The sequence below is a fragment of the Nocardioides sp. URHA0032 genome (assembly GCF_000620645.1).
Classification (GTDB): Bacteria; Actinomycetota; Actinomycetes; order Propionibacteriales; family Nocardioidaceae; genus Nocardioides.
On sequence record NZ_JIAV01000001.1, the window covers coordinates 170,805 to 227,224 of the forward strand.

At 72.3% G+C, this 56,420-nt stretch carries 53 protein-coding genes (1 of these 53 only partly in view); 33 read left to right on the top strand and 20 right to left on the bottom strand.

What is annotated here, in order from left to right; genetic code table 11:
• From lpdA to N538_RS23200, 4 genes are all read left to right on the top strand, one after another.
• Window positions 1-362 carry the end of a dihydrolipoyl dehydrogenase gene (gene lpdA / locus N538_RS0100830; RefSeq protein ID WP_036568990.1) on the top strand. Its footprint begins 1,030 nt before the window's first position, so only the last 362 of its 1,392 coding nucleotides appear in the window; the start codon falls outside the window, past its left edge; the stop codon is at window positions 360-362.
• Window positions 363-478: 116 nt separating this feature from the next.
• Window positions 479-1,882, top strand: a complete 1,404-nt coding sequence (locus N538_RS0100835; RefSeq protein ID WP_028635717.1) for an NAD(P)H-quinone dehydrogenase — start codon at window positions 479-481, stop codon at window positions 1,880-1,882.
• Window positions 1,883-1,898: 16 nt separating this feature from the next.
• Entirely contained in the window at window positions 1,899-3,056 is a 1,158-nt protein-coding gene (locus N538_RS23195; RefSeq protein WP_051548544.1) for a SpoIID/LytB domain-containing protein, read from the top strand.
• 66 nt (window positions 3,057-3,122) lie between these two features.
• Window positions 3,123-4,310, top strand: coding sequence for a SpoIID/LytB domain-containing protein (locus N538_RS23200; RefSeq protein ID WP_051548547.1), 1,188 nt, complete (start codon window positions 3,123-3,125; stop codon window positions 4,308-4,310).
• Here the strand turns inward: N538_RS23200 and N538_RS0100850 are convergent.
• The 9 genes from N538_RS0100850 to N538_RS0100890 form a co-directional block, all read right to left on the bottom strand.
• Window positions 4,288-4,671 carry a hypothetical protein gene (locus N538_RS0100850; protein ID WP_028635718.1) on the bottom strand — a complete coding sequence of 128 codons (384 nt, stop codon included), beginning with the start codon at window positions 4,669-4,671 and terminating at the stop codon, window positions 4,288-4,290. The genes N538_RS23200 and N538_RS0100850 overlap by 23 nt on opposite strands.
• Window positions 4,671-5,384 (bottom strand): hypothetical protein, encoded by a 714-nt coding sequence (locus tag N538_RS0100855; protein ID WP_028635719.1) that lies wholly within the window; start codon window positions 5,382-5,384, stop codon window positions 4,671-4,673. The genes N538_RS0100850 and N538_RS0100855 overlap by 1 nt, the downstream gene beginning before the upstream one ends.
• A 10-nt stretch (window positions 5,385-5,394) precedes the next feature.
• The gene (locus N538_RS0100860) at window positions 5,395-5,709 is read right to left on the bottom strand and encodes a hypothetical protein (RefSeq protein ID WP_028635720.1); all 315 of its coding nucleotides are present in this window, start codon (window positions 5,707-5,709) and stop codon (window positions 5,395-5,397) included.
• The gene (locus tag N538_RS23205; protein WP_036568992.1) at window positions 5,706-6,311 is read right to left on the bottom strand and encodes a hypothetical protein; all 606 of its coding nucleotides are present in this window, start codon (window positions 6,309-6,311) and stop codon (window positions 5,706-5,708) included. The genes N538_RS0100860 and N538_RS23205 overlap by 4 nt, the downstream gene beginning before the upstream one ends.
• 189 nt (window positions 6,312-6,500) lie before the next feature.
• Entirely contained in the window at window positions 6,501-7,655 is a 1,155-nt protein-coding gene (locus N538_RS0100870) for a benzoate/H(+) symporter BenE family transporter (RefSeq protein ID WP_197025194.1), read from the bottom strand.
• 8 nt (window positions 7,656-7,663) lie between these two features.
• A complete protein-coding gene (locus N538_RS0100875) occupies window positions 7,664-11,050 on the bottom strand; it encodes a pyruvate carboxylase (protein WP_028635721.1) in 3,387 nt (1,128 codons plus the stop codon).
• A 60-nt stretch (window positions 11,051-11,110) separates the two neighbouring features.
• Complete coding sequence (locus tag N538_RS0100880; protein ID WP_028635722.1) at window positions 11,111-11,461, bottom strand: PASTA domain-containing protein; 351 nt, start codon at window positions 11,459-11,461, stop codon at window positions 11,111-11,113.
• An 81-nt stretch (window positions 11,462-11,542) separates the two neighbouring features.
• Complete coding sequence (locus N538_RS23210; RefSeq protein WP_036568993.1) at window positions 11,543-13,015, bottom strand: PH domain-containing protein; 1,473 nt, start codon at window positions 13,013-13,015, stop codon at window positions 11,543-11,545.
• Window positions 13,012-13,491, bottom strand: a complete 480-nt coding sequence (locus tag N538_RS0100890; protein WP_036568996.1) for a PH domain-containing protein — start codon at window positions 13,489-13,491, stop codon at window positions 13,012-13,014. The genes N538_RS23210 and N538_RS0100890 overlap by 4 nt, the downstream gene beginning before the upstream one ends.
• A gap of 34 nt (window positions 13,492-13,525) precedes the next feature.
• Between N538_RS0100890 and N538_RS0100895 the strand changes: the two genes are divergently transcribed.
• From N538_RS0100895 to N538_RS23215, 3 genes are all read left to right on the top strand, one after another.
• On the top strand, window positions 13,526-14,785 hold the full coding sequence (locus tag N538_RS0100895; protein ID WP_036568998.1) for a calcium-binding protein: 1,260 nt from the start codon (window positions 13,526-13,528) through the stop codon (window positions 14,783-14,785).
• A gap of 26 nt (window positions 14,786-14,811) precedes the next feature.
• The gene (locus N538_RS0100900; protein WP_028635725.1) at window positions 14,812-15,492 is read left to right on the top strand and encodes a response regulator transcription factor; all 681 of its coding nucleotides are present in this window, start codon (window positions 14,812-14,814) and stop codon (window positions 15,490-15,492) included.
• 85 nt (window positions 15,493-15,577) lie between these two features.
• Window positions 15,578-15,961, top strand: a complete 384-nt coding sequence (locus N538_RS23215) for a response regulator (RefSeq protein ID WP_051548549.1) — start codon at window positions 15,578-15,580, stop codon at window positions 15,959-15,961.
• Here N538_RS23215 and N538_RS0100910 read toward each other — a convergent pair.
• Complete coding sequence (locus tag N538_RS0100910; protein ID WP_028635726.1) at window positions 15,914-17,953, bottom strand: hypothetical protein; 2,040 nt, start codon at window positions 17,951-17,953, stop codon at window positions 15,914-15,916. The genes N538_RS23215 and N538_RS0100910 overlap by 48 nt on opposite strands.
• Window positions 17,950-19,230, bottom strand: coding sequence for a GAF domain-containing sensor histidine kinase (locus N538_RS27045; RefSeq protein ID WP_051548551.1), 1,281 nt, complete (start codon window positions 19,228-19,230; stop codon window positions 17,950-17,952). The genes N538_RS0100910 and N538_RS27045 overlap by 4 nt, the downstream gene beginning before the upstream one ends.
• 203 nt (window positions 19,231-19,433) lie before the next feature.
• Between N538_RS27045 and N538_RS0100920 the strand changes: the two genes are divergently transcribed.
• Together N538_RS0100920 and N538_RS0100925 are read left to right on the top strand one after the other, a co-directional pair.
• The gene (locus N538_RS0100920; protein WP_028635727.1) at window positions 19,434-20,216 is read left to right on the top strand and encodes an ABC transporter ATP-binding protein; all 783 of its coding nucleotides are present in this window, start codon (window positions 19,434-19,436) and stop codon (window positions 20,214-20,216) included.
• 3 nt (window positions 20,217-20,219) lie between these two features.
• A complete protein-coding gene (locus tag N538_RS0100925) occupies window positions 20,220-22,766 on the top strand; it encodes an ABC transporter permease (protein ID WP_028635728.1) in 2,547 nt (848 codons plus the stop codon).
• A gap of 79 nt (window positions 22,767-22,845) precedes the next feature.
• Here N538_RS0100925 and N538_RS0100930 read toward each other — a convergent pair whose 3' ends face one another.
• On the bottom strand, window positions 22,846-24,618 hold the full coding sequence (locus tag N538_RS0100930) for an acetyl/propionyl/methylcrotonyl-CoA carboxylase subunit alpha (protein WP_028635729.1): 1,773 nt from the start codon (window positions 24,616-24,618) through the stop codon (window positions 22,846-22,848).
• 138 nt (window positions 24,619-24,756) lie between these two features.
• Here N538_RS0100930 and N538_RS0100935 point away from each other — a divergent pair, with 138 nt between their 5' ends.
• From N538_RS0100935 to N538_RS23225, 3 genes are read left to right on the top strand one after another with little or no spacing between them, the layout of a single operon-like run.
• Window positions 24,757-25,941 carry an acyl-CoA dehydrogenase family protein gene (locus N538_RS0100935; RefSeq protein ID WP_028635730.1) on the top strand — a complete coding sequence of 395 codons (1,185 nt, stop codon included), beginning with the start codon at window positions 24,757-24,759 and terminating at the stop codon, window positions 25,939-25,941.
• A gap of 41 nt (window positions 25,942-25,982) precedes the next feature.
• A complete protein-coding gene (locus N538_RS0100940; protein WP_028635731.1) occupies window positions 25,983-26,654 on the top strand; it encodes an NADPH-dependent F420 reductase in 672 nt (223 codons plus the stop codon).
• Window positions 26,655-26,677: 23 nt separating this feature from the next.
• Entirely contained in the window at window positions 26,678-27,304 is a 627-nt protein-coding gene (locus tag N538_RS23225; RefSeq protein WP_051548552.1) for a GtrA family protein, read from the top strand.
• Here N538_RS23225 and N538_RS0100950 read toward each other — a convergent pair.
• Window positions 27,246-27,848: a Maf family protein gene (locus N538_RS0100950; RefSeq protein ID WP_028635732.1), complete on the bottom strand. Its 603-nt coding sequence runs from the start codon at window positions 27,846-27,848 to the stop codon at window positions 27,246-27,248. The genes N538_RS23225 and N538_RS0100950 overlap by 59 nt on opposite strands.
• Window positions 27,845-28,438 (bottom strand): TetR/AcrR family transcriptional regulator, encoded by a 594-nt coding sequence (locus N538_RS0100955; protein WP_028635733.1) that lies wholly within the window; start codon window positions 28,436-28,438, stop codon window positions 27,845-27,847. The genes N538_RS0100950 and N538_RS0100955 overlap by 4 nt, the downstream gene beginning before the upstream one ends.
• Window positions 28,439-28,514: 76 nt before the next feature.
• Here N538_RS0100955 and N538_RS0100960 point away from each other — a divergent pair, with 76 nt between their 5' ends.
• The 5 genes from N538_RS0100960 to N538_RS0100980 all read left to right on the top strand — a co-directional run bounded on the left by N538_RS0100960 (window position 28,515) and on the right by N538_RS0100980 (window position 33,491).
• Window positions 28,515-29,951 (top strand): DHA2 family efflux MFS transporter permease subunit, encoded by a 1,437-nt coding sequence (locus tag N538_RS0100960; protein WP_028635734.1) that lies wholly within the window; start codon window positions 28,515-28,517, stop codon window positions 29,949-29,951.
• A 7-nt stretch (window positions 29,952-29,958) separates the two neighbouring features.
• Window positions 29,959-30,954: a glycoside hydrolase family 6 protein gene (locus N538_RS0100965; RefSeq protein ID WP_197025195.1), complete on the top strand. Its 996-nt coding sequence runs from the start codon at window positions 29,959-29,961 to the stop codon at window positions 30,952-30,954.
• A 66-nt stretch (window positions 30,955-31,020) separates the two neighbouring features.
• The gene (locus N538_RS0100970; protein WP_028635736.1) at window positions 31,021-32,142 is read left to right on the top strand and encodes a response regulator transcription factor; all 1,122 of its coding nucleotides are present in this window, start codon (window positions 31,021-31,023) and stop codon (window positions 32,140-32,142) included.
• A gap of 56 nt (window positions 32,143-32,198) precedes the next feature.
• A complete protein-coding gene (locus N538_RS0100975; RefSeq protein ID WP_155991902.1) occupies window positions 32,199-32,990 on the top strand; it encodes a hypothetical protein in 792 nt (263 codons plus the stop codon).
• A gap of 171 nt (window positions 32,991-33,161) precedes the next feature.
• A complete protein-coding gene (locus N538_RS0100980) occupies window positions 33,162-33,491 on the top strand; it encodes a hypothetical protein (RefSeq protein ID WP_155991903.1) in 330 nt (109 codons plus the stop codon).
• A 114-nt stretch (window positions 33,492-33,605) separates the two neighbouring features.
• On the opposite strand, the gene N538_RS27050 is transcribed toward N538_RS0100980, so the two are convergent.
• From N538_RS27050 to N538_RS0101005, 5 genes are all read right to left on the bottom strand, one after another.
• Window positions 33,606-34,778 (bottom strand): HNH endonuclease signature motif containing protein, encoded by a 1,173-nt coding sequence (locus N538_RS27050; RefSeq protein ID WP_081790192.1) that lies wholly within the window; start codon window positions 34,776-34,778, stop codon window positions 33,606-33,608.
• Between the two features lie 293 nt (window positions 34,779-35,071).
• Window positions 35,072-35,797, bottom strand: coding sequence for a hypothetical protein (locus tag N538_RS0100990; RefSeq protein ID WP_028635739.1), 726 nt, complete (start codon window positions 35,795-35,797; stop codon window positions 35,072-35,074).
• Between the two features lie 34 nt (window positions 35,798-35,831).
• Entirely contained in the window at window positions 35,832-37,358 is a 1,527-nt protein-coding gene (locus N538_RS23235; protein ID WP_231496100.1) for a glycosyltransferase family 2 protein, read from the bottom strand.
• A 127-nt stretch (window positions 37,359-37,485) separates the two neighbouring features.
• On the bottom strand, window positions 37,486-37,713 hold the full coding sequence (locus N538_RS0101000) for an acyl-CoA carboxylase epsilon subunit (protein WP_028635740.1): 228 nt from the start codon (window positions 37,711-37,713) through the stop codon (window positions 37,486-37,488).
• Complete coding sequence (locus N538_RS0101005) at window positions 37,713-39,341, bottom strand: acyl-CoA carboxylase subunit beta (protein WP_028635741.1); 1,629 nt, start codon at window positions 39,339-39,341, stop codon at window positions 37,713-37,715. Before N538_RS0101005 ends, N538_RS0101000 begins: the two co-directional genes overlap by 1 nt.
• A 67-nt stretch (window positions 39,342-39,408) precedes the next feature.
• Between N538_RS0101005 and N538_RS0101010 the strand changes: the two genes are divergently transcribed.
• The 6 genes from N538_RS0101010 (at window position 39,409) to purE (ending at window position 43,781) form a co-directional block, all read left to right on the top strand.
• A complete protein-coding gene (locus N538_RS0101010; protein WP_028635742.1) occupies window positions 39,409-40,203 on the top strand; it encodes a biotin--[acetyl-CoA-carboxylase] ligase in 795 nt (264 codons plus the stop codon).
• A gap of 12 nt (window positions 40,204-40,215) precedes the next feature.
• Window positions 40,216-40,719, top strand: coding sequence for a PH domain-containing protein (locus N538_RS0101015; RefSeq protein WP_028635743.1), 504 nt, complete (start codon window positions 40,216-40,218; stop codon window positions 40,717-40,719).
• Window positions 40,706-41,689 carry an adenylate/guanylate cyclase domain-containing protein gene (locus tag N538_RS0101020; protein ID WP_028635744.1) on the top strand — a complete coding sequence of 328 codons (984 nt, stop codon included), beginning with the start codon at window positions 40,706-40,708 and terminating at the stop codon, window positions 41,687-41,689. The genes N538_RS0101015 and N538_RS0101020 overlap by 14 nt, the downstream gene beginning before the upstream one ends.
• 82 nt (window positions 41,690-41,771) lie before the next feature.
• Window positions 41,772-42,083: a winged helix-turn-helix domain-containing protein gene (locus tag N538_RS0101025; RefSeq protein ID WP_028635745.1), complete on the top strand. Its 312-nt coding sequence runs from the start codon at window positions 41,772-41,774 to the stop codon at window positions 42,081-42,083.
• Window positions 42,084-42,158: 75 nt separating this feature from the next.
• The gene (locus tag N538_RS0101030) at window positions 42,159-43,265 is read left to right on the top strand and encodes a 5-(carboxyamino)imidazole ribonucleotide synthase (protein ID WP_051548562.1); all 1,107 of its coding nucleotides are present in this window, start codon (window positions 42,159-42,161) and stop codon (window positions 43,263-43,265) included.
• Window positions 43,266-43,268: 3 nt separating this feature from the next.
• Complete coding sequence (gene purE / locus N538_RS0101035; protein ID WP_028635747.1) at window positions 43,269-43,781, top strand: 5-(carboxyamino)imidazole ribonucleotide mutase; 513 nt, start codon at window positions 43,269-43,271, stop codon at window positions 43,779-43,781.
• A gap of 6 nt (window positions 43,782-43,787) precedes the next feature.
• On the opposite strand, the gene N538_RS23240 is transcribed toward purE, so the two are convergent.
• A complete protein-coding gene (locus N538_RS23240; RefSeq protein WP_051548554.1) occupies window positions 43,788-45,728 on the bottom strand; it encodes a S9 family peptidase in 1,941 nt (646 codons plus the stop codon).
• 95 nt (window positions 45,729-45,823) lie between these two features.
• Here N538_RS23240 and N538_RS0101045 point away from each other — a divergent pair, with 95 nt between their 5' ends.
• The 10 genes from N538_RS0101045 to N538_RS0101090 all read left to right on the top strand — a co-directional run bounded on the left by N538_RS0101045 (window position 45,824) and on the right by N538_RS0101090 (window position 55,925).
• The gene (locus N538_RS0101045) at window positions 45,824-46,492 is read left to right on the top strand and encodes a ThuA domain-containing protein (protein ID WP_028635748.1); all 669 of its coding nucleotides are present in this window, start codon (window positions 45,824-45,826) and stop codon (window positions 46,490-46,492) included.
• Window positions 46,477-47,379 (top strand): nucleoside hydrolase, encoded by a 903-nt coding sequence (locus N538_RS0101050; RefSeq protein WP_028635749.1) that lies wholly within the window; start codon window positions 46,477-46,479, stop codon window positions 47,377-47,379. Before N538_RS0101045 ends, N538_RS0101050 begins: the two co-directional genes overlap by 16 nt.
• Window positions 47,376-48,305, top strand: coding sequence for a ribokinase (locus tag N538_RS0101055; RefSeq protein WP_028635750.1), 930 nt, complete (start codon window positions 47,376-47,378; stop codon window positions 48,303-48,305). Before N538_RS0101050 ends, N538_RS0101055 begins: the two co-directional genes overlap by 4 nt.
• Before the next feature lie 106 nt (window positions 48,306-48,411).
• A complete protein-coding gene (locus N538_RS0101060) occupies window positions 48,412-49,602 on the top strand; it encodes a Gfo/Idh/MocA family protein (protein WP_051548555.1) in 1,191 nt (396 codons plus the stop codon).
• A gap of 26 nt (window positions 49,603-49,628) precedes the next feature.
• Complete coding sequence (locus tag N538_RS0101065; protein ID WP_028635752.1) at window positions 49,629-50,705, top strand: Gfo/Idh/MocA family protein; 1,077 nt, start codon at window positions 49,629-49,631, stop codon at window positions 50,703-50,705.
• 95 nt (window positions 50,706-50,800) lie between these two features.
• The gene (locus N538_RS0101070; RefSeq protein WP_197025196.1) at window positions 50,801-51,550 is read left to right on the top strand and encodes a phytanoyl-CoA dioxygenase family protein; all 750 of its coding nucleotides are present in this window, start codon (window positions 50,801-50,803) and stop codon (window positions 51,548-51,550) included.
• Window positions 51,547-52,464, top strand: a complete 918-nt coding sequence (locus tag N538_RS0101075; protein WP_028635754.1) for a sugar phosphate isomerase/epimerase family protein — start codon at window positions 51,547-51,549, stop codon at window positions 52,462-52,464. Before N538_RS0101070 ends, N538_RS0101075 begins: the two co-directional genes overlap by 4 nt.
• A gap of 32 nt (window positions 52,465-52,496) precedes the next feature.
• A complete protein-coding gene (locus tag N538_RS23245) occupies window positions 52,497-54,572 on the top strand; it encodes a hypothetical protein (RefSeq protein ID WP_051548556.1) in 2,076 nt (691 codons plus the stop codon).
• Window positions 54,569-55,522 carry a zinc-binding dehydrogenase gene (locus N538_RS0101085; protein WP_051548557.1) on the top strand — a complete coding sequence of 318 codons (954 nt, stop codon included), beginning with the start codon at window positions 54,569-54,571 and terminating at the stop codon, window positions 55,520-55,522. The genes N538_RS23245 and N538_RS0101085 overlap by 4 nt, the downstream gene beginning before the upstream one ends.
• Complete coding sequence (locus N538_RS0101090) at window positions 55,515-55,925, top strand: hypothetical protein (RefSeq protein WP_028635756.1); 411 nt, start codon at window positions 55,515-55,517, stop codon at window positions 55,923-55,925. Before N538_RS0101085 ends, N538_RS0101090 begins: the two co-directional genes overlap by 8 nt.
• Window positions 55,926-56,420: the final 495 nt, after the last annotated feature.

A 56,420-nucleotide genomic window follows, 5' to 3' on the forward strand; every position in this document is an offset into this window, starting at 1 on the left:
TCCCGCGAGCGACGTTCTGCCAGCCGCAGATCGCCTCGTTCGGCTACTCCGAGGCCCAGGCCAAGGAGAAGGGGTACGACGTCAAGGTGGCCAGCTTCCCGTTCTCGGCCAACGGCAAGGCCCGCGGGATGGCCGAGGGCGTCGGCTTCGTGAAGATCGTCGCGGACGCGCAGTACAACGAGATCCTCGGCGCCCACATGATCGGCCCCGAGGTCACCGAGCTGCTCCCGGCGCTCACGCTGGCCCAGCAGTGGGACCTCACCGCCGACGAGGTCGCGCGGAACGTGTTCGCCCACCCGACCCTGTCGGAGGCGATGAAGGAGGCCGTCGAGGGCATCGCCGGCCACATGATCAACCTGTGACGAGCAGCCGGGTGCGAGGAACGAGCGCGCGGCGTGGGCTCGGCCAGATCGAGTAGCCGCCGCGGCTGAGGCACGAAGCCGCGGTGCGGCGTATCGAGACCTGACGGGACGTGGGAATGACCGGCAACAACGAGAGAGTCGTCATCATCGGCGGTGGCCCCGGTGGCTACGAGGCCGCGCACGTCGCCGCCCAGCTCGGCGCCGAGGTCACGATCGTCGACAGCGACGGGGTGGGCGGCTCCGCGGTCCTCACCGACTGCGTGCCGAGCAAGACGCTGATCGCCACCGCCGAGGTGATGAGCGAGCTGTCCGGCGCGGCCGAGCTCGGCGTCGAGTTCCACGACGCCGAGGGCGACGCCGCCACGACGATCCGGGTCGACCTCGAGCGCGTCAACGCCCGGGTCAAGGCGCTCGCCACGAGCCAGTCCGAGGACATCGGGCGGCGCCTCGCCCGCGACGGGGTCACGGTGCTCAGGGGCCGCGGCAGCCTGGCCGGCGCCGACCGGGTGGTCGCGCAGCTCGCCGACGGCTCCGAGCAGATGCTCCGCGCGGACGCCGTCCTGATCGCGACCGGCGCGGCGCCGCGCACGCTGCCGTCCGCGCAGCCCGACGGCGAGCGGATCCTCACCTGGGAGCAGGTCTACGACCTGACCGAGGTGCCGACCGAGCTGATCGTCGTCGGCTCCGGCGTGACGGGTGCCGAGTTCGCCAGCGCCTACCTCAACCTCGGCATCCCGGTGACGCTGGTCTCCTCCCGGGACCGGGTGCTGCCCGGCGAGGACGCCGACGCCGCCAAGGTCCTCGAGGACGTGCTCACGCGCCGGGGCATGACGGTCCTGTCCAGGTCCCGCATGGAGTCGGTCGCGCGTGACGGCGACGTCGTCACGGTCACCCTGACCGACGGGCGGACCGTCCAGGGCTCGCACTGCATCCTCGCGCTCGGCTCGGTCCCGAAGACCGACGACATGGGCCTCGAGGAGGCCGGCGTCATCCTCAAGGACGGCGGCTTCGTCAACGTCGACCGGGTCTCGCGCACGTCGGCCCGCGGGGTGTACGCCGCCGGCGACTGCACCGGCGTCCTGATGCTCGCCAGCGTCGCGGCGATGCAGGGCCGGATCGCGATGTGGCACTTCCTCGGGGACACGGTGCATCCGCTCGACCTGAAGACGGTCTCGTCCAACGTCTTCACGGCCCCCGAGATCGCCACCGTCGGCTGGTCGCAGCAGGCCGTCGACGCCGGGGAGATGCAGGCGGAGGTCGTGACGCTGCCGCTGTCGGGCAACCCGCGCGCCAAGATGCAGGGCGTCCGCGACGGCTTCGTGAAGCTGCTGTGCCGCCCCGGCACCGGCATCGTCGTCGGCGGCGTGGTCGTGGGCCCGCGCGCCAGCGAGCTGATCCACCCGGTCTCGATCGCGGTGGCGGAGTCGCTCACGGCCGACCAGCTCGCCCAGGCGTTTACTGTGTACCCGTCGATGAGCGGCTCGATCGCCGAGGCCGCTCGGCGCCTGCACCGCATCTGATCTCGGGGGTCACCACATGCTCGGACGGCTCGTCGTCGCCACCGCGACCCTGCTCCTCGCGTCCGCCGCACCCGCGGCCGCGGCCGATGCGTGGGACGTCCCGCACTCGGCGACGATCACCATCGACGGCCACGGGCACGGTCACGGCCGGGGCCTGTCCCAGTACGGCGCGAAGCACGCCGCCGAGGACGGCGTCGGCTACCGGGAGATCCTCGACTTCTACTACCGCGGGACCTCGTGGGGGACCGCGACCGGGCAGGTCCGCATCTTCCTGAGCCGGGGCGACCTCGGCAACACCGTCCAGGTGGAGCCAAAGCGCGGCCTGGTCGCGCGCGCCGGCGGCCGCAGCTGGGACCTCACCCGGGCGAAGCCGCGCGCGCAGCGCTGGCGGATCGTGCCGAAGGGCGCCGCCCGGAGCAGCCTGCAGTACCGCCGGTCCGGCTGGCACCAGTACCGCTCGGTCGCCGGGACGCTCGAGTTCGCCGCGAAGGGCAAGCCGATCACGCTCGACACGCAGGACGGTCCGATGTCCTACCGCGGCTCCGTCCGCTCGGTCCCGTCCAGCCCCGGCCACCGGATGGCGATCAACGTGCTGCCCATGGAGGCCTACCTCCGCGGCGTGGTGCCCGCCGAGGTGGTCGCCTCGACGTGGCCGCAGCAGGCGCAGCGCGCCCAGGCCGTCGCCGCGCGCAGCTACGCAGCCCTCAAGCGGTCGACCCGTCAGGACAAGCCCTACGACCTCGACGACACCACGAGTTATCAGCGGTACCTCGGCGTCGACCGCGAGTGGCCGGCCTCGGACACCGCGGTCGCCGCCACCGCCGGAAAGATCCTCACGTACGGCGGCGAGCCCGCGTTCACCGAGTTCACGGCGAGCAACGGCGGCTGGACGGTGGCCGGCGACGCGCCGTACCTCCAGGCCCGGGAGGACCCGTGGGACCGGACCCAGGCCTGGGAGGAGACGCTCTCCGACACCGACGTCGAGTCGGCGTGGCCGTCGGTCGGCGACCTCACCCACGTGGAGATCGCCGGGCGCGACGGCCACGGCGAGTGGGGAGGGCGAGCCGGGACGGTGACCCTGACGGGCACGGGCGGGACCGTCACGGTCAGCGGCGCGGCCTTCGCACTGCGGCTCGGACTGGCCTCGCCGTGGCTCACGATCCGGGTGAGCTGAACTACAGGTCTGTAGTTACCGCGACTCCGTTGCGGGGCTGATGTGACGCATGGTGCGATTGTGACCATGCGTGCGATCCCCGGACTGCTGGCGACCGCGCTCGCCGCGTCGCTCGGCCTCGGCGCACCCGCGAGCGCGGCGAGCGCGGACGTCTGGAAGGTCCCCGCGGACGCGACGATCACCGTCCGCGGGCACGGCTACGGGCACGGCCACGGGATGTCGCAGTACGGCGCCGAGGGGGCGGCCCGGAAGGGCTTGACCTACCGGCAGATCGTGCGGTTCTACTACCCGGGCACGGAGTGGGGGCAGGCCCGGGGCCGGGTGACCGTGCTGATCACCGCGGACACCACCGACGATCTGGTCGTCGTCGCCCGGAAGGGGCTCACGGTCCGCGACACCGCCGGGGGCAAGCCGCTACCGCTGCCGGACAACGGCGCGAGCCGCTGGAAGGTCGCGGTCGGCAGCGACGGCGTCAACCGGGTGTTGTTCCGCACCCACCGCTGGCACCGGTGGCACGCGCTCGACGGCCAGGGCGAGTTCTACGCCGCCGGCGAGCCGGTCACGCTCGTCACCCCGACCGGCGAGCGGGCATACCGGGGCCGGTTACGGGTCGGCGTCACGTCCTCCGGTGACCGGGTCACCGTCAACGACCTGGCCCTGGACAACTACCTCCGGGGCGTCGTGCCGCTGGAGATCCCGGCGTCCTGGAGCCCCGACGCCGTCCGCGCGCAGGCGGTCGCCGCGCGCAGCTACGCGGCGTACGAGCGCGCCCACCCGCAGTCCGCGGCGTACCAGCTCTGCGACACCTGGTCCTGCCAGGTGTACGGCGGGTACGACGCTGAGTACCCCGCCTCCGACACGGCGGTCCAGGACACGGCGAAGCAGGTGCTGCTCAGCGGCGGCGACCCGGCGTTCACGCAGTTCGGGTCGAGCAGCGGCGGCTGGACCTCGGCCGGGTCGGTGTCCTACCTGCCGGCGCAGAAGGATCCGTACGACGGGTGGGCCGGCAACCCGGTGCACACCTGGTCGACGCGGCTCGGCGACGAGGTGCTCGAGCGGACCTGGCCCGCGGTCGGCGACCTGCGGAGGATCGCCGTGACGAAGCGCGACGGCAACGGGGACTGGGGCGGACGGGTCGTCTCGCTGACGCTGAGCGGCACCGACGGCAAGGTCGCGGTCTCCGGCGACACGTTCCGGTCCCTGCTGGGGCTGCGCTCGACGTGGATGACGTTCAGGGTGTCGTCAGCAGCTTGAGGGCGTTCCTGAACACCAGCCAGTCCATGAACAGCAGCACGCCGCCGAGCACCACGACCATCAGGCCACCTCGGACCGTGGTCGCCCAGACCAGCACCCCCACCCCGACGACGAGGCTCAGGACGCCGAGGTCCCACACGATCTTGCCGGCCCGCACCGACGCCCACGCGAGCATCGTCGCGACGAGGCTGAGCGCGGCGAACAGCGCGAGCAGCCAGAACATCGTCGACCCGGGGTCGTCGCGGCCGATGTCGTTGGCGGCGAAGACGCCGAGGGCGATGATCAGCGCGTGGCCGACCGCGGACACCGCCGTACCGCGGTTGACGGCCCGGTCGTACGCGGCCAGTGCCGGCGTGCTCATCAGCCGATGACCGCGGACGGCCAGTTCTCGGCGCCGAAGTCGCCGGTCTCGTTCGCGACCTGGAGGAACGTCGAGTTCGCGCCCGAGGCCGCCGCACGGAGGTTGATGACCGCGCTGGCCAGGGCCGCGATGGCGACCACCACGGCGCCGAGGATGGTGGCGGGCACCGCCGGCAGCCCGATGATGCTGACGGTCTCGCCCCCGGCGGCGATGATCGCCACGACGAGGGCGGCCAGGGCGGCGGCGGTGAGGACGTAGAAGACGTACAGTGCCGACGCGACGGCGCCGAGGGCCGGACCGATCTGGGCGGTCAGCTTGCTCTGCACGGCCGAGAGCGCCTTGCCCTGGGGGCCGAGGGAGAGCGCGTAGCGGTCGGCCGCCCGGCCCTTCCACTCCGTGTCCACCGCGCTCTGCGAGCGGTCGGACTCGCTCGCCCGCGCGGCGACCGGCCCGCCGACCTCGATCCACGCGTCCTTCGCCGAGTCGAGGTCCCACGGCGCCCCGATGTTCGAGGCGATCTCGCCGACCTTGTCCCAGAACTCGCCCAGCTTCTCCATGGCCTTGTTCCAGAGGTCCTTGAACTTGTCGACGACCCAGCCCAGGCCCCACGGGACCCAGGACAGGATGTCGTTGACCTTGTCGGTGACCCATTGGATCTTCTCGTCGATCTCGTCGAGAAGGTCCATGATGCGGTCGACGGTCTCCGGTCCCATCAGCCTCTCCTCACTCCGGGATCCAGACGGACTGGACCTGGTGCACGACGTTCTCGTCGGTGCTCTGGAAGTCGCGACGCACCTCGCGCAGCGCGTCGGCGAGCTGCTTGGTCTCGCGGGTGCCGGCAGTGAGGACGTCCTGGACGTGCTGCCGGGCCCTGGCGTAGCTGGCGTCGAGCCCGACCATCCCGCACACGAAGGAGAACTGCGCGGCGGACAGGGTCAGGCCGGCCACGGTGCCCTCGGCGTCATCGAGCGCGCGGGACGTGTCGTCCCACTCGCCCGCCTCGCTGGTCAGGGCCTCGAAGCCCGCTTGCATCGTCATCGGTCGTTCCCCTCTGGCGTGGTCGTGGCGCCGATGGCACGCCGCGCGATGTCGGCGAGCCGGGACGCCTGGATGGCGGCAGCGAGGCCCTCCCGCCGGGCGCGCCGGGTCGCGGCGAGCATGGCCTCGGTGATCTCGCGGCCCAGGTTCGCCGGGTGCGCACGCGACACCCAGCCCAGGTCGAGGTCGAGGCTGTCGACGTCGCCGTTGCCGAGCGCGGTGGCAGCCACGTGGCCCGACGTGCTGCGGGCGGTGAAGGTGCGGCCGGCGTGCTCGTCGAGCAGCCGGTTGGCCTCGTCGAGGCCCGCGCGGACGTCCATCAGCACATCCTCCGCGAGCTCCCGGGCGACGGCCGTGCCGTCGGCGCCGGCCGCGACCCGCTCGTCGAAGGCCTCCAGCACCGCGACGCTCGGACGGGCCGGGCGCGCCGGGGGTGCGGGCTCGTCCTCCAGGTCGCGCAGGGCATCGCCGTACTGCTCGACCTGGCGCACCTTCGCCTCGGCCACGGCTGCCAGGACGGCCGCTGGCAGCTCGGCCGCGGCCAGCTGCTGATCCCAGGTGAACCCGATCCGGACCCACTCGAGCCGGCCCTCGGCGTCCACCCGGACCGTGACCTGTCCGCGTCGTCGGCGGTCTCGAGGGGCCCGATCCGCTCCTGGGCGCCGGCCAGCTGCTGGAGCAGCACGTCGCTGCTCTCCCTGAGGACGGCCAGGTCCTCGATCAGGTCGGTCATCGTCTGTCTTCCCCCGAGTGGTCGTGACGCCCAGACCCTTGCCCGCACCTCCCAGGACTCAAACGCGGGCGCGCAGCAGGGGCCGCAGCACCAGTCCGGCGAGCAGCGCCCAGAACGCCGCACCGATGCCGAGCACGCTGATCCCGGACGCCGCCACCAGGAAGCAGACCGCCGCGGCCTCGCGACCGTCCTCGTCCGCGAGGGCGCCGGCCAGGGCCGTGCCGAACGTGCCGATCAGCGCGAGGCCGGCGGCCGCCGGGATCACGTCCCCCGGTGCCGCGGCGACCAGCGCGGCCAGAGCAGCGGCGGCCAACGCCAGCACGACGTACGTCGCCGCCGCGCTGGTGGACGCGATCCAGCGCCGGGATCGGTCCGGCCCGGCCATCGGGCCTGCCGTCATCGCGGCCGTGATCGCCGCCAGGTTGACCGCGTGCCCGCCGAACGGCGCGCCGACGAGCGTCCCGACACCGGTCACGGCCATCGACTCGCGCCACGGCACGGTCCAGCCGAAGCTCGACATCACCGCGACCCCCGGCACGTTCTGTGACGCCATCGTCACGACGTAGAGCGGCACCGCGATGCTGACCACCGCCGCGACCGTCCAGTGCGGGGTGGTCCAGGCGAGGGCCGGCAGCAGGTCGCCGCCGTGCACGTCGGAGCCCGCCTCGACCAGGACGACCACGAGTGCGACGACCAGGGCCACCGGCACCGCCCAGCGCCGCGAGACGCGGTGCATGACCAGCCAGGCCAGCACGACCGGCCCGACGACGTACGGCGAGTCCGCGAGCCCGGTGACCGGCTCGAGGCAGATCGGCAGCAGCACTCCGGCGAGCATCGCCCGGGCCAGCGAGACCGGGATCCGCGCGATCAGGTCGCCGAGCCAGGGCACCAGCCCGGTCAGCACGATCAGCACCGCCGTGACCATGAACGCGCCGACCGCCGCCGGCCAGCCGCCCTCGACGGCGCCGGTGGAGATGAGCAGCGCCGCGCCCGGCGTGGACCATGCCAGCGCGATGGGCTCCCGCGTGCGGACGCTCAGCCAGACCATGCCGAGCGCCTGCGTCACGCACAGCGCGAGCAGGCCGGAGGCCGCCTCGGCCGAGCTGGCGCCGACCGCGACCAGCCCGGCGAGCACGACCACGAACGCGCTGCTGAAGCCCACGACCGCGGTGACGATGCCGGCCACGACCGGCGTGCCGTGCGCGGTCGGCACCGTGGTGCTCAGGAGAGCACCAGCACCAGGTCGCCGCCGTCGACGGCCTGGGTCCCCGGCAGGGCCACGCGCTCGACCGTGCCCGCGACCGGCGCGGTGATCGCGGCCTCCATCTTCATCGCCTCGATGGTGGCGACCGTGTCGCCGGCGGCGACCTGCTGGCCGGCCTCGACCACGACCGTCACGACGCCCTGGAACGGCGCAGCGACCTGGCCCGGCTTCGAGGCGTCGGCCTTCTCGGCGGCGGCGACCTCCGACGCGACGCTCGTGTCGCGCACGTTGACGGGCCGGAGCTGGCCGTTGATCGTGGCGAGCACCGTCCTGATGCCGCGCTCGTCGGGGTCGCTGATGGCCTGCAGGCCGAGGATCAGCCGCTTGCCCTCCTCGATCTCGACCTCGTGCTCGACGCCCTGGCGCAGCCCGTAGAGGTACTCCAGCGTGGGCACCACCGACAGGTCGCCGTACCGCGCACGGGACTCGGTGAACTCGCGGGTCGGGCCGGGGAACAGCAGCTCGTTGAGCGTACGGCGGCGCGTGGGGCTGCCACCCGCCAGCGCGTCGCGCTGGTCGGCGGTGAGCTCCTCGGCCGGCGGCTTGTGGGTGCGGCCCTCGAGCGCCTTGGTGCGGAACGGCTCGGGCCAGCCGCCCGGCGGGTCGCCCAGGTCGCCGCTCAGGAAGCCGATGACGGAGTCGGGGATGTCGAACGACCCGGGATCCTCGGCGAAGTCGCGCGGGTCGGCGCCGACCGCGACCAGGTGCAGCGCGAGATCGCCCACGACCTTCGACGACGGCGTCACCTTCACGATGTTGCCGAGGATGTCGTTCGCGGCGGCGTACATGTCCTCGATCTGCTCGAACTTCTCGCCGAGGCCGAGCGCGATCGCCTGCTGGCGCAGGTTGGAGAGCTGCCCGCCGGGGATCTCGTGCCGGTAGACGCGGCCGGTGGGCGACGGCAGCCCGGACTCGAACGGCGCGTACACCCGGCGGGTCGCCTCCCAGTACGGCTCGAGCGCGTTCACCGCCGTCAGCGACAGCCCGGTCTCGCGCGGGCCGTGGTCGGTGGCGGAGACGAGCGCCGACAGCGGCGGCTGCGACGTGGTGCCGGCCATCGAGGCGGTCGCGGCGTCGACCGCGTCGACACCCGCGTCGATCGCGGCGAGCAGGGTCGCGAGCTGGCCGCCGGGGGTGTCGTGGGTGTGCAGGTGGACGGGCAGGTCGAAGTTCTCGCGCAGCGCGGTGACCAGCGTGCGCGCGGCCGGCACCCGCAGCAGGCCGGCCATGTCCTTGATCGCCAGCACGTGCGCGCCGGCGTCCACGATCCGCTCGGCCAGCTTCAGGTAGTAGTCGAGCGTGTAGAGCGACTCGTCCGGGTCGGACAGGTCGCCGGTGTAGCAGAGCGCGACCTCCGCGACCGCCGTGCCGGTGGCGCGCACCGCCTCGATCGCGGGCCGCATCTGCTCGACGTCGTTGAGGGCGTCGAAGATCCGGAACACGTCGATGCCGGTGCTCGCCGCCTCCTCGATGAACGCGTTCGTCACATCTGTCGGGTACGGCGTGTAGCCGACGGTGTTGCGGCCGCGGAGCAGCATCTGGAGGCAGATGTTCGGGACCGCCTGGCGCAGCGCGGCCAGCCGCTCCCACGGGTCCTCGGCGAGGAAGCGCAGCGCCACGTCGTACGTCGCGCCGCCCCAGGCCTCCAGCGACCACAGCTGCGGTGTGGTGCGGGCGACGTGCCCGGCCACCGCCAGCAGGTCCCGGGTCCGGACCCGGGTGGCGAGCAGCGACTGGTGGGCGTCGCGGAACGTCGTGTCGGTGACCGCGACGTCCTTCTGCTGCCGCAGCCGCCGTGCGAACTCCTCCGGCCCGAGCTCGAGCAGCAGCTGCCGCGAGCCGTCGGGCGCGGGGACCTCGAGGTTGACCTCCGGCAGCTTCGAGACCGGGTCGACCTTCACCGGCGCCGGGCCGTACGGCTGGTTCACCGTGACGTCGGCGAGGTAGTTGAGCACCTTGCTCCCGCGGTCGCCCGAGCCGCGCGCCTGCAGCAGCTGCGGGTGCGTCTCGATGAACGCCGTGGTGACCCGGCCGCCCGCGAAGTCCGGGTCGGCCAGCACCGCCTGGAGGAACGGGATGTTCGTCGACACGCCGCGGATGCGGAACTCCGCCACCGCACGCTGCGCCTTCTCCACCGCCTTCTCGAAGGTCCGGCCGCGACAGGTGAGCTTCGCGAGCATCGAGTCGAAGTGGGCGGACACCTCCGCGCCGGTGTACGTCGTGCCGCCGTCGACGCGGACGCCGGGCCCGCCGGGGGAGCGGTAGGTCGTGATCACGCCGGTGTCCGGACGGAAGTTGTTGGCCGGGTCCTCCGTGGTGATCCGGCACTGGAGCGCGGAGCCGCGCAGCTGGACGGTGTCCTGCGACAGCCCGAGGTCCGCCAGCGTCTCGCCGGACGCGATCCGCAGCTGGGACTGCACGAGGTCGACGTCGGTGACCTCCTCGGTCACGGTGTGCTCGACCTGGATGCGCGGGTTCATCTCGATGAAGACGTAGTTGCCCTGTGGGTCCACCAGGAACTCGACGGTGCCGGCGTTGCGGTAGCCGATCTCCCGGGCGAAGCGCACGGCGTCCGCGCAGATCCGGTCCCGCAGGTCCGGGTCGAGGTTCGGCGCCGGCGCGATCTCGATGACCTTCTGGTGCCGGCGCTGCACGGAGCAGTCCCGCTCGAACAGGTGGATGACCTCACCCGTGCCGTCGGCCAGGACCTGCACCTCGATGTGGCGGGGGTCCACGACGGCCTGCTCGATGAACACCGTCGGGTCGCCGAAGGCGCCGTCCGCCTCGCGCATGCAGGTCTCCACCGCCTCCCGCAGGTCCCTCGGCTCGTCCACGCGTCGCATGCCGCGCCCACCGCCACCCGCGACGGCCTTCACGAACAGCGGGTACGGCAGCTCGGCCGAGGCCTCGACCAGCGCCTCGACATCGGTCGACGGGTCGACGCTGGCCAGCGTCGGTACGCCGGCGGCCTTGGCCGCCCCGATCGCGCGGGCCTTGTTGCCGGTGAGCGTCAGCACCTCGGCGCTGGGGCCGATGAAGGTGATGCCGGCGTTCGCACAGGCCTCGGCGAGGCCGGGATTCTCCGACAGGAACCCGTAGCCCGGGTAGACCGCGTCGGCGCCCGCCCGGACCGCGACCGCGACGATGCCCTCCGGGTCGAGGTAGGCGCGCACCGGGTGGCCGCGCTCGCCGATCTCGTAGGCCTCGTCGGCCTTCAGCCGGTGCTCCGACCAGCGGTCCTCGTAGGGGAAGATCGCGACCGTGCGCGCTCCGAGCTCGTACGCGGCACGGAACGCCCGGATCGCGATCTCGCCGCGGTTCGCGACCAGCACCTTGGAGAACATGCGCACACGCTATAAGGGCGTGCCGCGACCCGGCCGGTCCCGTGGTCGTCGCGAGACGGGTCAGCGGCCGATGGTGATGCCCACCCGGTGCCCCGCGCGGAGAACGGTGTCGGCGGGGATGGACTGGCTGAGCACGTAGCCCCGCTTCCACGCGGCGGCGTGCCGGGTCCGGACCGCGCCGAGGCTGCAGTTCGCCCACTCCAGCTCGGTCCGGGCGACGCGGGCGCGGAGCCCGCGGAGCTCGGGGACCAGGCACCCGGTGCCGGAGCGGGTGGCCGCCGCGGTGGGCGGGTCGGCGAGGTCGACAGACGTCGCCCCGGCGGGCTGGACCCAGGCGAGGCACGCGGCCAGCGCGACGGCCGTGGCCAGGGCGCAGTCCAGCCCTCGACGACGTACGGCTCGGCTCGGCATCGATGCTCCAGGGGGCGCTGAGGTGCCCGAGCACCCGAGGAGCTCCCACGCTAGGCCACCGCGGCTCCGGGCAGGGCCACGTCAGCGACTGGTCCGGACCGGTTCCTCCTCCAGGAACTGGCCGACCATGTCGGGGTGTGCTTCCCGGGCCAGCGCCACGGCCGCCGGCTCGGGGACGTCGAGCGCGGTGACGGCCTGCCGCCCGCCCGCGGTCGTCGCGACCAGGGTGGTGAGCCCGGCGCGTCGCTGGAACCAGGTCGCGCGCAGGTTCCACCCGATGACGCCGTCGGTCTCCAGGGCCTCGCGGCGTCGGTCGAGGCTGCCGGAGCGGACCACGACGTACCCGCCGACCAGCGCGTGCCCGAGCGCGCGCACCCGGTCCGCGGCCAGGGCCGCCGCGGCCGGTACGCCGAGCGCGGCGAGGACCGGCAGCCAGAGCGGCGCGTCCAGGAGCGGGACGACGGCGACGGCGGCGAGCAGGACGAGGACGGCGGGGCCGACCGCCCGGGTGTAGCGCCGGGTGCGGGCGCGCGGGCCGTGGGCGACGAGCGCCACGTCGAGGGGACCGGGCGTGCGCAGCACGGCGCCGGCGGCCCGGTGCACGACGTCGCGCGGGGCGGGCGGGACCAGCAGCGCCGACTGGCCCCGGCCGAGACCCGTCGCGATGGCGGAGGCGCGGCCGCCGCCGGCCAGGCGCAGCCCGAGCGGCTCGCCGACGGCGACGCCACGCAGCCGCGCGTCGTCGATCGTGGTCTCGCGCGTGGTGAGCAGACCGCGGCGCAGGTGCCAGGCGCCGCCGGCGTGGGTGAGCGCGAAGCCCCAGTTGGTGACGACGTACCCGCCGATCGACAGCACGGACACGACGACCACGAGACCGGCGAGGGCGGCGGGGACCGCGACCCAGGGCGACCAGGCCTCCGCGTCGTGGGCGATCCGGTCGGGGTCCAGGCGCTGGAAGCCGCCGACGGTGTTGAGCGCCTGGCTGGCGACGGCCAGGACGCCGCCGGCGAGGGCCAGGCCGGCACTCGTGAACGGTGCGAACCGCACCCAGGACGGGTCGAGCACCAGCACCGGAGCCGCCTCCGGCACGTCGACCTCGGGGGCGGGCCCGGCGCCCAGCAGGTCCGCCCGGAGCTCGCGGGCCTGCTCGACCGGGAGCCCGTCGAGGACGAGCTGCTCGTCGTCGTCGGTCGACGCGGTCCCGGTGCCGACCCGCACGCTGGTCAGGCCGAGCAGCCGGTGCACGGGCGGTGCGGTGATGTCGACGCTGCGCACCCGGTCGAGCGGCGTGGAGAGCACGTGCCGGTTGACGAGCCCGCGGCGCAGCTCGATGCGTCCGCCGGCGATCCGGAAGAACGTCGTCCAGTAGCGCAGCACGCCGAGCCCGACCGGGATCAGCACGCCGACGGCGTTCCACCACTCGCCGGCCCCGCCCGACGCCGTGCCGGCGATGAACAGGCCGATCAGCACCGGCAGGAACCGGACCAGCTCCTTGACCGGGTAGACCAGCAGCATCCGCGGGTCGAGCCGCCGCCAGTCGGCCGTCGAGCTCACGTGGCGTCGCCGGGGACGCTGTCGGCCATCACCGTCAGCTCGTCGACGAGGGCGAGGGCGCGGGCCCGTTCCAGGCCGGCGATCTCCAGTGCGCCCGCCGCCGACGCGGTGGTGACCGTGACCGTCGACAGCCCGAACAGCCGGGCCACCGCGCCCTCGACGTGGTCGACGGTCTGGATCCGCGACATCGGGGCGATCCGGCGCTCGCGCGCCCACCAGCCCGTCTGCGTGTAGACGGCCGTGTCCGTGACCTCCCAGCGGTGCACGGCGTACCGCCACGAGGGCACGATGAGGACGTACGCGACGACCACGAGGGCGACGATGAGGACCGACCACCACGGCAGCGGCAGCCAGTCGGTCAGCGGACCGGCGACGGCGAGTGCGACGACGAGCACCAGCCCCTCCGCGGCGGCGGTCAGCGCCCACATCGTCCGGGCGCGCGGGCTCACCCGCTCGCGCGGCTCGCGAAGTCGCATGCAACCGACCCTACGGTCTGCGCGTATCCCCGGTGTGAGCGCTCTCGGCCCCGTCTCGGCCGCCGCCCTGGTGGCCGCCCTCCTCGTCCCGATGTCGCCCGCTGGGGCGGCACCCGTCCCCACCTGCCAGGGCGAGCCGGCGACCGTCGTCGGCACGCCGCACGCGGACCGGCTGGTCGGCACTCCCGAGGCCGACGTCATCGTCGGCCTGAACGGCGACGACGTCGTGCGCGGGCGTGGAGGTGACGACCTCGTCTGCGGCGGCGACGGCGCCGACGTGCTGCTCGGCGGTGCCGGCGCGGACCGGCTGTACGGCCAGCGCGAGGCGCGGATCTCCGACCGGGGCGGCACCTACTTCATCGCCGACCGCCTCGACGGCGGCCCCGGCGGCGACCTGCTGGACGTCGGCGGCGACCGTCGGTGGGTCAACTGGGGCTCGCACGGCGACCTCGACTTCGGCAACGCGGCCTCCGGTGTGACCGTCGACCTCGCTGCCGGCACCGCCACCGGGCAGGGCGCCGACACGGTCGTCGCCTACGGCGGCACGGGATGCGACTTCAGCTGCTACGGCGTCGGGGTGCTCGGCTCGGCCCACGACGACGTCCTGTCCGGCACCGACTCGAGCGACCTGCTGGTCGGCAACGCGGGCGACGACCACCTCCTCGGCCTCGGTGGGGCGGACGAGATGCACGCGGAGGCGCAGGACGGCGGCGGCACCCCTGGCGACGACAGCCTCGACGGCGGTCCGGGCACCGACGCCCTCTACGCGTACGCGGGCAGCGACGTGCTCGAGGGCGGCGCCGGCCGCGACATCGTGTGGCAGACCGGCGGCGGGCCGAGCCAGCTGTACGGCGGATCCGGTGACGACCGGCTGTCGGGCTGGTTCGCGACCGAGCCGGGCCTCGTGCTCGACGGCGGGGAGGGCACCGACAGCGTGGCCGTCGCGGGTCCGTCGCGGCCGGGCGCCGGCGGACGGCCGGCATCCGCGACGCTGACCATGGCCGACGGGCTGATCGTCGCCGCCGGGGTCACGTGGGGCACGTTCGCCGGCGAGGACGTGGGCCTCTACACCGCGATGGAGTGGGAGTACCTGGGGACCGACGATCCCGAGGTCGTGCACACCAACGGCACGTGGCTGCACGCGACGACGTACGGCGGTGACGACGAGATCTGGGGCAGCGACGGCCCGGACCGGATCGATGCCGGGGACGGCACCGACAAGATCCGCGCCGGCCGTGGTCGGGACACCTGCCGGTCCGGCGAGAATGTCCGCGGCTGCGAGCGGATCGACTGAGGGTCGGGCGGCCCTACAGTGGCCCCATGACGGTGCGCGTCGTCTTCGCGGACGACAACTACCTGGTGCGGGAGGGTGTCGCGGGGCTGCTGGCCGAGTCGGCCGAGGTCGACCTGGTCGAGACCGCGGCCGACACCGAGGCGCTCCTGCGCGCCGTGGCCGTGCACCGGCCGGACGCGGTGCTGACCGACATCCAGATGCCCCCGACGTTCACCACCGAGGGCATCGACGCGGCGAAGCGGATCCGGGCGAGCTACCCGGGCACCGGGGTCGTCGTCCTCTCGCAGTACGTCGAGGGGGACTACGCGCTCGCGCTCCTGTCCGAGGGCGTGGAGGGTCTCGGGTACCTCCTGAAGGAGCGGGTCAGCGAGGTCGACGAGCTGGTCCGGGCGCTGCACGACGTCGCCCGCGGCGGCTCTGCGCTCGACCCGAGGGTGGTGGAGGGCCTGCTCGCGCGGAAGAACCAGGAGTCCGGCTCGGCGCTGCGCGGTCTCACCGAGCGGGAGAGCGAGGTGCTCCGCGAGCTCGCCGCCGGGCGCAGCAACGCGGCCACGGCGAAGGCCCTGTTCATGAGTGAGCGCGCCGTCGAGAAGCACGTGGGCTCGGTCTTCCAGAAGCTCGGCCTGTCCACCGAGGCGGACGTCAACCGCCGGGTGATGGCGGTGCTGGCCTACCTCGAGGCCACCGGAGGTACGGCGGCTCCGTGAGCGGCCAACCCCCGGCGGGCCTGCGGCCAGCCCCCCTGACGAGGGCACTCTCCGACGGGCACGATGTCGGCGAGGAGGTGGTCGCGTGGGCGACGTACGGGTGTTGATCGTCGACGACCAGGAGCCGTTCCGCCGCGCGATGACCGCTGTCGTCACGGCGACCGACGGGTTCAGCGTGGTCGGCTCCGCCACCACGGGGGAGGACTCCCTGGCGGCCGTGGCCGAGCTGAGTCCCGACCTGGTGCTGATGGACGTCAACCTGCCCGGCATCGACGGCATCGAGGCCACCCGGCGCCTGACCGCGGGCCCCGGTGGGCCCGTCGTCGTGCTGCTGTCGACGTACGACGTCGACCAGGTCGATCTCGCGGGCAGCGGCGCCGCGGCGTACCTCGCGAAGGCCGACCTCGGGCCGGACCGGCTCTCAGCCGCGTGGCTCGACGCCTGCGACGGCCTTCGCGACCACGGCTGACGCGGGAACCGACACGAGCAGGACCCGACCGTCGATCTCGACCGACCCGCCGGCGGCGCCCAACCGGTCGGTGATCGTCACGAGGTCGAGCCCGGGCGGGTCGACCTCGGCGATGCGCAGGCGGAGGTCGGGCCCGTCGAGCTCGAGCCGCAGGGAGGACACCGCGTGTTCGGGGCGGATGGCCTCCACGCAGCAGAAGTAGAGCGCGGCCTCCACCCGCGGCGAGAACCGCAGGCCGGCAAGGCCCTCGACGGTCAGGGTCGGCGCGCCGTCGACCCGGGCGAGCATCGAGCCAAGCGCCGGGACCAGGCCGGCACGGGACAGCTGCGCGGGGAAGACGCCTCTGCTCAGCTCACGCAGCGACTCGAGGGCGGCGTTCGTGTCGGCCACGAGCGGGTCGATCCCGGGGTCGAGGCCACCCGCCGCGATCGCCGAACGGACCACGCCGACCCGGGCCGGCAGGTCGGCGATCAGGGGCAGCACGTCCCGCGCGATCGTCGCCTCGAGGCCGCGCCGGGCCTCGTCGTCGGCCTGGACCAGGCGAAGCCGGGACGCCGTGAGCTGCCTGGTCCTGCGCTCCAGCTCCTCGACGTGGGCCGCGAGCTGGCTGGCGAGGACCGTGTTCCGGAAGGCCATCGCGGCCTGCTGGGCCACCGCCTCGAGAAGCCGGAGGTCGCCGCTGTCGAGGGCGCGCCCGCGGGGGAGCGCCACGTCGATGGAGCCGAGCACGCGTCCCTCGAGGCGCACCAGGAGGGTGTGGTCCCACCGCCCGGTCGGGTCGCCCCAGGCGCCGGTCAGTGGGTCGGCCCCGGGTACGACGAGCGTGGCGACGGCTCCGGTCCCGGACACCGCCCGGGCCGCGGTCTCCGCCACGGCCGGCAGGAGCGCGCCCGGCGGTGGGGCGGCCGCGAGGCGGCTGCTGAACGCGGCGAGCGCCTCGTAGGGCTGGGCGCGGCGACCGTAGGCGAGGCGGTTCGCGAGCCGGACCAGGCTGCGACGCAGCGGTTGGAACGCCAGCGCGACCACCGCCGTCCCCAGGAGCGAGAGCCAGAAGCCGCTCCCGTTGTCCTCCATCACCCGGCCCAGCACGACGACGAGCACGGTGTAGCCGACGGCAGCGAAGGCGATCCCGGCCACGACCACGACCGTGCGGTTGATGATCACGTCGAGCTCGTAGAGCTGGTGTCGCAGCACGGCGATCGCGAAGAGGATCGGGAGCAGGAAGTACGACACGAACAGGGGGAGCGACGCGGCCCAGGTCTGCTCGTCACCGTTGCCTCCCTGCACCACGAGCAGCCAGATCACCCCGAACGTGGGCAGCGCGGCCGCCACGGCGATCAGCCGGAGCTGCTGGCGCTGCTCGCCCGTGCTGCGGCGCAGGCGGATCAGCATCGACACGACCGAGGCGACGAGACAGCCGAGGATCGACAGGAACCCGACGTTCAGCGCCACCAGTCGGGCCGGTCCCAGCTGGTGGCCGTCGGTGTACAGCCGGAACTCGGTCGGCGGCACCGACAGCACGGCCAGCATGCACAGCAGAGCGCCGAACCCGGTCACCCACACGGCGTACCGCCAGCGCCGAGAGAGCAGCCGCCCGTCCGGGGCGACCAGGAACATCAGCGCCAGCCCCGCGATCTCGATCTGACCGCCGGTCAGCGTCGACACCCAGGCGGCCACGCCGCCGAGCGAAGCCGAGCCCGGCCCATCGCCCTCCTGGACCCAGTAGGCGTACGCCTCGGTGACGAGGGAGACGGCGCCGGCGGTGCCGACGATGCTCAGCAGCCAGCCGATCGGATGCCCCGGGTAGCGCGCGACGATCAGCGCACCCATGACGGCCGAGCCGACGACCGCGCCGTGGATGAACGGAAACCCGTGCACGGCCACCGCCGTCTCGGACCAGAGCTGGACCGCTTGCGCCGAGATGACCACGTCGAGCGTGACCAGGACGACAGTGAGCCAGGCCAGTGCACGGGCCGCGCGGGAGGCACTCACGTCGTGCCCCCGCCCGGCAGGACGGCGTGGATCCGGGTGCCGAGCCCCGGGACCGAGCTGACGACGAGCGAGCCGCCGACGGACTCGACCCGCTCGCGGATGTTGGTGAGACCGGCGCCGCGGCTGCCGGTGCCCGGGTCGAAGCCGCAGCCGTCGTCCTCGATGCTGATCTCCAGCCTCATCGGGGTGCCGACCAGGACGACCTGGATGGACGTCGCGTGCGCGTGCTTGGCGGCGTTCTGGAGCGCCTCGAGGGAGCAGAAGTACGCGGTCGACTCGATCGCCGGGGCGTAGCGGCCGACCCCGTCGGCCCGCAACCGGACCGTCGGTCCCAGCGCGGCGACGGCCGGCCGGAGCGCCTCGGCGACACCGAGGGCCTCGAGGCGCGGCGGGAAGATGCCGCGGGCGAGCCGGACCAGCGTGGTGATCGCGTCGGAGGCGGCCACCTCCTGCTCGGCGAGAAGGGCGTCGGCACGGTCGCGGTCGCGGGTGGCGAGGGTGCCGGCGAGCCGCAGGTTGACCGCGAGCGCGACCAGGTGCTGCTGGGCGCCGTCGTGGATGTCCCGCTCCAGGCGCCACCGCTCGGCGTCGTGGGCGTCGACCAGCCGCTCACGCGAGGTCCGCAGCTCGTCCGCGCGGGTCGACAGCGCCGCCAGCCGGAGCTCGAGCTCGGTGCGCAGCCGGGCGCCGCGCAGCACGAGTCCGGCCTGGTCGGCGAGTCCGGCGAACAGCCGTTCCTCGACCCGGGTCAGGGCGACGCCCGGGTGCTCGCGGACGACCAGGGCGCCGAGCACGTCGTCGCCGTGCCGCACCGGGACCCGCCGCGCGACCGATCCGGCGGTGGCGACGTGCGTCGGCGGCCAGGTGGCCGCGAGGACCGACCGGTCCCCGATCGCCACCCAGACCTGCGCGGACTCCGCGCCGGTCCCGTCGGCGAGCACGCGGGCCATCCGCTCGGGCAGCTCCTTGTCGGGGTGCTGGCCGGCGAGCGTCGTGGTGAACCGCCGCACCACCTCGTACGGCGAGGTCCGGCCGCCCAGCACGACCCGGGACACCCAGCGGTCCAGCCGGGACTGCACCGGGTCGAACGCCACGGCGACGACGGCGGTGGCGAGCACGGACAGCCCCAGGCTCGGGGAGGAGGTGCGCCCGAGGAGGGCGCCGCCGCCGAGCACGACCACGACGTACACGAGCACGACGAAGGCGGTCAGCCCGGTCCCGACCAGGCCGGTCGCGAGCAGCTCGCGCCGGCCGCGCCGACGCAGCAGCGGGGTCATGCCAGCAGTCTGCGCGCTCGGCCGCTCCGAGGGGAGGGAGGAACCCGAACGCCGGGGGTGGGGCCAGCCGTACGGGCAGCCCCGGGAAGCGCGCGGCCAGCGCCCCTGGTGGGGCGCTCAGCCCGATCCCGCCCGGCACTCGGTACGCGGTGTCCTCGATGCATGCCCTCCGACCGGAGTGCAACCGACAAGGAGAGATCGCCATGACCCCCACCGCCACCGCCCCGACCACCGCCGGCTCCCCCGGCGCGGCCGACGGTGCCCACCTCGCCGCCCGCGCCGAGCACCTCAGCAAGGCGTATGGCGTCGGCGAGGCGACCGTCACCGCGCTCGACGACGTCAGCGTCGGACTGGACCGCGGTCGATTCACCGCGATCATGGGCCCGTCCGGCTCCGGCAAGTCGACGCTGCTGCACCTGCTCGCGGGCCTCGACCGGCCGTCGTCCGGCACGGTGCACCTCGGCGACACCGAGATCACCTCGTTGCGCGACAAGGCGCTCACGATCCTGCGCCGCGACCGGATCGGCTTCATCTTCCAGTCCTTCAACCTGCTGCCGACGATGACGGCAGCGGAGAACATCGTGCTGCCGATGCGGATCGCCGGGCGCCGCCCCGACCCGCACTGGGTCGCCTCGATCGTCGAGACGATCGGCCTCACCGACCGCCTCGGGCACCGTCCCTCGGAGCTGTCCGGCGGCCAGCAGCAACGCGTCGCCGCGGCGCGGGCACTCGCCTCGCGTCCCGACATCGTCTTCGCCGACGAGCCGACGGGCGCACTCGACTCCCGCTCCGGGACCGAGCTGCTGAAGTTCCTCCGCAGCGCGGTGGACGATCTCGGGCAGACGGTCGTCATGGTGACCCACGACCCCGGCGCCGCCTGCTACGCCGACCGCGTCATCTTCCTCGCGGACGGCCACGTCGTCGACGAGATGAGCGAGCCGTCGGCCGAGGGCGTCCTCGACCACATGAAGCGCCTGGGGGGCTGAGCGATGTTGACCGCAACCATCCGCAACATGGTGGCGCACAAGCTGCGCCTCTTCCTCACGACCATGTCGATCACCCTGGGCGTCGCGCTCCTCGCCGGCACCATGATCCTCACCAACACGATGGGGATCGCGTTCGACATGCTCTTCGGCAAGATCTCCGCCGGCACCGACGCGGTCGTCCGCGCCGAGGCGCCGTTCACCGCCACGGAGGGCGTCGGCACCGACCGCGGCCCGATCAAGGCCTCGGTCCTCGACCGGGTCCGTCAGGTCGACGGCGTCCGCGCGGCCGAGGGCTCGGTCAGCGGCTATGCGCTCCTGACCGACAACGACGGCAGGGCGATCACCACCAACGGTGGCGCACCGACCAACGGCTACTCGATGCCGGCCGACGACGAGCTGCTCGGCGACGTCGAGCTCCTGTCGGGCCACGCTCCGAAGGGTCCCCACCAGGTCGTCATCGACGGCACGAGCGCCGACGACAACGACATCGCCGTCGGCTCGACGATCAAGGTGCTGTTCCAGGGGCCGACGCAGGAGTTCACCGTCGTCGGCACGGTCGGGTACGGCGACGGCATCACCGACCTGGGCGGCACGACGTCGGCGTACTTCGACACGGCGACGGCTCAGCGGGTGCTGGGCGGCCCGGGTGAGTTCGACAGCATCGACGTCAGCGCCGACCCCGGCGTGTCCCAGGACGAGCTGGCCGACCGGTTGTCCGCGGTGATCCCGCAGGGCACGGAGGCGGTCACCGGCGAGGCCGTCGCGGCCGAGAACGCCGCCGCGACCAAGTCGAGCTTCGCGATCGTCGGGATGGTGTTCGGCATGTTCGCCGCCATCGCCCTCTTCGTCGGCTCGTTCATCATCTGGAACACCTTCACGATGACCGTCACGCAGCGCTCGCGGGAGATCGCCCTGCTGCGTGCGATCGGTGCTCGTCGGCGACAGATACTCGGCAGCCTGCTGCTCGAGGCACTCGTCCTCGGCCTGGCCGCGTCGGCAGCCGGGATCGGGCTCGGCGTGCTGGTCGCCAAGGGGCTGAAGTCGCTCATGGACGCCGTGGGGCTGGCCCTGCCGTTCACGACCCTGCAGGTCCCGACCAACGCCATCTGGGCATCGATCCTGGTCGGCACCGGCGTCACCGTCGTCGCCGCGCTCGTGCCCGCCCGCCGGGCCACGAAGGTGTTGCCGGTCGAGGCGCTGCGGGAGTCGACGCCCGGCGCCGAGAAGCCGTCGATGCGACGTGCCGTCGTCGGCGTGACCGTCCTCGCCGCGGGTGTCGGCGGGATGCTGGCCTCGCTGTACGGCGACGCGAGCTTCCGGGTCTTCGGGCTGGGGCTGCTCGCGGTCATGGTCGGCGTCCTGGTCGCACTGCCGCTCGCGGTGCGTCCGCTCGCGGCCGCGATCGCGGCACCGCTCACGCTCCGCGGCATGCCGGGCGAGCTTGCGCGGCAGAACGCGACGCGCAACCCGCGCCGTACGTCGGCCACCGCCGCGGCGCTGATGATCGGCCTGACCCTGGTCGTCAGCATGGGTGTGTTCGCGTCCTCGCTGAAGACGTCGTTCGGCGACGTGCTGGACGACCGGACCGACGCCGACCTGTACGTCGCCACCTCGAGCGCCCAGGCGCCGGGCTTCAGCCCGTCGGTCGTGGACGCGGTGGCGGCCGTGGACGGGGTGGCCGAGGTCTCGGCCAGCGGTTGGGGCGAGGCGCACTTCGAAGGGGCGTCGTCGAGCTACTCCTCGATCGACCCGAGCAACGCGAACGAGGTCATGAACCTCGAGCTCTCGCAGGGCTCGTTCACCGACCTCGGTCGTGACGGCGTCGTCGTCGCGAAGTCGGCCGCGACGTCCCACGGCTGGAGCCTCGGCGACACGGTCACGGCCCAGTTCGCCCAGAGCGGTGACCACACCCTGAGGATCGTGGGCATCTACGACGCCAAGGGCTGGATCGGCGACGACTACGTGATCAGCCTTGCGGAGCAGCGCGCCTTCGCCGGCCCGCAACTGGTGTCGACGGCCCTGGTCACGGTGGCCACGGGTGCCGACGTGGGTCAGGTGCAGGACGCGATCGACGCGGCCCTGGCCGATCACCCGGACGCGCAGGTGCTCGACCAGGCCGGCTTCCAGAAGGTCGCCAGCGGGTTCATCGACGACCTGCTGACCCTGGTCACCGTGATGCTGGCCCTGGCCGTCCTGATCGCGCTGCTGGGCATCGTCAACACCCTGGCGCTCTCGGTCTTCGAGCGCACCCGGGAGCTGGGCCTGCTCCGTGCGGTCGGCATGACTCGCGGCCAGGTCCGGGCGATGGTCCGTTGGGAGTCGGCGGTGATCTCGCTGATCGGCGCCGTGAGCGGTGCGGTGCTCGGCATCGGCATCGGGCTGGCGCTCTCGCAGGTCCTGAAGGACGAGGGCATCAAGTCCGTCTCGGTCCCGGTCGTCCAGATCCTCGTCTACCTCGCCCTCGCCGCAGTGGCGGGCGTGGTCGCCGCGGTCGGCCCGGCTCGCTCGGCCGCCAAGGTGGACGTGCTCAAGGCGGTGGTGACCGACTGACCGACCGACCGGCGTACGACGGCTCCCGGGATCATCCCGGGGGCCGTCGTCCCACGCGGGCGGCTCGGGCCGGGGGAGCTCAGTCCTTCAGCTCGCAGATGACCGCGCCGTTGGCGACGGTCTGGCCGACCTCGGCCTGCAGGCCGGTCACGGTGCCGGCCTTGTGCGCCTTGATCGGCTGCTCCATCTTCATGGCCTCGATGACGACCACGGTGTCGCCCTCGGCGACCTCCTGGCCCTCCTCGACGACGACCTTGACGACCGTGCCCTGCATCGGGCTGGTGACGGCGTCGCCGCTGGCGGCCGCGCCGGACTTCTTGCCGGCCGTGCGCTTCGGCTTCTTCGCCCCGCCGGCCGGAGCGGCCGCCAGGCCACCGAGGCCGCCCGGCAGCACGACCTCGAGCCGCTTGCCACCGACCTCGACCACGACGCTCTGGCGCTCGCCGGCCTCCTCGGCTTCGGCGGAGTCGCCGGCGTAGGGCTGGATCTGGTTGTCGAAGTCCGTCTCGATCCACTGCGTGTAGACGTCGAACCTCTCGCCGTCGCCGACGAACGCCGGGTCGGAGACCACCGCGCGGTGGAACGGGATCACGGTCGGCATGCCGTCGACCACGAACTCGTCGAGCGCGCGCCGCGAGCGCTCCAGCGCCTGGGTGCGGTCGCGGCCGGTGACGATCAGCTTGGCGATGAGCGAGTCGAACGAGCCGGGGATCGTCTCGCCGTTCTCGTAGCCACCGTCCAGCCGGATCCCCGGGCCGCTCGGCGGGCTCCAGGCCGACAGGGTGCCGGGCGCCGGCATGAAGTTGCGCCCGCCGTCCTCGGCGTTGATGCGGTACTCGATCGAATGGCCGCGGATCTCCGGGTCGTCGTACCCGAGCTCCTCGCCGGCCGCGATGCGGAACATCTCGCGCACCAGGTCGATCCCGGTCACCTCCTCGGAGACGCAGTGCTCGACCTGGAGCCGGGTGTTGACCTCGAGGAACGAGATCGAGCCGTCCTGGGCGACCAGGAACTCGCAGGTGCCGGCGCCGTAGTAGCCGGCCTCCTTCAGGATCCGCTTGGAGGACTCGTACAGCTCGGTCAGCTGCTCGTCGGTCAGGAACGGCGCGGGCGCCTCCTCGACCAGCTTCTGGTTGCGGCGCTGCAGGGAGCAGTCGCGGGTCGAGACCACCACGACGTTGCCGTGCTGGTCGGCCAGGCACTGGGTCTCGACGTGCCGGGGCTTGTCGAGGAACTTCTCGACCAGGCACTCGCCGCGGCCGAAGGCGCCGACCGCCTCGCGCACCGCGGACTCGAAGGCGTCCGGGATCTCCTCGAGGGTGCGCGCGACCTTGAGGCCGCGCCCGCCGCCGCCGAAGACAGCCTTGATCGCGATGGGCAGCCCGTTCTCCTCGGCGAAGGCCACCGCCTCGTCGGCGTCCTTGAGCGCGTCCTTGGTGCCGGGCGCGAGCGGCGCGTTCGCCTTCACCGCGATGTGCTTGGCCTTGGCCTTGTCGCCGAGCGCCTCGATGGCCGCGGGCGGCGGACCGATCCAGGTCAGCCCGGCGTCGATGACGGCCTGGGCGAATCCGGCGTTCTCCGCCAGGAAGCCGTAGCCCGGGTGCACCGAGTCGGCCCCGGTCTTCTCCGCGACCGCGATGATCTTGTCGATGTCGAGGTAGGAGTCGGCCGGGGTGGCCCCGCCCAGGGAGTGCGCCTCGTCGGCGAGCCGCACGAACAGCGCGTCGCGGTCGGGATCGGCGTACACGGCCACGCTCCCGATGCCGGCGTCCTTGCATGCCCGGATCACCCGGACCGCGATCTCGCCGCGGTTGGCGATCAGGACCTTCTGCAGCGGCTTCGTGTCCGGCACCTGCGACTCCTGCTCCTGCGAGGGGAAAGGGAGGGATCTCCGCGGGGCAGGGTATCGCCAGCGGGCCCGCCCCGGCGTGTGGGCCATGTCGCACCGCGAGGTTAACAATCGCTAACCGGTCGGGCTAGCATGCGCGACATGAGCACCCAGTCAGGCTTCGAGCTGTCCCGCGAGCACGAGGAGTTCCGCCGTACCGTCCGCGACTTCGCCGAGGCGGAGATCGCGCCGCACGCCGCGCGGTGGGACCGCGACCACCACTTCCCGGTCGACGTGGTGCGGAAGATGGGCGCCCTCGGCCTGTTCGGCCTGACGGCTCCCGAGGAGTTCGGCGGCATGGGCGAGGACGGCGACTTCACCAGCCTCTGCGTCGCGATCGAGGAGATCGGTCGCGTCGACCAGTCGATGGGCATCACGCTCGAGGCCGCGGTCGGCCTCGGCATCAACCCGATCCTCACCTTCGGCACCGCGGAGCAGCAGCAGGCCTGGCTGCCCGACCTGGTCGCCGGCACCACCCTGGCCGGCTTCGGGCTGACGGAGCCCGGCGCGGGCTCCGACGCCGGCGCCACGAAGACCCGGGCAGTGCTCGAGAACGGCGAGTGGGTCGTGAACGGCGCGAAGCAGTTCATCACCAACTCGGGCTCCGAGATCACCAGCCTGGTCACGGTCACCGCGCGCACCGGCGAGCGGGAGGACGGCCGGCCCGAGATCAGCACGATCATCGTGCCGAGCGGCACGCCCGGCTTCATCGCCGAGAAGGCCTACGACAAGCTCGGCTGGCACGCCTCCGACACCCACCCGCTGTCCTTCCAGGACGTGCGGGTCCCCGAGGCCAACCTGCTCGGTGAGCGTGGCCGCGGCTACGCGCAGTTCCTGGCCACGCTCGACGACGGCAGGGTCGCGATCGCGGCGCTCGCCGTCGGCTGCATCCAGGCCTGCCTCGAGATGAGCCTGGCGTACGCCGGGGACCGGCAGACGTTCGGCGGGCCCATCGGGCGCAAGCAGGGAGTCGCCTTCCAGGTCGCCGACCTCGAGGTGATGCTGCACGCCAGCCGGATGCTCACCTACCGGGCCGCGGCCATGAAGGACGGCGGCGCCCCGATGAAGGACTTCAAGCAGGCGGCCGCCGTCGCCAAGCTCTACGCCACGGAGTCGGCCGTGACCGCGACCCGGATCGCCACCCAGGTGTTCGGCGGCTACGGCTTCATGGAGGAGTACCCGGTCGCGCGGTTCTACCGGGACGCGAAGGTCCTGGAGATCGGGGAGGGCACCTCGGAGGTGCAGCGGATGCTGATCGCCCGGGGTCTCGGCCTGCCCGTCGAGTGAGCGTTGACCTCAAGCGCGGTTGAGCTCCTAGGCTCGCCGCCATGGACATCTCCGTGCTCGGCACCGGGGCGGTCGGCCGTGCTGTCGCCGGCCGCCTCGACGACCTCGGCCACCACGTCACGATGGCGACCCGGGACCCGGAGGCGACCTCCGGCCGTGAGGACCACGCGGGGTGGGCGGCGGCACACCCCGGCGTCCGGCTCGTCGCGTTCGCCGATGCGGGGGCCGACGCCGACCTGGTCGTGAACGCGCTCGGCGGCGACGTCGCCGAAGGGGTCCTGGCCGAGGTCGGGGAGGGGCTGGCGGGTCGGGTCCTGCTCGACATCTCGAACCCGCTCGACCACAGCCAGGGGTTCCCGCCCCGGCTCTTCGTGAAGGACGACGACTCGCTGGCCGAGCGGATCCAGCGAGCCCACGCGGAGGCCCGGGTCGTGAAGGCCCTCAACACCATGAACAGCGCCGTGATGGTCGACCCGGCCCGGCTGGGGGAGGAGACCACGGTCTTCGTCTCGGGTGACGACCAGCACGCCAAGGCCACGGTGGTGGGGCTGCTGCGGGAGCTCGGGCACACCGACGTGATCGACCTCGGCGGGCTCGAGACGGCGCGCGGCGCGGAGATGTTCCTCCCGCTCTGGGTGCGGACGGCCCTCGCGCTCGGCGGCTCCGACTTCAACATCAAGGTGGTGCGGGGCCCGTCGCTGCTCGACGCGTAGGCCCAGCGGCTAGCCTTGGACGCATGTCTCACCGGTGGCGTCGCCTCCTCACCGAGGTGTACCGGTTCCTCGCCGTCGGTGGTGTCGCGACGGTGGTCGCGTTCCTGATCTTCAACTTCCTCGTGTACGGGTTCGCCACGGGGTACGACGCCCCGCTGTCCGGCCAGCCCTACCTGGCCTACGCGATCGCGAACATCGTCGGCATGGCGGTCAGCTACCGGGGCAGCCGGAGCTGGGTGTTCAAGGACCGCCCGCCCCGCACCGCCGACGGCGGCCGGCTGATGTTCATCGCGATCAACCTGGGCACGATGCTGATCCCGATGGCGTGCCTGTGGGTCAGCCGCAACGTGCTCGGGCAGGACGACCCGTTCTCGGACAACATCGCCGCGAACGTGATCGGCCTCTTCCTCGCCATGGTGGCGCGGTTCTACCTGTTCCGCACCCTGGTCTTCCGCCGGCCGGTCCACCTCGCCGAGCTCAAGCAGCACCCCATGCAGGTCTTCGAGCTCAGCGAGCTGCGGATGGACACCGGCCCGATCGTGCTGCCGCCCGACCTGCCGGACGGGCTGGCGGACGGGCTGGTGGATCGGGTCATGGACGGGTCCACAGCTCCGTCCACGAGTGACCCAGCTCCGCGGCGAGCTCCCTGACCAGCGGCAGGCTCACCCCGACCACGTTGTGGTGGTCGCCCTCGATGCCGGTGACGAACGCGCCACCGAGACCGTCGACCGTGAACGCCCCGGCCACCTCGAGCGGCTCGCCGGTCGCGACGTACGCCGCCACCTCCTCGTCGGTGACGTCGGCGAAGTGCACGGTCGTCGAGGCGGTCGCGGCGGCGACCCGGCCGGTCGCGGTGTCGCGCAGGCAGTGACCGGTGCGCAGGATCCCGGTGCGTCCGCGCATCGCGTGCCAGCGGCGTACCGCCTCGTCGGCGTCGCCGGGCTTGCCCAGTGCCTCGCCGTCGAGGTCGAGCACCGAGTCGCAGCCCAGCACCAGCGCGCCCGCCGGCACCTCGTCCCGCGCGGCGACCGCCGCGCACTTGAGCTCGGCGAGCTGCAGCGCGAGCTCGGCCGGAGGCAGGCCGTCGAGCCGGGACTCGTCCACGCCGGAGACGATCACCACCGGGTCGATGCCGGCGTTGCGGAGGGTCTGGAGGCGGGCGGGGGAGGCCGAGGCGAGGACGAGCTGGGTCACGCGCCCGATTCAAGCAGTTCGAGCGCGTCGCCGAAGGCGCAGGCCGCGAGCACGCTCAGCGGGTCGTCCGGCGTCATGTGGTCGGCGGCCCCGATCGAGAGCATCACGTTGAGCAGCATCCCGTGGGCGACGAAGTCCCGGCACCGTTCGTCGTCCCAGCCGGTGCGCCTGATGGTCTCGAACACCTCCCCCATGCAGCGCCGGGCGGCGGCCGCGATCTCCGGGACCCCGGCGCTGGAGAAGCCGTGCATCTGGACCTGCAGGAAGTCGTGGTCGGCGAGCAGCTCGGCGTAGGCGATGCCCATCCGGGCCTTGTCGTCCTCGCTCTCCGGGTCGAAGGGGCCCGCGTCGAGGACCTCCTCGAAGGCCGCCTTGATCCGGTCGGCGGAGCGCTCGAACACCTCGAGGAACAGCTCGAGCTTGGTGCCGAACATGCGCACGACGTACGGCTGGGAGATTCCGGCCTCGCGGGCGACGGCGTCGGTGCTGGTGCCGTGGTAGCCGCCGCGGGCGAAGGCACGCGTCGCGGCCTGGAGGATCAGCTCGCGGCGGTCCTCGGCGTTCATCCGCGGGGCCGGGGGAGAGTTCATGGTTGACATGTTATCAGTCGATTACTTACTGTCGTCGCCAGTAGTAATCATTCAATGCCTACCTTCGGAGGTCGCGATGACCGCACTCGACACAGCACCCGCCGCTCCGGTCGACGTCGGCCCTACCCGCGGCTGGCACGTGCCGGTCTGGCTCGCGGTGGTGGCGGCGTCCGTCCCGATGTTCATGGCGACTCTGGACAACCTGGTGATGACCAGCGCCCTCCCGGTGATCCGCGCCGACCTGGGCTCGTCGGTCGGCCAGCTCTCCTGGTTCGTGAACGCGTACACGCTGTCCTTCGCGACGTTCATGCTCCCGGCCGCGACCCTGGGTGACCGGCTCGGCCGGCGCCGGATGATGCTGGTCGGGCTGACGGTCTTCACGCTCGCGTCCATCGCCTCGGCGCTGAGCACCACCTCGGAGGCGCTGATCGCCGCCCGGGCCGTGCAGGGCCTCGGCGCGGCCGCGATCATGCCGCTCTCGCTGACCCTGCTCGCCTCCGCCGTGCCGCCCGCGAGGCGGGCCGCCGCGATCGGGATCTGGGGAGGCGTCAGCGGCCTCGGCGTCGCGCTCGGCCCGGTCATCGGCGGCGCCGTGGTCGAGGGCGTCAGCTGGCAGGCCATCTTCTGGCTCAACGTGCCCGTCGCCCTGGTGGCCGGTCCGCTGCTGCTGCTCGCGATCCGCGAGTCGCGCGGCACCTGGCAGAGGCTCGACGTGGCGGGGGTGCTGATGCTCGGTGGCGCCGTGTTCCTCGGCGTCTGGGGCATCGTGCACGGGAACGACGACGGCTGGAGCGACCCGCGCGTGCTGGTGCCGCTGGTGGTCGCCGCGCTGCTGCTCCCGGCGTACGTCCTCTGGGCTCGCGGCCGCTCGTACGCCGTGCTCCCGCTCCGGCTGTTCTCCTCGCGCAACTTCTCGGTGGCGAACGTGATCGCCCTGTTCTTCACGATCGGCATGTTCGGCACCGTGTTCCTGCTCGCCCAGTACCTCCAGATCGTGCAGGGCTACACCCCGCTCGAGGCGGGCGTCCGGACGCTGCCGTGGACCGCGGCCCCGATGGTGGTCGCGCCGATCGCCGGGGCGCTCGCCCCGCGGGTGGGGCTGCGGCCGCTGCTGTCGATCGGCCTGGTGATGCAGACGGCATCCCTGGTGTGGTTCGCGGTGCTGACCGAGACCGGCGCGGCGTACCCGGCGTTCGTGCCGGCGCTGCTGCTGGCCGGGGTCGGGATGGGCCTGACCTTCGCCCCGATGGCGACCGCCGTGCTCGACGGCTTGCCGGACAGTGACTTCGCGATCGCCAGCTCGGCCAACTCGACGGTCCGCGAGTTCGGCGTCGCGATCGGTGTCGCCCTGCTGACCGCGGTGTTCCTGGCCAACGGCGGCGAGCTGACGCCGTTCGGGTACGACGGTGCGATCGGCCCGGCGCTGCTCACCGGTGCCGCCGCCGTGGCGATCGCGGCGGTCGCCAGCGCCTTCGCCCCGGGTCGCGGGAAGGCAGTCTCGCCTCGGGCATGATGTGCCGGTGCCCCTCCACCTCCGCCGGCTCGCGGCCGGGCTGCTGTCCTGCGCACTGCTGGCCGGGTGCGACGGCGGGGGCTCCGAGGGGCAGCCGGCCGACACCCGCGACCCGCAGTCGGTGAACCGGTACGCCGACGCCGCGGGCTACGCGGACCCCGACTCGCCGGCGGCACAGGCCGCCGCGCGGGCGAAGAAAGACGGCGAAACCGAGGCCGAGGCGGTCTTCGAGCGCCTCGCCACCACGCCGAGCAGCATCTGGCTGACCCCCGAGCAGTACCCGGCCGGTCAGCTCGGCGCCTTCGTCTCGCACGTGGTGGAGGTGGCCGCAGATGCCGGCCAGGTGCCGACGTTCGTCGTCTACGGCATCCCCGACCGCGACTGCACCGGCGGGTTCTCCCAGGGTGGGCTGCCCGCCGACGACTACGGCCCCTGGGTGCAGGAGATCGCCGATGCCGCCGCGGCGGGGCCCTCCGTCGTGGTCGTCGAGCCGGATGCCGTGGCGTCCAGCCTCGAGTGCGCGCACCGCGAGGAGCGGATCCGGCTGATCGCCGACGCCGTCACGCGGTTCGACGACGCGGGGGTCACGACGTACGTCGACGGCGGCCACTCGAACTGGGTCGACCCGGACAAGCTCGCGCCGCTGCTGGAGCAGGTGGGGGTCGAGGACGTGCGCGGCTTCGCCAGCAACGTCTCGAACTACCAGTCGGACAGCGACGAGCGGAAGTACGACGAGAAGCTCAGTGGCCTGCTGAACGGCGCGCACTACGTCATCGACACCGGCCGCAACGGCAACGGCTCCACGGAGAGCTGGTGCAACCCGTCGGACCGGGCCTACGGCACCGACCCGGCCGCCGCGCCGGCCGGCGACGCGGCGCACCTGGACGCCTATGTCTGGGTGAAGCCGCCCGGCGAGAGCGACGGCGAGTGCGGCGGCGGTCCGCCGGCCGGTGAGTTCTGGCCGGAGCGCGCTCTGGCGATGGCGGCGTCGTCCGGGTGGTGAGACTCTCCGGCAAGTCCCGACACACCTCCGGCCCGTCCACCGGGGGCCGTTGTTAGCATTCGCCCCATGCAGCCGGGCAACGACTGGGTGGCGGTCATCATCGAGGACGATCCCGATGTACGCGACCTCATCGACATCGTGCTCACCCAGTCCGGCTTCCGCACGGTGGTGACCGAGAACGGCCCCGAGGGCGTGGAGGCGGTGCGGCAGCACAACCCGCTGATCACGACCCTCGACGTCAACATGCCCGGCATGGACGGCTTCGCGGTGGCCAAGCGGCTGCGCGAGTTCAGCAGCACCTACCTGATCATGATCACCGCGCTGGCGGACGAGATCGACGTCGTCCAGGGCTTCGAGGCCGGCGCCGACGACTACCTGGTCAAGCCGTTCCGGCCGCGCGAGCTCCGCGCCCGTGCCGACTCGATGCTGCGCCGGCCGCGCACCCGCTTCGACACTCCGGCCGGCTGGGCCGAGGGCACCGACGCCGCCGAGCAGGCCGCCCCGGAGCCGCAGGAGGAGTCCTGGGCGGCGCAGGCCGCGCGGGACCTGACCGCGAACGCGCCGCTCCCGCCGCTCCACGAGCAGCCCGCCCCGCAGCCGCCGGCCCCGCAGCCCCCCACCCCACAGGCGGAGTACGAGCAGCCGGCGCCCGCGCCGCAACAGCCGGCGTACGAGGAGCCGCAGCCGCCGGCGCCGGTGCCGGTGCCGGTGCCGCCGCCGCAGTACCAGCAGCCGGTGGCGCCCGCGTCGCAGCAGTACCAGCCGGCCCCGCCGCCCCAGCACGTGCAGCAGCCCGCACCGCAGTCCCATCAGCCGGTCCCTCCGGACCCCGCCGCGCACGGCGCCCCGCCGAACCAGGGCGGCTGGACCCGCTTCAACGGCCTCGCGCTGAACAACGAGACGCGGGTCGTCACCGTCAACGGGGCTGCGGTCGACCTGACCCGGACCGAGTTCGACCTGCTCGCGTCGCTGCTCAGCACCGGTCGGCGGGTCCGATCGAAGGCGGACCTGGTGCTGACGATGCGCGGCCAGCAGTACGTCACGTCGTACTTCGTCAACGAGGCCGACAAGCGCTCGGTCGAGGTCCATATCGCGAACCTCCGCCGCAAGATCGGCGACGACGCGGGCACCCCGAGGTTCATCGAGACCGTCCGCGGCGTCGGCTATCGGCTGGCCGAGGCGGCCTGAGGCATCGTCCGCGGCTTCGCCTGCGGGCTGTGTCGGGGCCGTCGAGAATGTCCGACGTGTCCCGGATCCTGAGCAGTGCGACGGTCGTCGCGATCGTCTCGTTCGCCCTGGCGGCGCCCGGCGCGGCGTACGCCGACCGCTGGTCCGCGCCCGACGGCAGCGGTGACGTCGCCGGCTGGCACTTCGACCCGGATCCGGCCCCGTGCGGCACGTTCACCGACATCGACGGATCGGCCGACGCCAACGACGACATCACCGGGCTGACCGTCCGGCACACGCCGCGGGCGGTGCAGGTGGTGGTCCGGTTCCGCGACCTCTCGCCGAGGCTCGAGCAGTCGGTGTCGCTCCACCTCGCCGTGCCGGAGATCCGGGGCTGGACGGTCGACGTCGACCGGTTCCGCGCCCGGTCGGGGAAGTTCCGCGTCCTGGACTTCATGGCACGCGAGCTCCGCGAACCGGACCCGGAGGACTCCGACGAGTGTGGCAGTGTCTCCGTGGTCGTGTCGGAGGGTGCCTGCCGGACGCACCCGGTCTTCGACTTCGCCGCCGACACCGTCCGGGTGACCGTGCCGCGGCACTGCCTGCGCGACCCGGAGTGGGTCGGCGTCGGTGCCGCCGCCAGCGCATGGGTCGACCCCGACGATCCCGACGACCCGACGTACGGCGGGTTCTGGGACGAGTGGGGCACTCCTGAGGAAGGTGCGTCGACGTGGCTCCCGCCGTTCGGACCGGAGGTGCCCGCCGCACCCGGTGCGACGGTCGGCGGCGCCGGTTCCGCACGGATGACCAGCGGACAGCGCGAGTACGCGGTCCAGCCGGGGATCCCGGTCCGGCACCCAGCACTCTGACGTGGACCGTCCCGCCACCCCTGCATGAGGGGGGCGGGACGTTTGTGCCTCGACCGCGGTGACCCCCGAGTCCTCACGGCCGCTGCGCAGGTGCGTAGTGCCCGGCGCGACCCGCGCGCAAACCCGGCCGGCCGGCAACTTCTCGCGTCCCGACATCGTCCACGGAGCGTGATGACCACACGTGGGCCGAGGGCGGCACGGTGGGCGATCCGGGGCCTCGCGGTGTGCACGACGCTCCTCGCGCTCCGTGCGTGGCACGTGCACGACGAGACGTGGGACTGGCGACTCAGCCCCGCCGCGGCTCCGACCAAGGTCCAGTTCCTCGACCGTGACTACAGCAGGGGCTCCGATGCCACGGCCGTCGAGCCCGGGTTCGTGCGACGCGGCGAAACGGACGGTGGTGGGACGATCTACACGACTCCGGGACCGCTGACCCCGACGGTCCTCGACGTCGTCGACGGGGATCGGGTCGTGACGTACGAGCTGATGGGTGGTCCCTAGGCGCGCCAGCGCCTGTCTCGACACGACCCGATCGACGTGAGGGGGCTTGGGCGGGGTCTTCGGGCGTCTGGCGCCTGAGGTCCTCCGTGTGCGTTCGACGAGACCTTCGTCGGCCTACGTCCGTCGGTGGAACCTGGTGTGGTGTTTCGGGCAGAGGAGCCGGCCGTGTTGCACGTCGGTGGGTCCGCCGCAGCTCCAGGGGATGTCGTGATGGACGTGACACATCGCGGGTGGCCAATCGCAGCCGGGTTCGGTGCAGCCCTTGTCCCGGATCGCGATCGCGGTCCGTTGGGCCTTGGTGTGGAACCGGCGGGTGCGGCCGAGGTCGAGGACCTCGGAGTTGCCGCCGAGCACGGCGGGGATCAGGCCGGCCTCGCAGGCCAGCCGGCGGGCCTGCGATGCGGTGATCTTCTCCCCGGTGTCCAGGAGTGCGGCCTGCTCGAGCCGCCCTTCCAGGGCCTCGAGGGTCATGGTGACCACGATGGTCGCGGAGACGCCGCCGGTCTGCGGGAGCCGGTGGGCCGGGTAGCGCTCGATCAGCTCGCAGAACGCCCGCCCCAGCCGCTCCCGGCCGGGCCGGGGCACCACCCCGGCGGCGGGGCCGTCGGTGGCGGTGCGGTGCTTGGGGGCGGCGATCGCGAGCAGCATCTTCTTCAGCGCCGCGCCGTGGAAGGACGGGACCGTGAACCGGCCGTGGCACTTGCCGTGCCCGTCGTCCCACATCTCCAGCCGGGTGGCCAGCAGCGCATCGGCCTCTTCGCGGGCGAGCTGCTTCGCTTCGTACTCGTCCGCCAGGTCGGGGGCGACCACGTCCATCAGCCGCTTGCCCAGGACCCGCAACGTCGGGGCGGTGTGCTCGCGCCCGGCGGCCACCAGGTGCCGCTCCGCCTTCTCCACCAGAGTCGTGTCGAGGTCGCCGGGCAGCTGGTCGAGCGCAGTGACGATGACCTTGGCCTGCTCGAGCACTAGGTCACCGGCCGCGAGCGCGTCCCGGACATGGCCGCGGGTGACCAGGGCCTGGCCGAGCCTGACCTGGCCGAGCACCGCGGGCCTGGTCTGCCGGGTCCGGTGCGCCCACGCGTCCACGGTCTCGTCGTCGGCGTGCTCGGCGACCCGGGCCTCCAGCTCGACCACCCGCGCCTTCAGCCGGGTCAGCTGGATCAGCGTCGCGGTGGTCTCCGCGGCGTCCATGGACCACACCGACGCGTCCGCGACCGCATCGATCTCCGCGTGCGCGTGCGCGACGGCCACCGAGACTCGGTGCCGGGGTGTGGCCATCGCTGTCATGGCTCTACTCAAACACCGGCCACCGACAGTGAGAGGCCCAGAACCCCATGTTCCACAGGGTCCTGGGTCACGAACAGGTCACGATTCCGAGCACATTTCCACAGCCAGCGCGGCCGCGGAAGCCGCAAGCCGGGAGGCAGCAGCAACCACCCACCTACCGGTCCCGTAGCTGCCCTGTCGGTCGCAACCACCCACGGCCAGCAAGCAACGGACAAGAGCCCCCGGCCGATGTCGAGGCCCGACGCGCCCCGGGTCGCCGGCGTCCCGGGTCGCCGGCGCGACCTGGCCCGAGCTCAGTTCGCGTCGACGGGGATCGACTGCGCCTTGGTGGGCTGGTCGCTCTGGAAGATCGCGATCGGGACCTTCTGCTTGATGACCTTCTTGACGAACTTCTCCGACCCGGGGGACTCCTGGACCCAGACGGTGGCGGTGAAGTGCAGGTCGATGCCCTTGGTGTCGTCCGACGTCGGCTTGATCTTCTGGTTGCGCAGCTCGAAGGCGCCCTTGGGCGAGGTGACGAGCATGCCGTACGTGGTGGACAGGGGCTCGGGGTCGAAGGTGATCGTCTTCGCGTCGGCGTCGAGCTCGTAGGGGTGCTGGACCTTGCCGCCGTCGTAGGTCACCGTGCTGGAGTCGACCTGGATCCGGGAGAGGTACGTCCGGCGCTTCGTCGAGAACGGGTCGCGGATCGCGCGGTTGAGGTCGTAGGCCTGGAACGTGAACGAGAAGTACTTGTCGCCCTTCGGGTACCACTCGTTCGTGCGGGGCGTCGACTTGGTCGGGTACAGCGTGTAGACGTAGTCCATCCCGTTGATCTCGATGTGAGACTGGAACGTCCCGTCGCGGGTGAACTGGGAGGGGTACGGCGTCTCCGTGGCCGTCGGCGACGTGGTCACGGAGGGTGACGGGTCGTCGGAGCTGGTGAGCCCGTCGAACGCCGAGCAGCCGCTGAGCAGCGCCGTGGCGGTGAGCAGCAGGCCGGCTGCCACCGGGAACAGGCGCGAGCGGGTGCGGGTCATGGGTTCTCCTGCGGGTCGGGGGAGGAGGAGCGGGTCAGGCCTTGAAGCCGCGATAGCGCTTCATCGACTTGAGGACCATCCAGGCGGTCTGGAGCACGGTGATCACACCGAGGATCGGCCAGCAGACGGCGAGGATGTCCGAGCGCAGCTGGATCGGCAGCAGCAACGTCCAGATCGCAGCGAAGATCACGAAGATCACGAGGAAGGCGACGTAGGGGTAGAGCCAGGCGACGCCCTTGCCGCGCTCGGCCTTCGCCTGCGCCGCCCAGTTGTCGGTCTGCTGGCGGCTGAAGAACTTCAGCCAGGCCCGGATGAAGTGGCCCATCCGGATCACCATGTACGTCTCCGCCGGGACGATCAGCACCGCGAACAGGTAGTCGCGCTTGTTCGCGAACTCCATCGATCGGGCGACGCGGAAGTTCAGCCAGATCGAGGCGAACGGCGGGATCAGCCACCACGGGCTGAACACGAACGCGTGGATGTTGAGCGAGCCGGCGAGCAGCAGCACGAACATCACCCGGGTGGTGATGTTGATGACCATCGACATGTGCTCGAACCAGCGGAGCCGGAGGTTCGGGTGGAACGGCTGGCCCTTGGTGTCGCCGCGCTGGCCGGGCCACATCAGGTCGATCGCGCCGAAGTTCCACTTCACCTGCTGGGCGTCCAGCGACCGGAGCGTGTCCATGCCGCCCACGTGGGCACGGGCCCTGGCACTGATCTTGGTGAGGTAGCCGGCGCTCTTGATCTGCAGCGAGAGGAGCGAGTCCTCGACCTCGCTGTCGTTGACCCACGGGGTGCGCTGGTGGCTGTCGCGCAGCACGTCGCGCAGCGCCTGGGTCGAGAAGATGGAGAACTGGCCGCCGAGCACCGCCATGTTGCGGCCCTTGAGCAGGTTCTGCATGTTGAACGCCGAGAACTGGGCGCGCTGTCCGGCGGTGAGGAACTTCGCCATCAGCCCGTCGAGGGCGCTGTCGTCGATCGAGTAGATCGCCGAGATGCCGCCGATCCGGTCGTCGCTGGAGATCTCCTCGACGAGGTGCTGGACGGCGTCGGGCTCCGGCGTGGTGTCGCCGTCGACGCCGAGCAGGTAGTCCATGTGCTCGACGAGGGAGTAGCCGTAGTTGAGCGCCCCGACCTTCTTGTCGGGGTTCTTGCCGATGTCGTGGACGTAGATGATCGTGCTCTGCTCGCCGGCCGCGGTCATCCGCGTGTGCGGACCGGCGTAGTGGCTGGCGATCTCGACGGAGTCGTCGGAGGTGTTGTTGACGATCAGGTGGATGACGTCGGGCAGCCGGGTCTGCTGGAGCAGCGAGTCCAGCACGCCGGCGATCGTCTCGGCCTCGTTGTACGCCGGGATGATGCAGCCGACCGTCGGGCGGTACGTCGGCGCGTCCTCGAGCTCGTCGAGGAACTGGGGCTCGTAGTCGGCGAGGCCGGGGTCGGACATCCGGACGTACTCGTTCCCGCCCACGGTCGTGCCCGGCGGCGACTGGTGGGCCGGCTGGTACCCCCTGTCCGGGGCGTACGGGACGCCGTCGGGGCCCATCTGGTTCGCGTTCACGCCTTCGTCTCCTGCACTGCGCCGTCGATCGCGCGCTTCCAGAATGGGCGACCGGCCTCAAGACGCCACACGGAAAAGCTCAAAGGTTGGCTCAAGACTAGGGGTGCAGGCCGGGCTACGCGGGGATTCAGCGCGGCAGGCCGCTGGAGCGCCAGCCTCCGGGTCCGTGCGGCAGCGTACGGCGTACGACGCGGTGCGGAGCGTTCCACTCCGGACGGACCCGTGCCGGCGCCGCTGCCGGGGCCCGCAGCGCGGCCAGCACCGCGACCACCGCGGCGACCTCCTCGGGCGTCGCGTCGCCGCGGATGACCCGCAGGAACGGCTGCTGCTCGGCGGGGGAGCTGTCCGCGGTCATCAGAGCGGGATGTTCCCGTGCTTCTTCGCGGGCAGCGTCTCCCGCTTGGAGCGCAGCAGCCGCAGCGCGCGCACCACCTCGATGCGGGTCTCGTGCGGGGTGATCACCGCGTCGACGTAGCCGCGCTCGGCGGCGATGTAGGGGTTGGCCAGCTTGGTCTCGTAGTCGTCGATCAGCTCCGCGCGGCGGGCCTCGACGTCGCCGCCCTCCTCCGCGACCTTCTTCAGGGTCTTGCGGTGCAGGATGTTGGCCGCGCCCTGGGCGCCCATCACCGCGATCTGGGCCGTCGGCCAGGCGAGGTTCATGTCCGCGCCGAGGTGCTTGGACCCCATCACGTCGTACGCACCGCCGTACGCCTTGCGGGTGATGATCGTGACCAGCGGGACCGTGGCCTCGGCATAGGCGTAGATCAGCTTGGCGCCGCGGCGGATGATGCCGTTCCACTCCTGGTCGGTGCCGGGCAGGAACCCGGGCACGTCGACGAAGGTCAGCACCGGGAGGTTGAAGGCGTCGCAGAAGCGGACGAACCGGGCGGCCTTCTCCGAGGCGTCGATGTCGAGGGTGCCGGCGAACTGCATGGGCTGGTTCGCCACGACCCCGACCGGGTGGCCCTCGACGCGGCCGAAGCCGACGACGATGTTGGGGGCGAACAGCTCCTGGACCTCCAGGAACTCCTGGTCGTCCATCACCGCGGTGATCACGTCGCGCATATCGTAGGGCTGGTTCGGGGAGTCCGGGATGATCGTGTCCAGGGCCCGGTCCAGGTCGCTGACCTCGAGGTCGGCGACGTCCGGGTACGTCGGCGCCTCGTCCAGGTTGTTCTGCGGCAGGTAGGACAGCAGAGCCTTGACGTACTCGATCGCGTCCTCCTCGTCCGAGCCCATGTAGTGGGCGTTGCCGGACTTGGTGTTGTGCGTGCGCGCGCCGCCGAGCTCCTCCATCGAGACGTCCTCGCCGGTGACCGTCTTGATGACGTCGGGACCGGTGATGAACATGTTCGAGGTCCCGTCGACCATGATCGTGAAGTCGGTGACCGCGGGGGAGTAGACGTGGCCGCCCGCGCAGGAGCCCATGATCAGGCTGATCTGGGGGATCACGCCGGAGGCGTGCACGTTGCGGCGGAAGATCTCGCCGTACAGGCCGAGGGAGACGACGCCCTCCTGGATGCGGGCGCCGGCGCCCTCGTTGATGCCGATGATCGGGCAGCCGGTCTTCATCGCGAGGTCCATGACCTTGGTGATCTTCTCGCCGTACACCTCACCCAGCGAGCCGCCGAAGATCGTGAAGTCCTGGGAGAACACGCACACCTGGCGGCCGTCGACGGTGCCGTAGCCGGTCACCACGCCGTCGCCGTACGGGCGGTTCTTCTCCAGCCCGAACGCGGTCGAGCGGTGCCGCGCGAGCTCGTCGAGCTCGACGAACGAGCCCTCGTCGAAGAGCAGCTCGATCCGCTCCCGGGCGGTCTTGCGGCCCTTGGCGTGCTGCTTCTCGACCGCCTTGGCCGAGCCGGCGTGCACGGCCTCGTCCAGCCTCCGGTCGAGATCCGCGAGCTTGCCCCCGGTGGTGTGCAGGTCGGGGGCGTCGGGGCCCACCGGGACGTCGGTTCCCTCGCCGGGGTGCGCACTCATCGGTCTGGCTCCTCACTGGCACTGATGTGGACCGTGGGCCAATGTAGTGCCCGTGACCCCCGCGCAGATGAGACGCCCATCACTCGACGCCGAGACGCTCGCCCGACTCGCTCCCGAGCTCACCGTGGAGGTGCTCGAGGCCGCGCCGTCCACGAACGCCGTCGCGGCGGAGCGGGCCCGCGCCGGCGCGCCCGAGGGGACGGTGGTCGTCGCCGAGCACCAGACCGCCGGCCGGGGCCGGCTGGACCGCACCTGGGAGACCCCGGCGCGGGCCGCCCTGACATTCTCCTTGGTGCTGCGCCCGACCGTGCCGGCCGGGGAGTGGCCGTGGCTGCCGCTGCTCGCCGGCCACACCGTCGCCAAGACCCTGCGCGGGGCGGGGTACGCCGCGGCCACGGTCAAGTGGCCGAACGACGTGCTCCTGGGCGACGACAAGGTCGCGGGCATCCTGGTCGAGCTGGTCGACACCCCCGCGGGGCCGGCGGCGATCGTCGGCGTCGGCCTGAACGTCTCCTCCACGCGGGACGAGCTGCCGGTGCCCGCCGCGACCTCGCTGGCGCTGGCCGGCGGGGCCGAGCCGGACCGGACGGCGGTCCTCGTGGAGCTGCTCCGCTCGCTGCGCGAGGCCTACGACCTGTGGCAGACCGGTGGCGCCGACGCGACCAGGCACCTGCGTGCGTCGTACTCGGCGGGGTGCGTCACCATCGGCCGGGAGGTGCGCGTCGACCTCCCCGACGGGAGCGCGCTCACGGGCCGCGCCATCGGCATCGACGAGGTGGGCCGCCTGGTGGTGGTCGGCCCGGCCGGCGAGACCGTCGTCGGCGCCGGTGACGTGGTCCACGTGCGGGCGCCCGATCAGTGACATGATCGGCGCGTGGCCATCTCCCGCAAGCTGCTCAACGAGGGTGAGACCGTCGTCGTCGACACCCGCACGCACGTCAAGGCCCTGCTGTGGCCGCTCATCTGCCTGGTCGTCCTGCTGGCGGTCGGCACCTACGCACAGACGAAGATCGACAACGGCACGGTGATGCTCGTGATCTGGATCGTGCTCGCCTGCCTCGCGGTCTGGTTCGTGCTGCGCCCCGTGATCGTCTGGGCGACCGCGACGTACACCGTCACGAACCGCCGGCTGATCACCCGGCACGGCGTGATCGTGCGGCGCGGCCACGACATCCCGCTGGCCCGGATCAGTGACGTGGCCTACGAGTTCGGGCCGATCGACCGGCTGCTCGGGTGCGGCACCCTCGTGATCGCGGACGCGAGCACGCACGGGCAGGTGCGGCTGCACGACATCCCGCGGGTCGAGGAGACCCAGCGCCGGATCAACGAGCTGCTGCACGGGTCCAACGACGCCACGGCGGGACATGAAGGAACCTGACCGCCCGGCTCCCGAGGACCTCGAACGCGCGATCCTCGGGGAGGAGCCGGTCTTCAACGCCCCGCAGGTGGCGGAGCAGACCGGCGTGACGATCGACGAGGCCCGCCGGCTCTGGCGGGCCCTCGGGTTCCCCGAGCACGGGCTCGAGACCGCGTTCACGGACTCCGACACCGAGGCGCTGTCGACCCTGCTCGGGGTGGTCCGCTCGGGCCTGATCGACTTCGACATGGCGGTCAACCTGACCCGCGCGGTCGGGCAGACCATGGCCCGGCTCGCGGACTGGGAGGTCGCGACGCTCGTGCACCGGGTCGAGGAGCTCGAGGCCGGCGACGAGGCGACCGGCAGCCGGATCGGCTCCGCACTGCGGCTGATCGACGAGATCCAGGCGCCCTTCGAGGACCTGCTCGTCTACGTGTGGAAGCGGCACCTGGCCGCGGCCGTCGCGCGAGTCGAGGCGCTCGGCGCGAACGAGGAGGACCTCAACACCGTCCCGCTGACGGTCGGCTTCGCCGACATCGTGAGCTTCACCGCCCTGTCGAACCGGCTGACCGAGGAGCGGATCGGCGACCTGGTCGAGCTGTTCGAGTCGCGGTGCGCCGACGTGGTCGCGGCCCGGCGGGGCCGGATCATCAAGAGCATCGGTGACTCGGTGCTGTTCGTGAACGACGACCCGGTCCGCGCCTACGACACCGCCGAGGGCATCATCAACGTGATCGGCCGGGACTCGCGGATGCCCGACGTACGAGTCGGCCTGGCCAGCGGCTCCGTGGTGATGCGGCTCGGCGACGTGTTCGGGCCGCCGGTCAACCTCGCCTCGCGGCTCACCGCGGTCGCCCGGCGGAACCGGATCATCATCGACCAGGCCACCGCGGAGCTGCTGCCGGACACCGAGTTCGAGACCCGGCCGCTCCCGGCCCGGCCGGTGCGGGGGTTCGGCATCGTGGAGCCGGTGGCCGTCCGGCGCGCCTGAGGACGGGCGAGGACGCTCGGCGTCCGGATCACAGTTTCGTCGTTCGGGAGTCAGCCGGCCCCGGCATCCCTACCGTGGGTAGATGGTCGAGGTGCAGGACATCCGGCTCGATCCCGAGACCCGCCGCGCCTGGCGGGGTTCGGACGAGATCGTGCTGTCCCGCAAGGAGTTCGACCTGCTGCTCGCGCTGATGGAGCGCGCGGGCACGATCGTCTCCCGCGACGAGCTGATGCGCGAGGTCTGGCACACGACCTTCTGGACCTCCTCGAAGACCATCGACGTGCACCTCGGGTGGGTGCGCCGCAAGCTCGGTGACGACAGCAGGAACCCGCGGCTGATCACGACGATCCGCGGCCAGGGGCTGCGGTTCGAGACCGGGACCGACAACCCCTAGAGTCTCCGTGTGCCCAGCCACCAGCACCGGCTCGCCCCGACCCTCGCTGTCATCGGCGGCGGCCAGCTGGCCCGGATGATGGCCGAGCCCGCCGCCGCGATGGGGCTGCCGCTGCGGCTGCTCGCCGAGGCGGAGGGGGTCTCGGCCGCCCAGGTGATCCCCGACCACCTCGTCGGCGACTACCGCGACCTCGACACGCTGCGGAAGGTCACCGACGGGTGCCAGGTCGTCACCTTCGACCACGAGCACGTCCCGACCGAGCACCTGCACGCCCTGGCGGCCGACGGGACCGCCGTCCGTCCCGGCCCCGAGGCGCTCGTGCACGCCCAGGACAAGGGCGTGATGCGCGAGCGGCTCGCCGAGCTCGGCGTCCCGTGCCCCCGCAACGCGCTGGTCGCCTCGGTCGCCGACGTCGAGGCGTTCGGGTTCCCCTGCGTCCTCAAGACCACGCGCGGGGGGTACGACGGCAAGGGGGTGTGGTTCGTGCGGTCGGCCGCCGACTGCGCCGAGGCGTTCGAGACCGCGGGGTCCTCGGCGGTGCGGATCCTCGCCGAGGAGCTGGTCGACTTCCGCCGCGAGCTGTCCGCGCTCGTCGTGCGCTCGCCGAGCGGCCAGGCCGCGGCGTACCCCGTCGTCGCCTCCACGCAGCAGGACGGCATCTGCGTCGAGGTGGTCGCCCCCGCCCCCGACCTGTCCGCAGCGCTGGCGGGCGAGGCGCAGCAGATCGCGCTGCGGATCGCCGGGGCGCTGGACGTGACCGGGGTGCTCGCGGTCGAGCTGTTCGAGACCGACGACGGCCGGGTGCTGGTCAACGAGCTGGCGATGCGGCCGCACAACACCGGGCACTGGAGCCAGGACGGCGCGGTGACCTCCCAGTTCGAGAACCACCTCAGGGCCGTGCTCGACCTGCCGCTCGGGTCGCCCGCGCCGCGCGCTCGGTGGACGGTCATGGTGAACATCCTCGGTGGTCCGGACCCCACGGTCGGGCGCCTGTACGACGGCTACCCGCACGCGCTGGCGCGCGACCCGTTCCTGCGGGTGCACCTGTACGGCAAGGACCTGCGGCCCGGCCGCAAGGTCGGCCACGTGAACGCCTACGGCGACGACCTCGAGGACTGCCTCGAGCGCGCGCGGCATGCCGCCGCGTGGTTCCGCGGCGACCTGGGAAACGAGAGTGAGTAGCCGATGAGCGCACGGGTGGGCATCGTGATGGGGTCGGACTCGGACTGGCCGGTGATGAAGGCCGCGGCCGAGGCCTTGACCGAGTTCGGTGTGGAGCACGAGGCGGACGTCGTCTCCGCGCACCGGATGCCGGAGGAGATGCTGGCGTACGGCCGGGAGGCCGCGGGGCGCGGGCTCGCGGTGATCATCGCCGGCGCCGGCGGTGCGGCGCACCTGCCGGGCATGCTCGCCTCGGTCACCCCGCTGCCGGTCGTCGGTGTGCCGGTGCCGCTGAAGTACCTCGACGGCATGGACTCCCTGCTCTCGATCGTGCAGATGCCGGCGGGCGTCCCGGTCGCCACGGTCGCCGTCGGCGGTGCGCGGAACGCCGGCCTCCTGGCCGTGCGCATCCTGGCCGCGACCGATCCCGCGCTCCGGGCGAGGATGGTCGACTTCCAGTCGGAGCTCAGGGAGACCGCGCGGGAGAAGGGCGCCGCGGTCCGCAACGACCTGCCCGGTCGGCGCCTCGGCTTCTGACCTGCCTCACGGCACGGCCGGCATGTACCTCTCGAACCAGGCGACCATCCGCGCGCACTGGTCGGCGAGCGCCGGCGGAGCCTGCACCCCGTGGCCCTCCTCGGGGTAGATCGCCAGCGCCGCGGGAACCCCGCGCTCGGTGAGCGCCCGGTACATCTGCTCCGCCTGGTTCGCGGGCGTCGCGAGGTCGCGGGACCCGGCGGTCAGGAAGGTCGGGGTCCGGATCCGGTGGTGGTGGGTCAGCGGGTTGCGGGTCTGGTACTGCGAGTCCGGGTCCCACGGGTCGCCGTCGAGGAACAGCCGGTCGAACTCCGCGAGGTTGCTGGTCAGGTGGAACGACCGCCAGTCCGTGCACGGCGACCGCGACACCGCTGCCCGGAACCGGCTGGACAGGACGGGCAGCCAGCAGGCCAGGTAGCCGCCGTAGCTCTGCCCGACCACGCCCACCCGCTCGGGGTCCACGAGCCGGGAGGCGACCAGGTGGTCGATCCCGCTGAGGATGTCCTGCGCGTCCAGGCCGCCCATGTCCCCGCGCACCGCCTCGGCGAACTCCGCGCCGCGTCCCGAGCTCCCGCGCGGGTTGGGTCGGAACACGGCGTACCCGCGCGCGACCAGCACCACGGTGTGTGCGTCGCGACCGATCCAGCCGTCGCGGTAGCCGCAGACCGGGCCGCCGTGCGGGTGCACGACGAGCGGGTGCGGCCCGGGCGTCCGGGGCACGTCGAGCAGCCCGTCCATCGCCAGGCCGTCCGGGGCCGTCCACGACACCGGTCGCGCCTCGCCGTACGACGCCCGCACCGCGTCAGTGCCGGGGCCGCGGCTGCTCAGGAGCTCGGCCGGCGTGCCGTCGGCCTCGATCCGCGCCAGTGTCGGCGGCAGGTCGTGCCGCTCGAGCACGAGCACCGGGCGGCCGTCGGCCGCGAGGCCGCCGAGCTCGGGCTGGTACCGGCCGGTCGTGGCCGTCCCGCTCCAGAGCTCCGTGCACTCGCCGGTCGTCACCTCGACGGTGCCGAGCACCGTGGCGAGGCTGCGCTGGCCGATGAAGAGGATCGTGCGGTCGTCGAGCCAGCGGTGCTCGGTGACGTGCACGCCGGGCGTCGCGACCCGCGACGCCTCGCCGTCGAGGCGGCCCACCAGCAGCTCGCCGGCGAGCAGGTCGCGGTCGCTCGCGAAGCCGGTGATCGCCGACCAGGTCCGCCCGTCCGGGGAGCCGCCGGGACGGGCGATCTGGAACCGCTCCTCGTGCAGCAACGCCACGGTGGCGTCGGGGGATATGTGCACGAGCCAGGCGTCGTACCAGGCGCCTTCTCCGGCCCCGTCGCTCACCAGCGCCACGGCGTCGTGGCCGACCCAGTCGGCCTCCCAGACGTTCAGCCGGGTGAGGACGCGGTGGTCGGTCGACCCGACCTCCCACTCGACGAGACGCCGCCGGCCGGTCGCGGCCGGGAGCACGTGCGGCCGCCAGGACTCCGTCCCGACGCCTCCCACGGTGCCCGACCCCCAGACGTCGGAGATCTCGGCCCCGGGCTCGGCGACGACGAGCAGCAGCCGCCGGCCGTCGGGAGACCAGCGGGCGACCTCGACGAGGCCGCCGACGTCGGGTGTCCGGGCCGACTCGACGCCGTCGGTGTCGGTGATGACCGCCCCGTCGTCGGCGAGCACGCAGAGCCGGTCGCCGTCCGGGGACCAGACCGGGGACCAGCACCCGGCACCGGACAGCACCGGCCGCGGCGTCCCGGACCCGTCGACGAGCAGCACCACCCGCCGCTCCGCGGAGTCGGGCTCGGGCCGGAGCGCCGCGGTCACCGCGACCAGGTCACGCCGCGGGTGCGGGGCGGCCTGGGCGAGGTCACTGATCGCGTGGCCGGCGGTCTGCCGGAACGCGCGCTGCAGCTCCGCGACCCACGCCTCGATCGCGGGGTGGATCGGCTGGTCGAAGACGCTCACGCGCTCACGATGGCAGATCGCGGGCGCCGACTCACTGGCGTTGAGCAAATCGTTTGGCTAGCGTGCCGCTCGACACTCAGCGAGAGAGGAACCGCATGGACAGCACGCGCACCCGGCAGGCCCTGGTCGTCCGGGGTGGCTGGGAGGGCCACAGCCCCGTCGAGGCAACGGAGCGGTTCATCCCGTTCCTGAAGGAGCACGGCTTCGCCGTCGAGGTCCACGACGGACCGGAGGTGTACGCCGACGCCGACCGGCTCACCGCCACCGACCTGGTCGTGCAGTGCTACACCCAGGGCGAGGCGACCGACGAGCAGGTCCTGGGCTTGTCCGCGGCGGTCGCTGCCGGCACCGGACTGGCCGGGTGGCACGGCGGCGTCTGCGACTCGTTCCGCGGCTCGCCGGACTACCTGCACCTCACCGGCGGCCAGTGGGCCGCGCACCCCGGCGGCTTCGTGGACCACGAAGTCGCGGTGGTGCCGGCGAAGGCGGACCACGAGATCGTCGCCGGGCTGGACCGGTGGTCGCTGAACACCGAGCAGTACTGGGTCCTCACCGACGACCTCAACGACGTCCTCGCGACCACGACCTTCGCCGTGCGCGACGACACGCCGTGGCGCGAGGAGCTCACCTGCCCTGCGGTCTGGACCCGTCAGTGGGGTCGCGGCCGGGTCTTCGTCTCGACGATCGGCCACAAGCTCGAGGACCTCGACCACCCCGACGTGCGCACCCTGACCGAGCGGGGCCTCCTGTGGGCGAGCCGCTGACGCCGGGTCCCACGAGGATCATCCTCGACACCGACCTGGCGATGGGGGCGCCGGGCTCGGACATCGACGACGGCTTCGCGCTCGCGCTCGCCCTGGCCGACCCGGGCCTCCGGGTCGAGGTCGTCACGACCGTCGGCGGCAACAGCGACGTCGTCACCTCCACGCGACTCACCCACCAGCTGCTCGCGGTGCTGGGCCGCACCGACGTACCCGTCGTGCAGGGCCTGCCGGCCGACGAGGACGCGGCGACGGAGATCGTGCGCCGTGTCCTCGCCGAGCCCGGCGAGCTCACGCTCGTGACGATCGGACCGCTGACGAACGTCGCGAAGGCGCTGGAGATCGAGCCCGCCGTCGCGACCGCGGTGCGGGAGATCGTCGTGATGGGCGGGGTCTACCTCGAGCAGACGAACGTCGCGGCGATGCCGGGGGAGTACAACTTCTGGTGTGACCCCCCAGCAGCGCAGGCCGTGATGGAGAGCGGCGCACGACTCCGGCTGGTCGGACTCGACGTCACCCGCCGGGTGCGACTGAGCCGGGACGACGCCGAGCGCCTCGCCGACGGCGGCGCCTTCGGCAGGCTCGCGTCGGAGCACACGCTCGCCTGGATCGCGTTCCAGGAGCGGGTGAAGCCGCGCGAGGAGATCGAGCAGGGCAGCTGCGCACTGCACGACCCGCTCGCCGTCGCGGTGGTGAGCCGCCCCGACCTGGTGACGTGGCGCGACGCGCACGTCGACGTCGAGACCGAGGGACGCTTCACCCGGGGAGTGGCGGTCGCGGACCTGCTGATGTGGGAGGACCCGCCTGCCCCCAACGCCCGGATCGCGACCGCGGTGGACGCCGAGGCGTTCCGCGCGCTGTTCGTCGAGCGGATGGCGGGCCTCCCGTGAGCCGTCTGGTCGACGTGGTCGTGGTGGGTTCGGTCAACCGCGACTACGTCTGCCGGGTGGCGGTGCTTCCCGCGCCAGGCGAGACGGTGCTCGGCGGCGAGGCCAGTGTCGGCTCGGGCGGCAAGGGCGGCAACCAGGCGGTCGCCGCGAGCCTGCTCGGAGCGCGCACGGCCATCGTCGCCCGGGTCGGGCGCGACGACGACGGGCGGGCGCTGGCCAAGGACCTCGCCGACGCGTGGGTGGACACCACGGAGCTGGTCGCCACGAGCGTCCGCACCGGACTGGCCTTCGTCATGGTCGACGCGACCGGTGAGAACTCGATCGTCGTGGCGCCGGGCGCCAACGAGCTGCTGGAGGCCGCGACCACGTCGCGCGCGGTGGGCGAGCTGCTCTCCGTGGGCGGGGTGCTCGTCACCCAGGCGGAGATCCCGCCCCCTGCCTTCGAGGCCGCGATCATGGCCGCGGAGGAGGTGGGCGCCCGGGCGGTGGTCAACCTGGCGCCGTACCGCCCGGTGCCCGAGGACGTCCTCGCGCTGTGCGATCCGCTGGTCGTGAACGAGTCCGAGGCCAGCGGTCTCCTCGGTCGTGAGGTGCGTGGTGTCGACGAGGCGCGCGCGGCGGCCGCCGAGATCGCCGGTCGCTGCCGCTCGGTCGTGGTCACCGTCGGCGCCGACGGGGCCGTGGTCGGCAGGGGGAGCGCGGTCGACCACGTGCTCGCGGAGGCGGCCGACGTGGTCGACACCACGGGCGCCGGCGACGCGTTCACCGGTGCCCTCGCCGCCGCCCTCAGCGCGGGCACGGACCTGGTCGAGTCCGTGCGGATCGGCGTCCGGGCCGGCACCTACGCCGTTGCGCGGCCGGGCGCTCAGGCGTCGTTCGCGCGCGCCGCGCAGATCGGCGTGGGCACCTTGCACGCTCGTCCGTGAGGGCCATTGACCCGGGCACCCGCAGCCCCTAGCGTTCCGTTAGCAAACCGATTTGCGCAATATCGCGGCCGAGCGTGACGAGCAGGTACGACGAGGGAGGGTCCGGATGGGCGTGCAGGAGACCGACGGCGCGGAGACCCCGACCCTGGGCGTGGCCATGATCGGCTACGCGTTCATGGGTGCCGCCCACGCACAGGCGTGGCGCAACGCGCACCGGTTCTTCGACCTCCCGCTGCGGCCGGCGATGAACGTCGTGTGCGGTCGGACGGAGTCCGCGACCCGCGACGCCGCCGAGCAGCAGGGCTGGGCCGCGTGGACCACCGACTGGCGCGACGTGCTCGAGCGCGACGACGTGCAGCTGGTCGACATCTGCACGCCCGGCGACTCGCACCACGAGATCGCGATCGCCGCGCTCGAGGCCGGCAAGCACGTGCTGTGCGAGAAGCCGCTCGCCAACACGGTGGCCGAGGCGGAGCAGATGACCGAGGCGGCCGAGGCGGCCCGGGCCGATGGCGTGCTGTCGATGGTCGGCTTCAACTACCGCCGCACGCCGGCCCTGGCGTACGCCCGACGGCTGATCGAGGACGGCGCGGTCGGCACCGTCCACCACATCCGCGCGCAGTACCTCCAGGACTGGATCGTCGACCCGGAGTTCCCTCTGGTCTGGCGGTTGCAGAAGGACAAGGCCGGCTCCGGAGCCCTCGGCGACATCGGCGCCCACATCGTCGACCTGTCCCAGTTCCTCACCGGCCAGCGGCTGACCGAGGTCGCGGGCCACCTCACCCGGTTCGTGGACCGCAGGCCGCTGCCCGAGGCGGCCTCCGGCCTGAGCGCCAGCGGTGGTGCGGAGACGGGGGAGGTGACCGTCGACGACGCGGCCGTCTTCTTCGCGCGCACCGACGGCGGCGCGCTGGCGACGTACGAGGCGACCCGCTTCGCGACCGGCCGCAAGAACGCCATGCGCATCGAGGTCAACGGCTCGAGGGGGAGCATCGCCTTCGACTTCGAGGCCATGAACGAGCTGCACGTCCACGACGCGACGGTGCCGGCCAGGGACGCCGGCTTCCGCCGGATCCTGGTGACCGAGCCCGACCACCCCTACACGGGGTCGTGGTGGCCGCCCGGTCACGGTCTCGGGTACGAGCACACCTTCGTCAACGAGATCGCCGACCTGGTCCGCGACATCGGGGCCGGTGTGCCGCCGTCGCCGTCGTTCGCCGACGGACTCCAGGTGCAGCGCGTGCTCGACGCCGTCGAGCGTTCGTCGGCGGACGGCGCCGCCTGGACCAAGATCTGAACCGCCCAACCACGAGAGGGAGCACGTTGAGCAAGCTTCGTGTCGGAGTGATCGGACTGGGCGAGGTCGCCCAGGTGATCCACCTGCCGATCATCGAGTCACTGCCGGACCGCTACGAGCTGGCGGCGGTCTGCGACATCTCGCCGGGCCTGGTCAAGCGGGTCGGCGACCGCTACCGCGTCGAGCACCGCTACACCGACTTCCACGAGATGCTCGCGGCCGGCGACCTCGACTGCGTGCTCGTGCTGAACAGCGACGAGTACCACGCCGAGTGCACGATCACCGCGCTCGACGCCGGCATCGACGTGCTGGTCGAGAAGCCGATGTGCCTCAGCCCACGCGAGGCCGAGGAGATCATCGCCGCACGCGACCGGTCCGGGAAGACCGTGATGGTCGCCTACATGCGCCGCTTCGCGCCGGCCTTCAACGAGGCGGTCGAGCGGCTGCCCGAGCTCGGCGAGCTCCGTTACGTCCGGGTCCATGACGTGATCGGCGAGAACCGGCTCATCGTCGACCAGACGTCGTACGTCGACCGCCCCGACGACGTGCCGCAGGAGGCCGTGGACGAGAAGTGGGCGCGTCGGTCGGCGCTGGTCAAGGAGGCGCTCGGGGACGTCCCGCAGGAGCTCGAGTGGACCTACGGCCTGCTCTGCGGGCTCGGCAGCCACGACCTGTCGGCGATGCGCGAGCTGCTCGGCTCTCCGCAGAAGGTCTCGGCCGCGAAGATGTGGCGCAACGGCGGGTACGTCGTCGCGCTGCTCGACTACGGCGACTTCGTCGTCACCTACGAGACCGGAGTCGACGACCAGCTGCGCTACGACACCTACATCGAGCTGTACGGCGCCAGCGGCACGATGAAGGTGCAGTACGACACGCCGTACGTGCGGCACTTCCCGACGACCCTGCAGCTCGAGCTCACCGACGGCGACTCCTACGAGCGGTCGGTGCGGCGTCCGCACCTGAAGGACCCGTACACCTACGAGCTCGAGTACTTCCACGACGTCGTCACGACCGGCGGGACGCCCAAGACCTCGCCCGAGGACTACGTCCAGGACATGGAGCTCTTCGTCGAGATCATCCGGGCCATCCAGCAGGGCTCCTGAAGATAAGTCGAACGGCACCGAGGATAGGCGTCGTGACCGGACGCACTCCCTCCGTAGCGTCGGCGACACCACTCCACGACCTGAGAGGCAAGACCGTGCTGACCGAGCAAGACGTCGAGTCCTTCCGCACCAACGGATACCTGCTGCCCGGTCGGCAGCTCTTCTCCGATGAGAAGCTGTCCCGGCTGGAGCAGATCTTCAACGAGCACCTCGCCGACAAGGGGGACAAGCTCTCCGACGAGCTGGACACCCCGCACTACCGCGACGAGCGGCTGCTGGACTTCCTCCTCTCCGACGAGGTCCTCGACACCGTCGAGCCGCTGATCGGCCCGAACATCGCACTCTGGTCGAGCCACTTCATCTCCAAGGACCCCTTCACCGGCCGGGCCACCCCCTGGCACGAGGACAGCGCGTTCTGGGAGGGCCGCTTCGACGCCTACGACAACATCGTCACGATCTGGCTCGCGCTCGAGGACGGCTCGTTCCGGGAGAACGGCTGCATGCGGGTCATCCCGGGCTCGCACCTCAACGGAGGATTCTCGGAGGGCTACCAGCCGGCGGACATCACCACCCAGACCTTCCACGCCGAGCTCGGCGGCGTCGACGAGGACCGGGCCGTCTACTTCGAGCTGAAGCGCGGCGAGTTCTCCATGCACGACGGGCGGATCGTGCACGGCGCGAAGGCGAACACCAGCCCGGTCCGGCGTACCGGGTACACCATGCGCTACTTCCCCTCGTCGGTGAAGATGCAGGACGTCCCGCAGAACGAGGGGTGGAAGATCTGGCTCGCCCGCGGTGAGGACCTCGCCGGCAACGCCTACGCCAACGTCCCGGCCACCGCATGAAACTGGGACTCCTGACGGCCTGCCTGCCCGGCGAGTCCCTCGAGGACATCGCCGGGTGGGCGGGCAGCCACGGGTACGACGCGCTCGAGGTCGCCGCCTGGCCGGACCGGCCCGGCCGCGACTGGGAAGCGAGCCACCTCGACGTCGAGACGTTCGGGGTGGCCGATGCCGACAGGGTCAGGTCCCTCCTCGACCAAGCGGGCCTGACCCTGTCGGCGGTCGCCTACTACGAGAACAACCTGCACGAGGACCAGGAGACGCGCGAGGCGACCCACGAGCACCTGCGCCGGTGCATCGACGCCGCGCAGCTCCTCGGCGTCGGGCTCGTGGGCACGTTCGTCGGCAGGGACGTCTCGCGGACGATGACCGAGAACCTGCGGCTCGCCGAGAAGGTGCTGCCGCCGCTGGTCGAGTACGCCGCGGCCCGCGACGTACGCCTCGTCATCGAGAACTGCCCGATGGAGGGGTGGCACCCCGACGGCTACCCCGCCAACCTCGCCTACTCACCCGAGCTGTGGGGCTGGATGGCCGACCTGGGGCTGTGGCTGAACTACGACCCGTCGCACCTCGTCTGGCTCGGCATCGATCCCGTCGCCGCGCTCGAGCCGGTCGTCGACCGGGTGCTGCACGTCCAGGCGAAGGACGTCGAGGTGCGCGCCGACCAGCGCAACCGGTACGGCGTCTTCGGCCGGGTGATCGACAAGGAGCCCTGGGTGAGCGGCTGGTGGCGCTACCGCATCCCCGGCCTCGGCGAGGTCGACTGGCGACGCGTCCTGGACACGCTCCACCAGGCGGGGTACGACGGGGTCGTCTCGGTCGAGCACGAGGACCCGGTGTGGAGCGGCTCGCCCGAGCAGGTCCGTCGCGGCCTCACGATCGCCAGGCGCACCCTCGCGCCGTACATCCAGATCTGACAATCCTCACCCCGAGCCCAGGAAGGCCGCCCATGCATCGCGGTGTCTACTTCGACGCCTGGTTCCCCCGCCAGCACTGCTACCACCCGAGCCTGCCGCCACGACGGCTGCGGATGGTCGACGACCTCGTCGACTTCCGCGCCACCGTGCTGGTGTGGGCGTCGATGGGCGGCGGCTCGCTGGCGCTGCCGTACCTCGAGCAGGAGGCGTTCGGTCCCGTCGACGCGCGCTCGCGGTTCTACGGGTTCGTCAACGACAGCGAGTTCATCGCCGCCTGCCACGAGCGGGGCATCAAGGTGCTCGGCATCGTCTTCGAGGCGCAGGGCTGGGAGTTCCCGGTCGAGCTCACCGACGACGAGGACGCCGTGCTCGCCCTGAACGAGCTGCGAGGCGTCGGCAAGCGCGACTGGATGGGGCTGCGCGAGTTCTCGTCGAACCGCTACCCGAAGCTCTGGAAGCCGGTCGAGCACTACTTCCCGGACGGTCTCGTCAACAGCGACGGCGAGCCGGTCACGGACCTGATCGAGGAGTGCGTCGTCCGCGACATCCACCAGCAGCCGTGCCACGCGCACTGGGTGGAGTGCCCCGACCGCGAGCACCAGTGCTACTACATGGACCGCAACAACCCGGTCTGGCGCGAGTACCTCAAGGCCGTGATCCGGATCCAGCTTGACGCGGGCGCGGACGGCATCCAGCTCGACGAGGCCGAGCTCCCGATGGGCGCGTTCCAGTACGGCGCGTGCTTCTGCAAGGACTGCATGAAGGGCTTCCGGGCATACCTCCAGGCCCTGAAGCCTTCCCAGGTCGACATCGCGCTCGACGGCGTCGACCTCGCCACGTTCCACTACGGCGACTGGCTGCTGGCCCAGGGCTACGACTTCAAGTCGGGCCGCGAGTCGACGCCGCTGTTCGGCGACTACTACGCGTTCCAGTGCCTGCAGATCAAGAAGTACTTCGCCGAGCTCGCCGACTACGCACGGGAGTACGGCCGGTCGCTGGGACGCGAGATCATCCTGTCCGGCAACTTCTTCAACCTCGAGCCGATGTACCTCGCGCTGGCCGACGACGTCGACCTCGTCATCACCGAGATGCGCAACACGACCTACCGCCAGCCGGAGTGGTACCGCTACGTCGCGGCGTTCGCGGGCGACAAGGACGTCGTGGTCGTCGAGAACCCGTACGGCGGAGTCGTCCCCGAGCTGATCGAGCTGCTGGGCAAGGGCCGCGGCTACGACCTGTTCCGGCTGTCGCTGTTCGAAGCGGCGGCGATGGGCGCGAACATGTCGGTGCCGTACGGCTCCTGGATGGGCAGCGTCATCGAGGACTCCTTCTACGCGCCGCACGAGCTGGCCAGTGGGGTCCAGGCGTTCCTGGCCGACCACGAGCCGCTGTTCGCACGGCGGACGGCCAACGAGGTCGCGGTCGTCTTCAGCGTGGAGAGCACGCGTGAGCTGATCGGCAAGGCGGACGCCAGCGACAACACGACGAACGCGCGCGACGAGTCGGTCGTGGTGCCGTACCGGGTCGCCACCGAGACCCTGGCGAACGCCGCCGTGCCGTACGACGTGGTGATCTGGCCGGACGGCGTCACGGCGCCCGACCGGTCCTCCTGCGAGGCGCTGCTGCGCTACTCGACGGTGGTCCTGCCGGACGTCTTCGCCCTCACCGAGGGACAGGTGGCGGCGCTGTCGGGCTACCTCGACGCAGGGGGGACCGTCGTGGTGACCGACCGGGCGGCACCGGAGCTGCCGTCGCACCCGAACGTCCGCACCGCACACCACGGCGTGCTCGACGAGCTGCTGCCGCACGGCCGGCAGGTGTCGACGGACGCGTCCGTCGCCGCGAACCTGCAGCACCTCGCCGACGGCTCGTACGCGCTGCACCTGGTCAACTACGACTACGACCGGGATGCTGACGCGGTGCGCACCCTCACCGACATCCCGCTCCGGGTCCGGCTGCCCGAGGACCGCGAGCGCGCCACGGTCGTCGCCAGCGACGGATCACGGACGCCGCTCGAGCTCGGCCGCGAGGACGGTGCGCACCTGGTGTGCCTCGCCTCGCTGGGCGTCTACTCGATCGTGGTGTTCCACGACGGGGAGCTCCCGTGAGGATCGCGGCGCTGCACGGCCGCCAGTCGTTCGCGATCGAGGAGGCACCGGTCCCGTCGATCCGACCCGGCGAGGTCCTCGTGCGCGTCGTCGTGTCGGGGGTCTGCGCCTCGGAGCTCGAGCCGTGGGTCGAGGGCCCGCCCGCCGGCGAGGTCCGGTACCCCGGGCACGAGGTGAGCGGCGTCGTCGCCTCGGTCGGTGAGGAGGTCACCTCGCTCGTCCTAGGGGACCGGGTCGGCGTCTGGGTCACCGAGCGTGGCTTCGCGGAGTACGTCGCGGTGCGCGCGGCGTACTGCTTCCCGGCCGGCGACGGGCCGCTGGACCTCGCGCTGGCCGAGCCGATCGCGTGCTCGGTGAACGCCGTCGAGGCCGCCGACGTCCGGCTCGGCGACGACGTGCTCGTCATCGGTGCCGGCTTCATGGGCAACCTCGTGCAGAGGCTCGCCGCCCTGCGCGGCCCGCGCCGGCTGATCGTCGCGGACGCCCGGGCGGACGCGCTCGAGCGCGCCCGCAAGCTCGGCGCGACCCACGTCGTCGACGTGACCCGCGAGTCGTTGCCCGACGTCGTCCGGACGCTCACCGACGGCCGCGGCGCCGACATCACGTTCGAGTGCACCGGCACCCAGAGCGCGCTGACGACCTGCGGCGACACGACGCGGATGAGCGGCACGATCGCGATCGTCGGCTACCACCAGGGCGCGGAGCGCTCGCTGCCGCTGGCGTACTGGAACTGGATGGCCTTCCGGATCGTCAACGCCCACTTCCGCGACCTCGCCGTGATCCTGCGCGGCATGTCCGTGGGGATGCGGCTGCTGTCCTCTGGTGTGCTCTCGATGGAGGGGCTGGTCACCCACCGGTTCCCGCTGGAGCGCATCGACGAGGCGTTCGCGACCCTGCGCGACAAGCCCGACGGCTTCGTGAAGGCAGTGATCACGTTCCCCGATGAGTGACGAGAGCCGGCAGGAGCGCGCGGCGCGGGCGAACGAGCACCGAGCCGCGCACGAGCGGCGCCGTGCTCAGGAGGCCGCGAAGGCCCAGATCCTGGTCGACCGGTTCGTGGCGGACGCGGTGTACGCGGGGCTGCCGGTCGAGGAGCTGACCGCCCGGCCGTGGCACGGTCGCGGCCGCTACCGCACCGGTGTCGTCGGCTGGTACCTCCGCAGCGACGGGTCCGTGGGCGTCAGCCGCGACGGCGGCTTCTACCTGCTCACCGTCCCGCCCGTGCGCTTCGGCCGCTGGCGCACGGTCCGTGTCGATCCGGTCCCGCCCCCGCTGCAGGTCGGCGAGGGCGCCCGCGACGGCGAGTCCGTGGCGCTGGAGCTGCTGCTGCGGATGCGGTTGGGCGGCGCCTAGGGATGATGCCTGCGGCTTGCGGACCGTGACGGGTCGGGATGTCGGCGGGTTTGCGGCCGGTGGGTGGTGGCGACCGACATGGCAGCGAACGGGGACGGCGGGTGGGTGGTGGCGGTTGCCTCCCGGCTTGCGGGTCCGCGACGCGTCGGTATGTCCGTGGGTTGCGGGCTGATCGGTGGTGACGACCGACAGGCAGCGAGCGGGGACGGCGGGCGGGTGGTCGCCGTTGCCTCCCGGCTTGCCGGCGGCCGGCCACCACCAGCTGTGGAAACAGACACGAGATCGTAACCGGTTCGTTACCCAGACCCCTGTGAAATAAGGCCTTTCAGGCCTGTCAGTGTCGGTGGTCGATGCTTGAGTAGGTGTCATGGCAGCCACCACGATCACCCGCGAAGCACAGGTGATCGACGCTGCCCGCGAGCACCACCACACCAACAACCCAGCCGAGATCCACAAGCTCCAGCTCGCGGTCCAGTGGGTCAAGCTGCACCCCGG

What these genes read in the sequence shown, in the direction of transcription:
- N538_RS0100835 (WP_028635717.1), top strand. Translation starts at nt 479, where the DNA reads ATGACCGGCAACAACGAGAGAGTCGTCATCATCGGCGGTGGCCCCGGT.
- N538_RS23195 (WP_051548544.1), top strand. Translation starts at nt 1,899, where the DNA reads ATGCTCGGACGGCTCGTCGTCGCCACCGCGACCCTGCTCCTCGCGTCC.
- N538_RS23200 (WP_051548547.1), top strand. Translation starts at nt 3,123, where the DNA reads ATGCGTGCGATCCCCGGACTGCTGGCGACCGCGCTCGCCGCGTCGCTC.
- N538_RS0100850 (WP_028635718.1), bottom strand. Translation starts at nt 4,671, where the DNA reads ATGAGCACGCCGGCACTGGCCGCGTACGACCGGGCCGTCAACCGCGGT.
- N538_RS0100855 (WP_028635719.1), bottom strand. Translation starts at nt 5,384, where the DNA reads ATGGGACCGGAGACCGTCGACCGCATCATGGACCTTCTCGACGAGATC.
- N538_RS0100860 (WP_028635720.1), bottom strand. Translation starts at nt 5,709, where the DNA reads ATGACGATGCAAGCGGGCTTCGAGGCCCTGACCAGCGAGGCGGGCGAG.
- N538_RS0100875 (WP_028635721.1), bottom strand. Translation starts at nt 11,050, where the DNA reads ATGTTCTCCAAGGTGCTGGTCGCGAACCGCGGCGAGATCGCGATCCGG.
- N538_RS0100880 (WP_028635722.1), bottom strand. Translation starts at nt 11,461, where the DNA reads ATGCCGAGCCGAGCCGTACGTCGTCGAGGGCTGGACTGCGCCCTGGCC.
- N538_RS0100890 (WP_036568996.1), bottom strand. Translation starts at nt 13,491, where the DNA reads ATGCGACTTCGCGAGCCGCGCGAGCGGGTGAGCCCGCGCGCCCGGACG.
- N538_RS0100900 (WP_028635725.1), top strand. Translation starts at nt 14,812, where the DNA reads ATGACGGTGCGCGTCGTCTTCGCGGACGACAACTACCTGGTGCGGGAG.
- N538_RS27045 (WP_051548551.1), bottom strand. Translation starts at nt 19,230, where the DNA reads ATGACCCCGCTGCTGCGTCGGCGCGGCCGGCGCGAGCTGCTCGCGACC.
- N538_RS0100920 (WP_028635727.1), top strand. Translation starts at nt 19,434, where the DNA reads ATGACCCCCACCGCCACCGCCCCGACCACCGCCGGCTCCCCCGGCGCG.
- N538_RS0100925 (WP_028635728.1), top strand. Translation starts at nt 20,220, where the DNA reads ATGTTGACCGCAACCATCCGCAACATGGTGGCGCACAAGCTGCGCCTC.
- N538_RS0100935 (WP_028635730.1), top strand. Translation starts at nt 24,757, where the DNA reads ATGAGCACCCAGTCAGGCTTCGAGCTGTCCCGCGAGCACGAGGAGTTC.
- N538_RS0100940 (WP_028635731.1), top strand. Translation starts at nt 25,983, where the DNA reads ATGGACATCTCCGTGCTCGGCACCGGGGCGGTCGGCCGTGCTGTCGCC.
- N538_RS23225 (WP_051548552.1), top strand. Translation starts at nt 26,678, where the DNA reads ATGTCTCACCGGTGGCGTCGCCTCCTCACCGAGGTGTACCGGTTCCTC.
- N538_RS0100955 (WP_028635733.1), bottom strand. Translation starts at nt 28,438, where the DNA reads ATGAACTCTCCCCCGGCCCCGCGGATGAACGCCGAGGACCGCCGCGAG.
- N538_RS0100960 (WP_028635734.1), top strand. Translation starts at nt 28,515, where the DNA reads ATGACCGCACTCGACACAGCACCCGCCGCTCCGGTCGACGTCGGCCCT.
- N538_RS0100970 (WP_028635736.1), top strand. Translation starts at nt 31,021, where the DNA reads ATGCAGCCGGGCAACGACTGGGTGGCGGTCATCATCGAGGACGATCCC.
- N538_RS0100980 (WP_155991903.1), top strand. Translation starts at nt 33,162, where the DNA reads ATGACCACACGTGGGCCGAGGGCGGCACGGTGGGCGATCCGGGGCCTC.
- N538_RS27050 (WP_081790192.1), bottom strand. Translation starts at nt 34,778, where the DNA reads ATGACAGCGATGGCCACACCCCGGCACCGAGTCTCGGTGGCCGTCGCG.
- N538_RS0100990 (WP_028635739.1), bottom strand. Translation starts at nt 35,797, where the DNA reads ATGACCCGCACCCGCTCGCGCCTGTTCCCGGTGGCAGCCGGCCTGCTG.
- N538_RS0101000 (WP_028635740.1), bottom strand. Translation starts at nt 37,713, where the DNA reads ATGACCGCGGACAGCTCCCCCGCCGAGCAGCAGCCGTTCCTGCGGGTC.
- N538_RS0101005 (WP_028635741.1), bottom strand. Translation starts at nt 39,341, where the DNA reads ATGAGTGCGCACCCCGGCGAGGGAACCGACGTCCCGGTGGGCCCCGAC.
- N538_RS0101010 (WP_028635742.1), top strand. Translation starts at nt 39,409, where the DNA reads ATGAGACGCCCATCACTCGACGCCGAGACGCTCGCCCGACTCGCTCCC.
- N538_RS0101020 (WP_028635744.1), top strand. Translation starts at nt 40,706, where the DNA reads ATGAAGGAACCTGACCGCCCGGCTCCCGAGGACCTCGAACGCGCGATC.
- N538_RS0101025 (WP_028635745.1), top strand. Translation starts at nt 41,772, where the DNA reads ATGGTCGAGGTGCAGGACATCCGGCTCGATCCCGAGACCCGCCGCGCC.
- N538_RS0101030 (WP_051548562.1), top strand. Translation starts at nt 42,159, where the DNA reads ATGATGGCCGAGCCCGCCGCCGCGATGGGGCTGCCGCTGCGGCTGCTC.
- purE (WP_028635747.1), top strand. Translation starts at nt 43,269, where the DNA reads ATGAGCGCACGGGTGGGCATCGTGATGGGGTCGGACTCGGACTGGCCG.
- N538_RS0101045 (WP_028635748.1), top strand. Translation starts at nt 45,824, where the DNA reads ATGGACAGCACGCGCACCCGGCAGGCCCTGGTCGTCCGGGGTGGCTGG.
- N538_RS0101060 (WP_051548555.1), top strand. Translation starts at nt 48,412, where the DNA reads ATGGGCGTGCAGGAGACCGACGGCGCGGAGACCCCGACCCTGGGCGTG.
- N538_RS0101075 (WP_028635754.1), top strand. Translation starts at nt 51,547, where the DNA reads ATGAAACTGGGACTCCTGACGGCCTGCCTGCCCGGCGAGTCCCTCGAG.
- N538_RS23245 (WP_051548556.1), top strand. Translation starts at nt 52,497, where the DNA reads ATGCATCGCGGTGTCTACTTCGACGCCTGGTTCCCCCGCCAGCACTGC.
- N538_RS0101090 (WP_028635756.1), top strand. Translation starts at nt 55,515, where the DNA reads ATGAGTGACGAGAGCCGGCAGGAGCGCGCGGCGCGGGCGAACGAGCAC.